This window comes from Ectothiorhodospiraceae bacterium BW-2, assembly GCA_008375315.1.
Lineage (GTDB): Bacteria > Pseudomonadota > Gammaproteobacteria > Thiohalomonadales > Thiohalomonadaceae > BW-2.
On sequence record CP032507.1, the window covers coordinates 1 to 57,671 of the forward strand.

At 52.6% G+C, this 57,671-nt stretch carries 50 protein-coding genes and 1 pseudogene (1 of these 51 running past the window's edge); 21 read left to right on the plus strand and 30 right to left on the minus strand.

Annotated elements, in window-relative coordinates; genetic code table 11:
* Positions 1-613 precede the first annotated feature (613 nt).
* The 4 genes from D5085_00005 to D5085_00020 all read left to right on the plus strand — a co-directional run bounded on the left by D5085_00005 (position 614) and on the right by D5085_00020 (position 2,869).
* Positions 614-1,201 (plus strand): hypothetical protein, encoded by a 588-nt coding sequence (locus tag D5085_00005; protein ID QEP41663.1) that lies wholly within the window; start codon positions 614-616, stop codon positions 1,199-1,201.
* Between the two features lie 6 nt (positions 1,202-1,207).
* The gene (locus tag D5085_00010) at positions 1,208-1,552 is read left to right on the plus strand and encodes a hypothetical protein (protein QEP41664.1); all 345 of its coding nucleotides are present in this window, start codon (positions 1,208-1,210) and stop codon (positions 1,550-1,552) included.
* Positions 1,553-1,678: 126 nt separating this feature from the next.
* The gene (locus D5085_00015) at positions 1,679-2,326 is read left to right on the plus strand and encodes a hypothetical protein (GenBank protein ID QEP41665.1); all 648 of its coding nucleotides are present in this window, start codon (positions 1,679-1,681) and stop codon (positions 2,324-2,326) included.
* A gap of 351 nt (positions 2,327-2,677) precedes the next feature.
* Positions 2,678-2,869 (plus strand): hypothetical protein, encoded by a 192-nt coding sequence (locus D5085_00020; GenBank protein QEP41666.1) that lies wholly within the window; start codon positions 2,678-2,680, stop codon positions 2,867-2,869.
* On the opposite strand, the gene D5085_00025 is transcribed toward D5085_00020, so the two are convergent.
* The 4 genes from D5085_00025 to D5085_00040 form a co-directional block, all read right to left on the minus strand.
* Positions 2,855-3,052 (minus strand): hypothetical protein, encoded by a 198-nt coding sequence (locus tag D5085_00025; protein QEP41667.1) that lies wholly within the window; start codon positions 3,050-3,052, stop codon positions 2,855-2,857. The two genes, D5085_00020 and D5085_00025, sit on opposite strands and share 15 nt — an antisense overlap.
* Before the next feature lie 16 nt (positions 3,053-3,068).
* Positions 3,069-3,353, minus strand: coding sequence for a CRISPR-associated endonuclease Cas2 (cas2, locus tag D5085_00030; protein QEP41668.1), 285 nt, complete (start codon positions 3,351-3,353; stop codon positions 3,069-3,071).
* A 327-nt stretch (positions 3,354-3,680) separates the two neighbouring features.
* Entirely contained in the window at positions 3,681-5,786 is a 2,106-nt protein-coding gene (locus D5085_00035; GenBank protein ID QEP41669.1) for an ATP-binding protein, read from the minus strand.
* A 110-nt stretch (positions 5,787-5,896) separates the two neighbouring features.
* Positions 5,897-6,940, minus strand: coding sequence for an integrase (locus tag D5085_00040; protein ID QEP41670.1), 1,044 nt, complete (start codon positions 6,938-6,940; stop codon positions 5,897-5,899).
* Positions 6,941-7,194: 254 nt separating this feature from the next.
* On the opposite strand from D5085_00040, the gene D5085_00045 reads away from it, so the two are divergent.
* The 3 genes from D5085_00045 to D5085_00055 all read left to right on the plus strand — a co-directional run bounded on the left by D5085_00045 (position 7,195) and on the right by D5085_00055 (position 10,506).
* Entirely contained in the window at positions 7,195-8,265 is a 1,071-nt protein-coding gene (locus tag D5085_00045; GenBank protein QEP41671.1) for a DNA-binding protein, read from the plus strand.
* Between the two features lie 214 nt (positions 8,266-8,479).
* Positions 8,480-9,109 carry an IS607 family transposase gene (locus D5085_00050; protein QEP41672.1) on the plus strand — a complete coding sequence of 210 codons (630 nt, stop codon included), beginning with the start codon at positions 8,480-8,482 and terminating at the stop codon, positions 9,107-9,109.
* The gene (locus D5085_00055; GenBank protein ID QEP41673.1) at positions 9,106-10,506 is read left to right on the plus strand and encodes a transposase; all 1,401 of its coding nucleotides are present in this window, start codon (positions 9,106-9,108) and stop codon (positions 10,504-10,506) included. The genes D5085_00050 and D5085_00055 overlap by 4 nt, the downstream gene beginning before the upstream one ends.
* A 23-nt stretch (positions 10,507-10,529) precedes the next feature.
* On the opposite strand, the gene D5085_00060 is transcribed toward D5085_00055, so the two are convergent.
* From D5085_00060 to D5085_00115, 12 genes are read right to left on the minus strand one after another with little or no spacing between them, the layout of a single operon-like run.
* On the minus strand, positions 10,530-14,381 hold the full coding sequence (locus tag D5085_00060; GenBank protein ID QEP41674.1) for a hypothetical protein: 3,852 nt from the start codon (positions 14,379-14,381) through the stop codon (positions 10,530-10,532).
* Positions 14,318-16,792: a hypothetical protein gene (locus D5085_00065; protein QEP41675.1), complete on the minus strand. Its 2,475-nt coding sequence runs from the start codon at positions 16,790-16,792 to the stop codon at positions 14,318-14,320. The genes D5085_00060 and D5085_00065 overlap by 64 nt, the downstream gene beginning before the upstream one ends.
* Entirely contained in the window at positions 16,780-18,909 is a 2,130-nt protein-coding gene (locus D5085_00070; protein QEP41676.1) for a polyketide synthase, read from the minus strand. Before D5085_00070 ends, D5085_00065 begins: the two co-directional genes overlap by 13 nt.
* Complete coding sequence (locus D5085_00075) at positions 18,906-19,463, minus strand: hypothetical protein (protein ID QEP41677.1); 558 nt, start codon at positions 19,461-19,463, stop codon at positions 18,906-18,908. The genes D5085_00070 and D5085_00075 overlap by 4 nt, the downstream gene beginning before the upstream one ends.
* A 20-nt stretch (positions 19,464-19,483) precedes the next feature.
* Positions 19,484-19,909: a hypothetical protein gene (locus tag D5085_00080; protein QEP41678.1), complete on the minus strand. Its 426-nt coding sequence runs from the start codon at positions 19,907-19,909 to the stop codon at positions 19,484-19,486.
* Positions 19,783-20,592: an SDR family NAD(P)-dependent oxidoreductase gene (locus tag D5085_00085; protein ID QEP41679.1), complete on the minus strand. Its 810-nt coding sequence runs from the start codon at positions 20,590-20,592 to the stop codon at positions 19,783-19,785. Before D5085_00085 ends, D5085_00080 begins: the two co-directional genes overlap by 127 nt.
* Positions 20,593-20,631: 39 nt before the next feature.
* Positions 20,632-21,234 (minus strand): hypothetical protein, encoded by a 603-nt coding sequence (locus D5085_00090; protein QEP41680.1) that lies wholly within the window; start codon positions 21,232-21,234, stop codon positions 20,632-20,634.
* A complete protein-coding gene (locus D5085_00095) occupies positions 21,212-21,436 on the minus strand; it encodes a hypothetical protein (protein ID QEP41681.1) in 225 nt (74 codons plus the stop codon). Before D5085_00095 ends, D5085_00090 begins: the two co-directional genes overlap by 23 nt.
* A gap of 2 nt (positions 21,437-21,438) precedes the next feature.
* Positions 21,439-23,055, minus strand: coding sequence for an acyltransferase domain-containing protein (locus D5085_00100; protein ID QEP41682.1), 1,617 nt, complete (start codon positions 23,053-23,055; stop codon positions 21,439-21,441).
* The gene (locus tag D5085_00105) at positions 22,923-24,113 is read right to left on the minus strand and encodes a hypothetical protein (GenBank protein QEP41683.1); all 1,191 of its coding nucleotides are present in this window, start codon (positions 24,111-24,113) and stop codon (positions 22,923-22,925) included. The genes D5085_00100 and D5085_00105 overlap by 133 nt, the downstream gene beginning before the upstream one ends.
* A gap of 11 nt (positions 24,114-24,124) precedes the next feature.
* Positions 24,125-24,835 (minus strand): hypothetical protein, encoded by a 711-nt coding sequence (locus D5085_00110; protein ID QEP41684.1) that lies wholly within the window; start codon positions 24,833-24,835, stop codon positions 24,125-24,127.
* Positions 24,836-24,848: 13 nt separating this feature from the next.
* The gene (locus tag D5085_00115; protein ID QEP41685.1) at positions 24,849-26,426 is read right to left on the minus strand and encodes a PfaD family polyunsaturated fatty acid/polyketide biosynthesis protein; all 1,578 of its coding nucleotides are present in this window, start codon (positions 26,424-26,426) and stop codon (positions 24,849-24,851) included.
* Positions 26,427-26,547: 121 nt separating this feature from the next.
* Between D5085_00115 and D5085_00120 the strand changes: the two genes are divergently transcribed.
* Complete coding sequence (locus D5085_00120; protein ID QEP41686.1) at positions 26,548-27,387, plus strand: hypothetical protein; 840 nt, start codon at positions 26,548-26,550, stop codon at positions 27,385-27,387.
* Between the two features lie 46 nt (positions 27,388-27,433).
* Complete coding sequence (locus tag D5085_00125) at positions 27,434-27,772, plus strand: hypothetical protein (protein QEP41687.1); 339 nt, start codon at positions 27,434-27,436, stop codon at positions 27,770-27,772.
* 86 nt (positions 27,773-27,858) lie between these two features.
* On the opposite strand, the gene D5085_00130 is transcribed toward D5085_00125, so the two are convergent.
* Positions 27,859-29,652: an IS1634 family transposase gene (locus D5085_00130; GenBank protein QEP41688.1), complete on the minus strand. Its 1,794-nt coding sequence runs from the start codon at positions 29,650-29,652 to the stop codon at positions 27,859-27,861.
* Between the two features lie 166 nt (positions 29,653-29,818).
* On the opposite strand from D5085_00130, the gene D5085_00135 reads away from it, so the two are divergent.
* From D5085_00135 to D5085_00165, 7 genes and pseudogenes are all read left to right on the plus strand, one after another.
* Positions 29,819-30,379, plus strand: coding sequence for a hypothetical protein (locus D5085_00135; protein QEP41689.1), 561 nt, complete (start codon positions 29,819-29,821; stop codon positions 30,377-30,379).
* Between the two features lie 28 nt (positions 30,380-30,407).
* Complete coding sequence (locus D5085_00140) at positions 30,408-33,218, plus strand: hypothetical protein (GenBank protein ID QEP41690.1); 2,811 nt, start codon at positions 30,408-30,410, stop codon at positions 33,216-33,218.
* Entirely contained in the window at positions 33,215-34,975 is a 1,761-nt protein-coding gene (locus D5085_00145) for an ABC transporter ATP-binding protein (protein QEP41691.1), read from the plus strand. Before D5085_00140 ends, D5085_00145 begins: the two co-directional genes overlap by 4 nt.
* Positions 34,976-35,004: 29 nt before the next feature.
* Entirely contained in the window at positions 35,005-35,811 is an 807-nt protein-coding gene (locus tag D5085_00150) for an SDR family oxidoreductase (GenBank protein QEP41692.1), read from the plus strand.
* Between the two features lie 144 nt (positions 35,812-35,955).
* Positions 35,956-38,394 carry a recombinase RecD gene (locus tag D5085_00155; protein QEP41693.1) on the plus strand — a complete coding sequence of 813 codons (2,439 nt, stop codon included), beginning with the start codon at positions 35,956-35,958 and terminating at the stop codon, positions 38,392-38,394.
* Positions 38,395-38,535: 141 nt separating this feature from the next.
* Positions 38,536-39,861: a DEAD/DEAH box helicase gene (locus D5085_00160; protein ID QEP41694.1), complete on the plus strand. Its 1,326-nt coding sequence runs from the start codon at positions 38,536-38,538 to the stop codon at positions 39,859-39,861.
* A gap of 4 nt (positions 39,862-39,865) precedes the next feature.
* A pseudogene (locus tag D5085_00165) lies at positions 39,866-40,410 on the plus strand (CinA family protein).
* Here the strand turns inward: D5085_00165 and D5085_00170 are convergent.
* Positions 40,387-40,818: a GNAT family N-acetyltransferase gene (locus tag D5085_00170; protein QEP41695.1), complete on the minus strand. Its 432-nt coding sequence runs from the start codon at positions 40,816-40,818 to the stop codon at positions 40,387-40,389. The pseudogene D5085_00165 and the gene D5085_00170 sit on opposite strands and share 24 nt — an antisense overlap.
* A gap of 293 nt (positions 40,819-41,111) precedes the next feature.
* Here D5085_00170 and D5085_00175 point away from each other — a divergent pair, with 293 nt between their 5' ends.
* The 3 genes from D5085_00175 to D5085_00185 all read left to right on the plus strand — a co-directional run bounded on the left by D5085_00175 (position 41,112) and on the right by D5085_00185 (position 44,272).
* Positions 41,112-41,522, plus strand: a complete 411-nt coding sequence (locus tag D5085_00175) for a PilZ domain-containing protein (GenBank protein ID QEP41696.1) — start codon at positions 41,112-41,114, stop codon at positions 41,520-41,522.
* Positions 41,523-42,065: 543 nt separating this feature from the next.
* A complete protein-coding gene (locus tag D5085_00180; GenBank protein QEP41697.1) occupies positions 42,066-43,781 on the plus strand; it encodes a methyl-accepting chemotaxis protein in 1,716 nt (571 codons plus the stop codon).
* 113 nt (positions 43,782-43,894) lie between these two features.
* Positions 43,895-44,272, plus strand: coding sequence for a PH domain-containing protein (locus D5085_00185; protein QEP41698.1), 378 nt, complete (start codon positions 43,895-43,897; stop codon positions 44,270-44,272).
* Between the two features lie 21 nt (positions 44,273-44,293).
* Here D5085_00185 and D5085_00190 read toward each other — a convergent pair whose 3' ends face one another.
* The 4 genes from D5085_00190 to modA form a co-directional block, all read right to left on the minus strand.
* Positions 44,294-45,535, minus strand: a complete 1,242-nt coding sequence (locus D5085_00190) for a hypothetical protein (GenBank protein ID QEP41699.1) — start codon at positions 45,533-45,535, stop codon at positions 44,294-44,296.
* A gap of 72 nt (positions 45,536-45,607) precedes the next feature.
* On the minus strand, positions 45,608-46,681 hold the full coding sequence (modC, locus tag D5085_00195) for a molybdenum ABC transporter ATP-binding protein (protein ID QEP41700.1): 1,074 nt from the start codon (positions 46,679-46,681) through the stop codon (positions 45,608-45,610).
* Complete coding sequence (gene modB, locus D5085_00200; protein QEP41701.1) at positions 46,671-47,351, minus strand: molybdate ABC transporter permease subunit; 681 nt, start codon at positions 47,349-47,351, stop codon at positions 46,671-46,673. The genes modC and modB overlap by 11 nt, the downstream gene beginning before the upstream one ends.
* A gap of 9 nt (positions 47,352-47,360) precedes the next feature.
* Positions 47,361-48,104 (minus strand): molybdate ABC transporter substrate-binding protein, encoded by a 744-nt coding sequence (gene modA, locus D5085_00205; protein ID QEP44995.1) that lies wholly within the window; start codon positions 48,102-48,104, stop codon positions 47,361-47,363.
* 574 nt (positions 48,105-48,678) lie between these two features.
* On the opposite strand from modA, the gene D5085_00210 reads away from it, so the two are divergent.
* Positions 48,679-49,500: a hypothetical protein gene (locus tag D5085_00210; protein ID QEP41702.1), complete on the plus strand. Its 822-nt coding sequence runs from the start codon at positions 48,679-48,681 to the stop codon at positions 49,498-49,500.
* A gap of 72 nt (positions 49,501-49,572) precedes the next feature.
* Here D5085_00210 and D5085_00215 read toward each other — a convergent pair whose 3' ends face one another.
* From D5085_00215 to D5085_00250, 8 genes are all read right to left on the minus strand, one after another.
* Entirely contained in the window at positions 49,573-50,025 is a 453-nt protein-coding gene (locus tag D5085_00215; GenBank protein QEP41703.1) for a hypothetical protein, read from the minus strand.
* 202 nt (positions 50,026-50,227) lie between these two features.
* Positions 50,228-50,713: a hypothetical protein gene (locus D5085_00220; protein ID QEP41704.1), complete on the minus strand. Its 486-nt coding sequence runs from the start codon at positions 50,711-50,713 to the stop codon at positions 50,228-50,230.
* Positions 50,714-50,915: 202 nt separating this feature from the next.
* The gene (locus D5085_00225; protein ID QEP41705.1) at positions 50,916-51,443 is read right to left on the minus strand and encodes a hypothetical protein; all 528 of its coding nucleotides are present in this window, start codon (positions 51,441-51,443) and stop codon (positions 50,916-50,918) included.
* Between the two features lie 202 nt (positions 51,444-51,645).
* The gene (locus D5085_00230; GenBank protein QEP41706.1) at positions 51,646-52,152 is read right to left on the minus strand and encodes a hypothetical protein; all 507 of its coding nucleotides are present in this window, start codon (positions 52,150-52,152) and stop codon (positions 51,646-51,648) included.
* Between the two features lie 281 nt (positions 52,153-52,433).
* Positions 52,434-53,678 (minus strand): hypothetical protein, encoded by a 1,245-nt coding sequence (locus D5085_00235; GenBank protein QEP41707.1) that lies wholly within the window; start codon positions 53,676-53,678, stop codon positions 52,434-52,436.
* Positions 53,679-54,182: 504 nt separating this feature from the next.
* Positions 54,183-54,686, minus strand: coding sequence for a TlpA family protein disulfide reductase (locus tag D5085_00240; protein ID QEP41708.1), 504 nt, complete (start codon positions 54,684-54,686; stop codon positions 54,183-54,185).
* Between the two features lie 18 nt (positions 54,687-54,704).
* Positions 54,705-55,259, minus strand: a complete 555-nt coding sequence (locus tag D5085_00245; GenBank protein QEP41709.1) for a hypothetical protein — start codon at positions 55,257-55,259, stop codon at positions 54,705-54,707.
* On the minus strand, positions 55,256-55,597 hold the full coding sequence (locus tag D5085_00250) for a rhodanese-like domain-containing protein (protein QEP41710.1): 342 nt from the start codon (positions 55,595-55,597) through the stop codon (positions 55,256-55,258). The genes D5085_00245 and D5085_00250 overlap by 4 nt, the downstream gene beginning before the upstream one ends.
* Positions 55,598-56,161: 564 nt before the next feature.
* Between D5085_00250 and D5085_00255 the strand changes: the two genes are divergently transcribed.
* On the plus strand, positions 56,162-57,671 hold the 5' portion of the coding sequence (locus tag D5085_00255; GenBank protein ID QEP41711.1) for a potassium/proton antiporter. It continues 224 nt past the right edge of the window; only the first 1,510 of its 1,734 coding nucleotides appear in the window; it begins with the start codon at positions 56,162-56,164; its stop codon lies beyond the right edge, outside the window.

Here is a 57,671-nt window from a genome sequence, read left to right on the forward strand (position 1 = left end):
TTTTTGGCAGAGCTAAGTCGATCGTAGATGTAATCGAACAGGTTGACCCCCAGCTTTTTGGCGGTTTGCGCGATCGTCATCATCGTATCCTTGGCCTCGGTACCCTTTGCGTTTTGAGTCTGAAAGCTCACATCCCGTTTGCGCGCCTGCGCACGGGCGGCGAGTTCGGCCGAGTTGTTATGCAGCGGTAGCTCCGGAAGGCCTTGTTCATCGTCTCGTTACCCTTGCGATTTCTATTATGCCCCTCCAACCAAGCGTGATTCAAACCGTGCTTTTTAGACCACCATTTCCACTTCCGGTAATCCACGGCGTGTAGGGGCGGGTTTCAAGCCCGCCCCTACGAAACCCAGATATTGTTCATCGTCTCGTCACCCTCATGAGGCATGACTCCCTCGCCTTCTCTCTCCACCTCCCCTAGCGGGGCAGCGGGAGGAGGGTTGGAGGGGGGCTGACAAAGGGATGAATAAGGCCATAAATGGCCTTGTTCATCGTTTCGTCAGGGACAGCCACAAACCGGTAGCTTGCCCGATTTTACAAGAGACATGACACCTACACTCATGAGGCGTAAAATCTGTTGACGAAAACCATTTATCGCCACAAAAGAGGAAGTGCCATGTCAGAAGCAAGTGTAACTGAATCTGTCGCAAATCCCAAGCAGAAACCGCGCCGTAGCCGTATAGACATTGCCCAACTGTTAGAGCAATACGAGCAAATGACTCAGGAGCTGAGTGAAGCCGACATTGCACAGCACTTGGACATTCCTCGCACCACACTGCGTCACTGGCGTCAGCGCAAAGAGTCGCTGCCTTGCTCACCGGTGGTGGCTGACTTTTTTGAGCACCCGGATGGAATTGCGTTTCTGCATCGATTGATTATCACACTTCACTTTGTGCTGAGTTATCAACCGCATGGTCTGCGGGGCGTGATGCAAATTATTCAGCTCAGTGGACTGGATATTTTTGTGGCTAACTCACTGGGGGCTCAGCAAGCCGTTGCCCAGCCAATTGAACAGAAAATCCTTAGCTATGGAGCCGAGCAACGCGAACAGGCCGTTGCCCACCGCAGCCAAACGCCGGTAAAGCCTATCAGTTTGATCGAAGATGAGACCTTTCATCCTGACATTTGCTTAGTGGCGATGGAAGCGGTGAGTGGCTATATTTTTGTGGAACAATATGCAAAGGATCGTAGCGCCGATACCTAGAATAAGGTGGTAGATGAGTCGATTAACGAGCTGACTATGAAGGTTATTCAATCAACCAGTGATGAAGCGAAAGGCCTCATCAGCCATGCCAAACATTACGAGGCCAATCACAGTCCCGATCTTTTTCACCTACTCCACGAAATAGCCAAAACACTTTTTCGGCGTTTTTCACAAAAATATAGCGAATGCCTGGCAGAACTCGATAGTGCTCAGATAAGAGTCACCTCTTGGCAAGACCGGATAGAGAGGCAACAGACTGAGCCGAGAGGCCCCGGCAGACCTGCTAACTATCAACCCGGACTGGAGCATGCTCAAGCAGTTCTTGATAAAGAACAACGCGCTTTCGAGTAAATCGCCCGCGACTATCAGCAAGCCAAAGATGAGCTTAACGGCATCAGTTCAGACTACCATTTAGTCGACTTGCAAAAGGGCACAGGGTTACCGCCAGAAGAGCACATTAATTTAATTCGCCAGCGCATGGAGCGGCTAAAATCTTTAGCCTATCGCTATGGTTTAGGGGATAAAGTGATCGCCTCTATTGAGAAGAGTGAGCGCCTACTCTCGGCGATGGAACAGACGCTTTGTTTTGTGACTGAAACGATTAAAACCCAACTGAAGGAACTCGATCTCAACGAGGAGATAACAGGTGCCATTCATGATCAGATTATTCCGGCGCTCTACCTTCAACGGGTAGCTCAGAGAATGACCACCGCAGAAAAAGCCCAACCGATCGCCGCTACCAGTCATGCGTTGCTCGAATCCTTACGCCAACCCGAACACCCCATTATGTCACTACCTGAGCAAGAAAGGGCACAAATTGAAGCCGTAGCCAATGAGTGCGCTGACCTGTTCCAGCGCTCCAGCTCTGCCGTGGAAGGGCGCAATGGCCACTTGGCGCTTTGGCATCATCATTTGCACCGACTTAGCGATGAGAGACTCTCTGCGCTAACTATCGTACACAACTATCATAACGCAGCAGCAAATGACACTCCGGCACAACGCTTGTTTCAGCGGCCGCATGACAGTCTATTTGCTTACCTGCTCAATCAGGTTAATCTACCTCGGCGCCCCGCGCAAAAACGAGTAAAGCCTGACTCTAAGCCTGTGTTAGCGATGGCGGCCTGACGAAACGATGAACAAGGCTGATTGAGGCCTTGTTCATCTCTTCGTCAGCTCCCCTCCACCCCTCCCCGCTGGGGGAGGCGAAAAGGGAAGGCGAGGGAGTTATGCCTCATGAGGGTGACGAGACGATGAACAATACCCGGGTTTCGTAGGGGCGGGTTTGAAACCCGCCCCTACACGCCGTGGATTACTGGAAAAAAGGGTCGTCTAAAAAGCACGGTTTGAATCACACTTGGTTGGATGGGCATAATAGAAATCGCAAGGGTGACGAAACGATGAACAAGGCCTCCGGAGCTACCGCTGCATAACAACTCGGCCGAACTCGCCGCCCGTGCGCAGGCGCGCAAACGGGATGTGAGCTTTCAGACTCAAAACGCAAAGGGTACCGAGGCCAAGGATACGATGATGACGATCGCGCAAACCGCCAAAAAGCTGGGGGTCAACCTGTTCGATTACATCTACGATCGACTTAGCTCTGCCAAAAACCTGCCATCACTGGCCGAAATCATCAGGCTCAAAGCCAGCTCGGTACTAGACAGTACCTGAGCTCTCGGTCATGGGGGCGGGGGCTACCCTGACTTTTGGAGAGGATACATCCCCCACCAATAAGAGACGATCTAACCGCCGTAACGGTATCGTCGAGTGGCGTCCGCCGCTAAGATAGATCGCTATCGCCTCGCCATCTCGGGTAAGCTTGGCCCCCTTTTGATCAATGGTCACTGTTGCCATACCAATCCCTCCTCACCTAACCGATATAGTAGTAGTCTAAATCCTGAGCAATCACGCCAATACCCAACGCTAGGTTTGTATGGTTCGGCTGTAGCTGCAATATAATAAAACGGTCATTATCAGCCAGCTCTATCGCCTCCTCCACCTCAGCGATGAGACACGCCTTTTCATAGGGACTTAAAAAGCACTCAAATACCGACTTCTGTCGCCCGCTAGCATACCCTTTCAAAATTTTCAGTAGCTGTACTAACCGCTTAGTGTGGGTAATATCGTAAGCTGCAAGATAGAGTTGACGCCGCATTAGCCCCCCTCCCCGCTATCATCACAATTCACTCCCGGAGCCGCCTCAATCAGATACTCTTTAGCAATCCGCTCTAGTCGCAGCTTTACATCGTTATCGTACCGATCTAACTGTCGTAATAGAACGAGATAATCGACTTCGGTAGCAGTGATTTGATCGCTATTCATCATCCTCTTCCACCCTTAGATTAACTTTATTAGAGGGGCTATTAGAACGCCGCTTAGCGCTAAAAGGAAGAGATCACAAGGTTGTGACCCGCCTCCCCCCCTATGGCAAGAGGCAAGAGGCAAGCTGTTGATTGCTCCTCTAAGCGAAGAGGGTGAGAGACTACAGCGCCGCTGCAAACCCAATCGATTGTAGTTTTGGCCCCGGTTTCAACTCACACTCTCGCCTTAGTGCCCGATAGAGCCCTTCAGCACTCATCGGCTCAGGCAGAAAACGGTGCTGTCGCACCACGGTGGCAAAATCTCCCGGGGTAAGTGTCGGTAGAGCACTCAGTTTAGCTTGCCACACTAGAGCCGCCTCTTTTTTGACTCCGTGGCTCTGTAGCACTTCGTTAAATAGGAGGAAGCTCTGCGATGGATTGAGAAAGTCGAACTTAATTTTGAGATCAAAGCGGCGCAATGAGGCAGCATCGAGCTCCTCCATTAGGTTGGTAGAGCAGATAAAGAGCCCATTAAACTGCTCCATTTGGGTCAGCAGCTCATTGACTTGGGTCACCTCCCAGCTCTTATCGGCCCCTTGACGATCACGCAAAAAGGAGTCGGCTTCATCGAGTAGTAGTAGCGCGTTCTCCTTGTCCGCTTGGGCAAACATCGCTGCAATCGACTTTTCGGTCTGGCCGACATACATCCCTAATAGATCAGAGGCTCGTTTGATCAGGAGCGGCCGCTGTAGCTGTTCGGCAACATAGTGACCAAAAGCGGTTTTACCGGTACCCGGGGGGCCGTAGAGGCAGAGACGCGCTTGGCTCTCTTCAGTTAAACCGACGATGAGTTGGGCTAAATCGGTATCGGCATTGAGGCTATCGAGCCGGTAGGGTAGCCGTTCAGTGGCTGCGGCTCTCTCTAAAGGGGGGAGCCCCATCGCCTTTAAGGTACCGTTGAGCACCATCTCCAGCTCTTTTTCGATAGGATCCGCCTCGGGATCACCACTGCGTTTCACCACTCGACAGGCCGCCTGCATCACCGCTGGCGAGAGTTGGGTATGGCGAGCGATGCGGGCTAGCCAGCGCTCACTCACCGATAACTTTTCTGCTATCAGCGCCTGCTCTAAGATAGTAACGCGCACCGCTTGTGGCGGCACGGGTACCTCAAAACTGATATCGAAACGGCGAATATAGGCCGAATCGAGCCCCTCCATCTCATTACATAGCCAGAGTACCGGCACCGGATTGTTCTCTAGTTGGTGGTTCATCCACCCTTTATGACGATCATGGCTGCGAACGCCAAAAAAGGAGAATGGGGCGGGAAAGGCATCCTCAATCTCATCAAATAGGATCACGGCACTCCCTTGATGGGTTAGGAGCGTTTGACTCAGCCGCAGTGCCCGCAGGCGATCTTCGCCAGAGATGGGATCGCCATCGCTATCGCTAACGGGAATCTCATAGAGCTGGCAGTTGACCCCTTGACTTAGCACACTCGCTAGCTCGGTCTTACCGACCCCCGGCGGGCCGTAGAGGAGGTAGTTAACGCCAATATCGCCATCCGCTAATACCCGCTTAAGATAGCGCTCTGCCACTCGTATCTCATCGGCCAGATGGGGAAAGTTGCAATGGCTAAGGAGAGAGGGAGAGACGGGGCGAAAATAGCGCTGTAGTAGGCTCTCAATTTCGCTCTCGCCGCTAATTAGGCTATCGGCTAGGCCATCGAGTAGATCGAGTTTGCTTTTAAGATCGTAACTATCTCGTTTATCGATACGAATAAGCCCCGACTGTATCAACTTACCGCTACCGGAGAGTGCCTGCTGTACCTCCGCCTCTGCTAGTTGCAATATCGCGGCGATCACCTTACGGCTCTTAGCGAGACTGAGGCGGCCAAAGACCTCCGAGACCAGATCCTCCAGCGGCTCATAGCTGTGGAGCATAACGGCCAGCCCCAAGACTCGCTGCTCGGCGACCGTTAACTCAATCTGCTCACTGAGCTGAATTAGCCCCTGCTCTAGCGGTTTATCAAAGCGACCATCGAAGGAGCCGATTCGTCGCTGCTCAGCTTTAAGTAGGGACACAAATTCGGAGGCTGAGACATCATCATCTTCGTGCTGCTCTAAGCCGACAGCGGTAAGTACAGAGCCGTTATAGGTTAGCGAGCGAGTCGAGCGGTTTAGCTGTTTCCAACCTCTTAATTGCAGCAGGATATAGAGTCCTATGCGCTGCACGACGGGGGAGACTTTAGTGTTATGGGTGCTGTGATATTTAAATGGATCGATCGACACAGGGCTCTCCTTCTCTAAGGGTTACTATCGGTGAGGCAGTATAGTCAGATTTCATACCGATGGGTAGGGCAATCCTGCTGCTCTCGTTGCCCCCCCAAACCGACTCGCCGCTAAAGAGTCCGATTCAGCTCATGTAGTCGCGCCATTAGCGCATGCGTTGCATTATCGGCAAACAGCCGTCCGGCCTCGATATACTCTCGCACCACGGCATCGTCTCTCCAGCCACCTTGCTTTTTAATTAACTCAAAATCGACACTCTCTCTAGCCGCTGAGGTCGAGAGCCCCCGTCTTAAACTGTGGCTGCTTAGCTCTAGGATAAAATCGAAACCGCACTGTGTGCCAATTTTTTTCAGAATATCGTTCACCGATCCCGGATAGAGCGGCTTATCGCCTAACTGATCCCACCGATTGACCGCCCGAAATAGCGGGCCAGAGGAGAGTCCCGCTAGCTTAAGCCACTGCTCTATCGCGACCACCGCAGAGGCGCTCTCCATACCGGAGGGTAACGCACGCACACTCCCCTCACCATATTGATCGGTTTTAGAGCGCGGTAGCGTAATAAGGATCCCTTCAGACTGCCACGATAGATCTTCCACCCTAATCGCGACTAGCTCACTGCGCCGAAAAGCGCCCATAAAACCGGTCAGTAGCAGGGCAATATCTCGCGTCGATTTTAGAGTTGTCGGTTGCGAGCGCAGATAACTCAGCATAGCCGCTAAATGCTCTAACTGTAGCGCTTTGGCCTTTTTTTTCGGTCTGCCATGCTCGCGCCTTATCCCCTCTAAGCACTTTTGCACCACCGGTTCGCGGACTGGATCGGTGATACCTTGGTAGCGGTGCCATTGACTGATCGCCGTTAAGTGGAGCTCTAGGGTACGAACATTGAGTGTGTCGCACCGACTTAATAGATAACTTACGACTATTTGCGTTGTAGTAGGTAGTCGCCCTCCCCATTTCTCAAACTGTCGGATGGCAGATTGATACGCTTGGCGCGTTCTATCTGAGGTGGAGGCGTGAATATAGTGCTGCGTTTTAAGCTGTTGCTGTATCAGATCGGCCTGATGACTATCGGTCGGCGTGACAGCCGTAGTGTCGGAGGGCTGTTTTGAGGCTAACGCGCCCTGTTGTGAATCAATGTCGATGATAAGTTGCATACTACTTAAGCCTATAAAAGTGAATGTTTATCAAAGCGGGGTTAAAGAGATCCCTCTGTAAACCGGCCCTAAACCCCGATTTTCAGGTTCACCACACCCCCCAAATCACACACACCCTTATAACCCACGCTAGTGCCGCTTGTCATGAGTTATGGTCAAAAAATATTTTTTAAAAATTTTCCGTTTAATAAACTATTTTATGTATTTCGTAATATAGTACACTATTCGCCCCCCACCCTACAGGAGAGATCAATATGGCTAGACCCGGTGTGACCTACTACGCCGTTGCCACCGCAGCAGAAGCGTTAAGAGGCATGGGACAAGAGCCGACTATCGAGCGAATTCGGCAGCAGCTAGGTAGCGGTAGTAACAGTACCATCGCCCCCATGCTAAAAGAGTGGAAGCTGAAAAATAGTGTCGCGGCCGATGTAAGCGGACTACCAGCCGATCTAGTTCAGGCCGTTAAAGGGCTGCATGAGCGATCAAGCCACCAAGCCCAAGAGCAGATAGAGAGAGCAAAGCAGGAGTTTACCCAACAACTAAGTCAGCAACAGCAGAAACATGAGGCCTGCCAACAGGCGCGAGAGGCGCTCCAGCAGTCGTTAACAGAGCTAACCCAAACAGATGAGGCACGGCAGCGGGAGCTACAAGCCAGAGAGGCGGAGTTAACGACAGCTCAAGCTAAACTGCGCCAGTTAGAGCCGGCCCTAGAGACGGCCAAACAGCGGATTATTGAGCAAAAATCGGCTATCGACGAATTTCGACAAGAGAGTCGCGATACTCGGGCACACTTTGAGCACTACCAGCAGCAGATTGCGATAGATAGATTGAACGAACGAGAGCAGTCAGCCCAACTACAGCAGCGATTGCAAGACGATATTACAACGCTACAGCAGCAAAATGGCCAATTAAAAGAGCAGTTAGAGCAAGCTATTCAACAGAACCACTCCCAACAAGCGACGATTGAACAGTGGCAGATCCAATCCCATACCCATGAGAAGGCTCTCATTAGACTAACCACAACACTCGCTACGGTGGAGGCCACCCTAGCGGCCACCCAAGCTGACAATGAGCGATTGGCAAAAGAGAGCGAGGAGCTACATAAAAATATTGAACAACTGAGCGAGCAGCGTGATCGATATCGACAAGAGCTGTCGCAAGTGACCCACTCCGAAGCAGCGCTGCAAGCTGACCTGCTCAAAGTGAAGGGGCAGCTTGAGGAGCTCACCGATAAGGTGATCTTTTTGCAGTCCGAGAGGGAGCGAGCGGTTAACGATCTGATTTCCTGTCTTAAACAGCGCTCTGAATCGTTCGATTCAAAGTGATCCTTCGATGGCCAAAAAATGAGCAACACCCGGGTTGGCCTTGTTCATCGTTTCGTCAAGGACAGCCACAAACCGGCAGCTTGCCCGATTTTACAAGTGACATGACACCCACACTTCTGAGGCGTAAAACCTGTTGACCAAAACCATTTATCGCCACAAAAGAGCAATTAACAGTTGCTTGATTTATACTCGAATATGTCTATAATTACGTGTTATGAGCAGTAGATACAGCATAGGTGAGTTTGCTAAGCGCATTGGGCGGTCAGTGCAAACCGTGCGGCGTTGGGAAAGAGAGGGGAAGTTGCAGTCCAAGCGCCTGCCATCGGGGCATCGGTATTTCGATGAGTCCGATGTTCGCCTGATGCTGGGCGGGGCGCCTAAGAGGCGAGATGTGGTGGTGTATTGCCGAGTCTCCAGTGCGGGACAAAAAGACGATCTTGCCTCCCAGGTCAAAGCGATGGAAACCTACTGTCTGGGCGCAGGGATTGCGGTCGATGAGTGGGTGCAAGAAATCGGCGGCGGGATGAACTTCAAGCGCAAGCGCTTTCTCGCTCTGGTCGATCGGATTCATCGTGGGGAAGTGCGCCTACTGCTGATTGCCCACAAGGATCGGTTGATGCGCTTTGGCTTCGATTTGTTGGCGCATATCGCAGCAGAAAATGGCTGTGAGATAGTCGTTGTGAACCAGGAGTCTCTCTCCCCTGAGCAAGAGATGGTTGAGGATTTACTGGCGATTGTGCATACCTTCAGTTGCCGACTGTATGGGATGCGCAAGTACAAGCAGCAGATCAAGGAGGATTTTCCCGATAGTCCCATTCAGTTACCAAAGGATGTGTGCGAATGAAGGTCACGCGAGTTTTGAACGCAAAACGCCCGAACAAGGGCAAAGTCGCCGCATTGCGCGAGCAGGCGCGTCGGCTTGGCCAAGTGCGTACCGAGGTCTGGCAGAGGTTTGGGTCGGTCGGTGGCGTGGGTCTCTCGGATCGCAAGATTCGCGATGGCTGGCTGAAGGAAGGTCGCGCCTTTCCGGTTTCCGCCAACGCTTGGAAAGAGACCCTACGCGATGCGAAGGGCAACATCACCGCCTGCATGGAAGCGGCCAAGGTTAAGGTTCGCCAATCTGTCTTTCGTCACACCCGGGACGAAGCCGAGCAAAAACGCCTGTTCACTGCCCTCAAGCGCAACGAATGGACGGGCGATTCTTATCTGCGCCGGCTCATGCGTAAGCACTGGCATCATGGCCATAACCATACCCATAACCAGATTATTGTCCGTTCAGATAATTACACTACCTTCCTCCTGGGTGGGTGCGTCTGGATCAAGATCCCCGGCCTTGTTAAAGGTCAGCGTATCGCCATTTTGCTCAATACCACGATCACGCCAACTGGCACTCTGCGCGTCATTATCAAAGACGATGACCGTATTGAGGTTCACACCACCGTTAATGTCGAAACCAAACAGGATTGCGGCAAGCGCACCATCGGCATTGATAAAGGCTACTCCGAAGTGCTTGTGGATTCAGACGGCGATCACCACGGCCAGGAGCTCGGTCAAGTACTGACCGAACAATCCGATAAGCTAAAAGCCAAATATCAGCGCCGATCAAAACTGCGAGCGCTCGCCAACACGACCCGTAACCCGCATAAACGCGAGCACATTCGTCGCTTTAACCTTGGGCGCAAAAAGCTAAACCGGCAGATGGACAAAACCCATGCAAGCATCCGTGATGTGGTGTTTCAGTCGGTTCATAAGGTTGTTGATAAAGCCGCCGTGATTGCGGCGGAAGACCTCACCGCCCCGATGTCGGGCAAGTCCTTCGGCAAGAACGTCAATCGTCGGCTGGCAAGCTGGACGAAAGGCGTCATTGCCGAAGCACTTGATAGTGTTTCAAGCCGCAGAGGTTCTGCGGTCGTTCTGGTCAATCCTGCCTACACATCGCAAATTGATTCCCGCAACGGATGCCTACTCGGCAAACGCCAGGGGGATCGGTTTTACTGTTTCGACGGGGTTGTGTTGCAGGCAGACCAGAACGCTGCGCGAAACGTGCTGGCACGGTTGTCCGATCTTGACATCGATCGGTTCATGCCGTACCGACAGGTGAAGACGATCTTGCAAGCGCGGACTGAGCGCCTCCGGTTGGGACTGCTCAACCAGGACTCCAGTTGCTCGCCCGTACGGGTGTTATCAACGGAGAGCGAATTACCGAAAAACTGCCATGAGCAACTTTGCTTAGGTTTTTAGGAACAGGAAGTGTAGCGTTACGCTCAAAACAGCTCCACACTCCCCCGCTCACTCAAGGCATCCAACAACTGCTGCGTATCGCGACAGAGCTGCCGCTCACTCTGCTGCAGTAGTGCGACCCCTAGGGCGGTAAAGGGGGAGAGCCCATGGTTCTCTTGTAACTGCGCTATCTTAGCGCGAAGCTGACTATCGTCAGCTTTATCCTGCTTCGGCTCGGCTAAGGCCTCAATCTGCTGCTGTAGTAGCGCTACCCGCTCGGCTGAGTTGAGACTTTGTAGCTGTGCCGGTCTAATCACCCGCCCTAAGTTGTAGTTCTGCCCTCGGAGATGGTGCGGCAGTTCAAATTTATGCCCTTGATCGACTAACGGTAATCCCTGCGTAAAGCAGATCGGCACAATCGATCGGTTAAACTTAACCGCTCTATCGAGAATAAACGAACTCATCTGCGCGATCCCCTCTCCCTCGTACTGCTCTCGGGTACCGCCAACATGGATAAAGAGCGACTGCTGCCGCTGCGTCATTGAGGAGAGACACTGATCGATAAGCACAGGTAGCTCGGCCGGGTTATCACGCTGAAAGTAGAGAATGTCGAGCGGATGCGACTCACCATAGAGAGTTTTCGCCCACTGACTCAACTTCCCTAACCAGTGGTCACGATTCTCCGCTTTCGAGAGCGTCGCTATCGGATAGCCAAAGAGGGCGTAGCTCACCACGACAAATAGGATCGACTCCACCGCGACCTGATGGTTAGCCAGATAGATGACCGGCCCTAGCTCGCTCAACTCGTTAAAGTCGGCCAGTTTCACTTGGGCGATAAAGCGATCACTCAGAACCAGCAGAAGATCGCTTAACAGCGTCTGTGCTACCCCCCGTTGCCGCAGTAGCGTCGGCAGATCAAACGGATATCGCCGCAACGGTGTCAACGGGTAGAGGCGATACTCCCCCCGATGCTCTACCAGTGACAGGGCAAACTGCTGCTCTAAATAGCGCCCATTTTCGATCAGTGAACTCTCTATCTCCACCTCTGCCGGATGGCACTGCCGCTCTGCTGCCACATACTCTTTAAAGAGAATGTGCGCCGTCTTTTGTGCCACCGTGAGCCCCGCTTTTAGCCGATAGATAGACTCTAGCGTCCCAGGTAGCCAGCTACTCTGCTCAACCGTTGCCATCGGAAGTCGGTAGTACTGCTGCTCTGCGCTCAACTCGATCACTTTATGGGGCGGTAGCGGCTGCTGTTGCTTGATAAAGCGGTAGCGCTCCTCACCGCTCATCTGCTGGGTAATCCCTTTTGAGACCAACACCTCAACTAGGCGAAAATAGCCGACAATCTGCTGTTGCTGTCGCAGCCAGATATCGATCTCAAGCAATCTCTCCCCTAGCTGGCCGACAAAACGCGACTCCACCGTGAGCTCACCGCTCTGCGGTAGCGCTAACAGTGTCAGATGACGCATCTGATAGGGGTAGGCGATTAGATCGGCGGCAATAGCGCCACACCAGTGCTGAATATTGTAGTGCGGCACCGACTGTATCGCCCCATCTAGTAGCGCAAAACCGGTGCGACCGTGCGCTACCCCCCGCGACTGGGCGGTTATCGTCGCGGTAGCGCCATTACTACCTAAACAGTAGCGGGTTAAGAGCTGTAGCGCTGGCCCATGAAATAGCTCGCCCCTCTCATAGGGGAGTTCAGTCTCAAGACCGTGCTGTAGCGCCGCGATAGTAGGCCACTTAGGGGGCTGGGTTAAACGCCCTATATCGCCACTAGCCGCTAAGGTTAGCGGCGGCTCTAGGAGTGGGTGGGCTTGGGCCTCATCGAAGCGAAACAGCTCAAACTCAACCCTATCGGTGCCCCTATCGTTCACGCTCACCTTCACCTCTCCCTCTATCTGTCTTGGCGGCTTCGCTCGCCTCGTTCGGGCAGGGGGGGTTAAAGCTAACCAGGCGTTGAGGAGAATTTGCTCACTATGGAGCCCCGTTTGACCTAAATCGATACCAGTTGCTGTCGCGGCTAGCTCGATGAGCCAGGTAAACGGCAGCGTCGGCAGGGTATAGGTGGGGCAGTGATCCCACACCCAAGGCGAACTCTCGGCATCGACACGCCACGGATAGTAGTAGTGATATGTCGGCGGCGGCACTTTATTGAGCCGCATCCCGACTCGTGGCATCTCATAAATTTTTAGCCCATCGATCCAGACCTTCGCTTTGGCCCATAACTGATAGGTTAGCGCACTCTCTTGCGCCTCAAGTTGCTCCATATCGACCACAATTTTCCGATGATGGGGGGTAATTTGGCCACGGTAGTGCCACTCAACCGCCTCGGCGATGATTACCGGCTCAAAACGACCCCCACTCGCCACCCATTCAGGGTGGCTCAGTAGGATATAGAGCTGCATAAGCTGTAAAATCGCCTCAACTCCCAGCGACCCCGGTTGAACCGGATCTTGAAAAAAGTGCGCCTTAAAGAACCAGTCATCACTGTTAACACGCTTCTCACCACGCAGGTAGCCTCTCCCCTGCTCACCAGCGGCCGCACTATAGTGGACTAGCCGATCTAACATCAGCAGCCTAGAGGCCGGTAGTGAGGGGCCTATGGAGTTAAAATAGTCGGCAGGATGTGTGGTCAGATCGATATCTAGGTTCGGTTCTAACGCCATCAAGTGCCGATCATTGGCGCTAATTATCAACCCCTTCTGCGCCAACATCGCCTCAGGGGGGAAGAAGCCAAAGGTGGTCTGGTAGCTATAGACCAGCTCGCCATTGGCGTAGGTTTTAACCTCAAACTGGTTAATGACCAAACGGCCAGTGCGCGAATGGGAGGTTAAGATCACTTCGGTTCGCAGGGTATAGCGCCCCTGTTTGAGCTCAAAGTGCTGCACCGCCTCCAAGCCATCGAGATTGCGAAACAGCAGCTCCTCGTTTGCTAAGGCGCTATCACGACAGAAGAAGGCGATCCAGCCACACGGCTGTAGCGCAATCTCCATTAAGACGCAGTAGGGCATGGTCGCGGTGCCGTTTTGACGAAAGAACCAGCTATCGGCGGCCACATCGTACTCTACCACGACCGAGGGGCGGTGATTAGGCTGACCAAACTCCGCCTCTAACGCCACAATACGGCTCATAAAGTGGTACGGCGGCCCCGGCAGTCGCGACGAACGCACCCCACGATTAAAGTGGGCAAATCGCGCACCAAAAGCATCGGTCGGCTTACCCCAAGCGCAACTGATGACCGACTTAAAATTAAAGGCAAACCCCTGCTCGTCATAACAAAATGGCGCGTTAGGGTTAGGATCGGCTATCGGGTGCTCTAACAGCGGCCAGTCAGGTACCAGCTCCACCCCTAACCGCTCACACAAAAAGGCTTTGCGGCCATCGACCGTACAGAGCAGGTGCGCGTAGAGGGTTAGGGTCGGCTCCAGCACGATCTCATCGACAAACAGCTCATAAACAAGCTGTTTCGATGCAGGCGTCACCTGCCCTCGACAGTGGAACCGGTAACGGTTACCAACCGCCGGTTGAAAACGCCAGCTATCGCGCTGCAGGGTATAGCCTAGCGCCACTAGATAGAACGACATCATCTGCAAACACCCCTCGGCCATCAGCGTGCCGGGCATACAGGGATCGTGATGGAAGTGGCCATTAAAGAACCACTCCTCCCCCGTGAGGTTAGAGACTGAACGCAGATAGCCGCGCCCAGCTGGGCCACCGTCGGTGGTGATCGCGCTAATGTCACCAATAAAGTTCATCGAGCCGGCAGCACTGCGGGGGGTGCGGGTATGGGTTTGGCTTAAATAGAACGCTTCACCAAAGCAGCCGACTAGATCGCCGGCGAGATAGCACTCAATCTCCTCGGACGAAAAGCTGTGTTGTTTGAGTGCCACCGGGGGGGAGGCAGCGGGGAGTCGGCATAGGTCGCCTCCTCAGCCCGCCACAATACCCCACTCGCCTCCTCTAGCTCTTGGCGGGTAAAGAAACCGGCTTGACCATGGCGCACCGAGAGCCGCTTTTGGCCATTGATATAGCAGTCGTAGTGGAAGAAGAAGAGTCGTATATCGCCACTTTGGGCGTGGCCATCGACACAGATTTGATAGTGTAGCCTCTCCCCTGCTCTGGGTAGATCGCCCAAAAATTGTAGCTCACACCCTAACAGACGGTAGGCGCGTTGTCCTTGATTGAGGCTATCGATACCGAGCCAAGAGATGAGCAGTAGATCGGCCTGCCCCGATTCGATAAAGATACCGCCGGGCATCACGCCCTGGTGTAGATACCAGCTATCGTGCTTGACATCGGTTTCAGTCCAAATCGTCCCTAACCCCATCGACTGCGGTTCGGCATCGATACCGGTCACCCGATCACAGAGCAGTAGCGGCGGTTGCGGCATTCGCACCTGCACTAAATGGCGATCTTGGTCACTAAAGGCAGCACCAAAGAGGGTCGATATCTTCCCTGAGGCCAAAATCTCTAGATCTTGACGCGAAAAGGTGGGGCCTAGCGGTCGATAGTCGTGTCGCTCTGCGGCTGTAGCTGGTAGTGGTAGTGGTAGTGGGGGTAGCCCCCTTAGCGGCAACAGCGTGCGCCGATAGAGCTCAAACTGCTGCTGCTGTAGCGCCAAAAAGTGCTGGTGGAGCTGACTCTGCTGCTGAAACAGCGTCGCTATCAGCACAGCTAGCGAGCCTGCCCCCGGCCGTCGCGATGGCAACGGCGCTAAGGGGGGCAGTTTTAGCGCTGGAGCGGTTGGCATGGTCACCGTAGCTAGCGCCATCGCGGGATTAGGCGCTCTACAGTAGGCGGCGAGAGTCTCTGCCCAAGCCTCTGTGAGCAGCGGGGGGACGGGCGTTAGCGTCAGCGTTCGTTCTAATGCCGGCTGGTAGAGAGAGAACTGGTTAAGTTGCAGCGGCTGGCCGGCGCACCAGAGCTCCACAGTGTTGCGATAGAGCTGCGCGACACTATCACTTCCCACCTCATCCATCGCGATCGTTAACGAGTGGCGCAACTGCTGTGGCGACAAAATGTGCGCTATCGCCCGAGTTAATGAGTTGCGTGGCCCATGCTCAATAAAAATTCTCACCCCATCGGCAAAGGCCTGTCGGACACTCTTGCTAAAGTCGATAGTCACGCCGGCTTGACCGGTGAGCGCCTCGGCGACGCTAGCGCTCGTCGGCCGATAGGGGCCATTAAGATAGTTAGAGTAGAAGCGAACGCGGCTCTGGGGCTGCACCGGACGGGTATGGAGCTGACGCCACAGCGGCTCAAAATCGCCCAACACCGGCGCATGGCAGGCCAACTCATGGCGCAAAGCGGTATGGCGCACCTTTGGCAGTCGGGCTAACAGCGCCTGACACGCACTCGCCTCCCCCGCCACCACACACTCGCTGTCGGAGAGGATAATCGTTAAGTAGAGCCGCTCATAGTCGGCCAATAGCGGTCTGACTTGGGCGGCATCGGTGTAGAGGATCCAGCTCTGCCACACCATAGGGCTCTCGGGGGCGATCCCCCAGTAGCGTTTAACGGCGCGATACTCCCCGGCTAACTCAGTTTGGTAGAGATTGGCTTGCCAAATCGCATCCAATAGCTGGCCGATATCGTCCCACACATCAAACGCTAACAGGGCATTCGTCTCCCCCGATGAGAGTCCAAACGCCGCCTCCGGCGCCAAACCCCAAATTTGACGACTAATTAGCGCATGTAGCTGGGCCACAAAACTGCTGCCGATTAACTCGTTAAAGGGGCGACTCTCGCTCGACTCGCCACTCCAGCGCGGATAGAGCCAGCCGCCGTAGCGCTCTAGCTCGCCCCCAAATCGTGCCGCTAGGGCGCGAACCAGTAGCGGATAGTCGGCCACCAACGACTCTGCCGCACCGCAATAGGCGGCGGCGGCACCGGTAAAGATGGCCGCCACCTCTCCGCTGAGGGGCGCAGGATAGAAACAGATCTGGTCAATCCAGCCACGGTCAGGTTGCCGCTGGGCTAGGTTGGCCAGAGCGCGCTGCTTGAGCCGCTGATAGTCGCTAAGATCGCGACAATAGAAGCCGCAGCGACACCCTCCCCCCCCCTCTTCACCCGGTTGTAGCGGTCGATCAGCCTCAAGTCGCTCTCTTAACTGCTCAATAGTATCGGCGGCAAATAGCGCCAGTTGTGGCTGTGGTTTTAGGCTAAAAAGTAGCGGCAGGGCGCAGGTAGGTAGCGGTTGCGAGGCGCTTTGCAGTGGATTCTGCCCTCGAATCTGCGCTAATAGCGCTAAACTGGGGTGTAGCAGTGGCTCAACGAGCCGATTGCGACCTAGCAGCCCCACAGGGGGGGAGGCGGTGGCGAGCTTAGACTAAAGTCGGACGGTAGCAGGGTGAGATAGGGGAGCTGTCGTTGCTGCGCCACACTCGCCCGACACAATATCCACACCACCGCGCCATCGGTATCGGTATCATGGCTCGATAACACCTCATCGGCTATATCGATCACCCCGACAATGGCGCTCTCTAGCGCCCCACTACCTATCTGTTGCAGAGCGTAGTTTAGACTTACTGCCGCACTCTCTGCCGCTGCCGACAAGGTAAATCCTTCAGCGGTAAAGTGGTAGCGGTTATTGAGCCGATTGGCGGGAATATTGGGCATACACCCCACCACTCGCGCGGCTGTTAGCGCAGGATAGATCTGATCTTTTAGCGCCTTTAACGGCGCCTCGGCCAGAGTGATACCCGCCTGTTGCAGATAGTCGTTAAGGCGTAGTCGGAGTCCGACGCGATTAATCTCGGGGGCGACCTCCATGGCGATAAAGAGGCCAGTTTTCGCGCCATCTAACTGGGCTAGCAGCCGATGTTGGCTATCTAATAGCTCAAGTAGCAGCGTCTGCTGGGTTAAACACTGCGCTAGATCGTGCGGCGGAAAGCCGAGCGAGTGGCTACGCAGTCTAATCGAACTCATCTTCGGCTCAAACGGCTCAAGCGGCTGCTCGCGCTGGTGGAGCTCTTGTGCGAGCTCTGTTAGCGAACTGCGATTGCCATAGTTAGCCGCCATCGCCACTAGCGCCACCTCAATCGGCTGCCGTGGCGCTACTTTAGTCCCAACATACTCTAGCTGCTGAGGAAACTGCGCCGGATTCCACTCCTCTAAAATCAGATGGGCATTATTGCCACCAAAGCCGAAGTTATTGACCGCCGCCCGTCGCGGACTCTCTTCGGCAGGCCAGCTCAGCCGCTGGCTAGGCAGATAGAAGCGGGTCGCCGCTAGCTCGGGAGTCAGTTCGCTCGGTGGCGGCATATAGGGGAGCTGCTGCTGCCCAAACCCCTGTAGCACTTTAATGAGGCTAGCACCGCCCGAGGCGGTAATTAGGTGGCCGATATTGGCCTTCAGTGAGCCTATCGCCAAAGCTCTATGACGACCGAAAATCTCCGCTAGGCTGGCGATCTCCACCGCATCACCGGTCGCGGTACCGGTCGCATGGCACTCAACGAAGCCAATCGAGGCCGGATCGATACCGCAGCTCGCATACGCCTGCTGCATCGATACCACCTGGCCACGCTTAGCAGGCGAGAGAAACCCACCGCTTCGTCCATCATTAGAGAGACCGATGCCACGAATGAGGCCGATAATAGTATCGCCATGGTTAAGGGCATCCTCAAGCCGCTTAAGCGCCACCATCGCCACCCCTTCGGCGGGAAGCAGACCATCGGCATCCCGATGAAAGGGGCGCGACTGCCCAGAGGGCGAGAGCGCTTTTAACGCACTAAAACCGACATGGAGAAAGAGTGAATCGACATGGTTCACCCCACCGACTAGGAGTAGATCGGCCCGACCCTGATGGAGCTGATCGCAGGCGAGTTTCACCGCATAGAGGGTTGAGGCGCAGGCTGCATCGATAGAGAACGCCTCACCGCCGAGCCGTAACTGCTGTTTAATCAGCTGTGACGGTAGGCTCGAACCGTAGCGATTCGGAAAGAGGCCCGCTTCCGGCGGGGGGAACTTATCGGGCAGAAGCTGGTGTAGCGCCTGCTGCTCATAGAGCTGAGAGTGGCTAGGGGTCGGGTAGGAGAGATTGCCCAAAATCGTCGCGGTTTTATCCCGTAGCCTCTCGCTCACCCCCGCGACCTGATCCAAAAGCTGCTGTGCGGCGGTTAAACTCCATTGACAGAGCGGATCGAGATGGTTTAGCGCCGCCCTATCGCCCGTCAATCGCTCAGGGTGCCATGCAAACGATGTTACGTACCCCCCTTGAGCGCAGTAGGCGTGATCGCCGCTCATCGCCGCAGCAGGGCGAACCACCTGGTCAGGTTCGAGACGCCAATACCCCGCCGGTACCTCCCCGATCGCACTCTCCCCTTGAGCCACTAGCTGCCATAACTCTGCGCTAGTGTGGCAGCGCGGCAGGATTAGACTCTCGCCAACAATCGCAATCGCAGGCCAAGAGTCGCTCATTGCGCCACCCCACTCGCCGCAAGCGGGCTCGGTTGCCGAAAGATTAGCCGAGAACTCGCGCCACTCACCTCCAGCGCCTCAATGAGTGCGATCAGCTCACCACTGGCGCTATAGAGCGCCAAATCGCCACAACAGCGCTGGGGATCGTGCCGCTGCAGGGTAAATTGCAACAGACTCTGCGGCTGAAGCCAGAGCGAGTCGCTATCGGGCTTGACCCAACAGCGCTGCAAGCGGATCGGAAGTGTATCGCGATCATAGCGCTGAACCATCCACAACAGCGCGAGCTGCAACGCCCCATCGAGCAGGGGGAGCGGCGTATGCCACTGCTGCTCAAGGCCCCCAAGCGGCTCTGCCTGACAGAGTAGCGCGGTGGCAAAGGAGTCACTAAACTGTAGTAGCTGCTGCACCACTTGCAGCGTTGGGCCATGAAATAGCGTGTTAGGATAGAGAGTGTCGATAGACCACGACTCGGGACGGGGGAGAAAATGGCTCTGATCCATGACGCTGCGACACCCGTTCGCCGCCGCTTTCGCCGTCGCACTGTAGTGTAACATCTCATCCCCTAACAGGAGCGCTAGATCGCACTGCTCCCCCTCTGTTTGAGCCGAATCTGATACCACTCTCCCCGCCCTGAGTGAAAGTCGGTTAGCGTGATCCCTCGATTAACACAAAACGACTCTAGCTCCACCGCCCCCCCTAAGCAGAGCTGACCGGCCCGCAAAAACCACTCAACCACCATCGCTGCCGGTACGACGACTCGATCTTTAATTTGGTGATCACTTAGCCAAGGCAGAACGGCTTGGCTCAGATAGAGCGATAACGCGCTCGGCTGACGGCGCTGCTTGAGTGCCCAGTTATCCATAGCGCCGCCAATCACCACCTCGACACAGCTCTCGACACTCTCGTGCAGCTCAGCCACAAAGGCCTCGACACCGGCATCGAGCGCCAGTAGCTCCACCCCCTGGGCGGCAAAGTGGGCTTTAAGTTGGGGCGAGACCATCCCCCCGCCCACGGCCCCCAGTTAATCGACTTCACCAGGCAGGGTTGGGCGGCGGCTAGGCGGCGATCACGCTCAAATTGGCACACTTTATTGAGGACTTCGTTGGCCATGGCATAGTCGCTCTGGCCCCGATTACCGGTTCGTGCGGCGACAGATGAGAAGCAGCAGATAAGGGTCAGTGGATCGTCGCAGGTTAACCTTAATAGAGTGCGAAACCCCTCCACTTTGGTGTTAAAGACCTGATGAAACTGAGCATCGCTCTTAGCCTGAATTAACTTATCGGCCAACACCCCCGCCCCATGCACGATCCCACGAATCGCGCCCCACTCGGCCCGAATCGTGGTAAGAGCGTGCTCAACCGCCGCTCGATCACTAATATCGCAGCGAAAATAGCGTACCGTTGCCCCAGTCTGCTCTAGCCGGTGTCGGTTACGCGCCATCTCGCGATTGGCGTGTATCGCCGCTAACTGTGATCTTAACTGCGTTGGGGTCAGCGACTCCCCCTTCGCTTTCGCCTGTTGCAACAGCCACTGCTGTAGGGCGGCATCGCTGGTGAGCCCCCTCGTCTCTAGGGCCTCCTCGCTAAAAGCAGAGCGGCCTAAAAGCGCCAATTTTAGCGGGATGTGTTGCGTGAGGGCGACCAGACAGTCGGCAGTCACCCCCCTTAGGCCGCCACTGACGATCCAAACATCCCCGTCCTCTCTCGTCCCCGGCTTAGCGCTTCACTGGGGGAGTGGCATTAACGGGCTCTGGTAGCAGGTTCGCTGTCGTTCGGCATTATAGACCACCTCTAACTCATCTCCCCCTGCGGTTAACTCCGCAAAAAGGAGCGCCGCCGTCGTCTCGGCATCCAGCGACGCCTCAAAGGCGATACTTTTGAGGCCAACGCCAGACCACTCTTTATCGGCCGTCTTAATCAGCGCGGCTAATCCGGCCAGGTATGGCTGCTCGCTCTGATAGGCGCAGATCAGTAGCCCTGCCGGTGCGCGAGTGTGCGACTGAGATAACTGGTACGATTGAATGGTGTGGCGAGCTAAGGCAAAGGCGCGATAGTTGAGCGTGATCGCCTCGGTGTCGCTGTTATCAATAGCTAGCCCCTCCAGATAGATAACGGCTTTACAGGGGCGTGCCATCGCGGCGGCATAGTCGAGCAGTTCGGCCTCAAGCCCTGCTGCAAGCAGTTTTGCGACTAAAGCGACCCCCACGCCGCGGCTATCGGCAACCACACTCAACGGCGTCGCCGCGAGTAGATCGGTAAGCGCAAAACCGATTAAAGGGGTTAGTCTCAGGGTGACAGGATATCTATACGCTTTTTTTTTTGTCACTGCCGCCGGCAAATTCGATAATTTCACCTAAGGTATTCATCGCCGCCAGTTGGGTCGTATCGGCACCATGAAGGGCGGGGATCTGCTCTTGAAGTGCCGATAGAATTTCGACCCGCTTAATCGAATCGATGCCCAGCTCCGACTCCATATCGAGCTCTAGGCCGATCATCTCCTCTGGATAGCCGGTCTTTTCGGCCACCACGGTTAGGAGTAGCGGTTTAATATCGATCGCAATCTTATCGACCGCAGCCTCCGCTTCGAGTGGCGCTGGAGCCACTGGCGGGGGGGAGCGGGTGGCGGCGCTAACGGTACGGCATCACCAGCCGGGGGTGGCGGCCGCGCTCGTCCGCCAACAGCGGGTCGGGGAGGTGGAGGAGCCGGTATGGCCGTTTGCGTCGGGGCAGCGCCCGCCGCGACCCCGACTAACGAGCTCAGTAGCTGTTGGGTCGCCTGTAGATAGCCTTGATGGCTCTGAGCTAGCGTCTGCTGGAACGCCTGTTGTGCCTGAAAGGCGCTCTGCTGAATCGCCTCAATCGTAGTTAGCCACTCGGCCGATAGTGCAGCCTCGGGTACAGCGCGGATCGGCGCTGGCTGAGTTGAGTTGACGGCTTGGGGTTGGGGATGTGGTGGAGTTGAGTTCATAGTCACAGTCTGCTTTAACGGGTTAATAAAGTGGGTGGGGGTCGATAGGAGTGCGGTTTTAGCGGTCTCATTCGCTTTAGGAAGTGCGGCGCTCCCCCCCTTCGGTGGATAGGGTTTGCCAAAATTGGCGCCATTAATCATGACTGTCGCTTGGGAGCCTTCACGCTGCGTTAATGGTCGCTCTTCGGGCGCAAAATCGTTCCAAAGAGAGCTCAGAGAGATCGGCACCCCGAGGGCGTGTAGCTGTGCCATCGCCCGCCAAAAGGCGGAGACCGAATCGACCTTCGGCCCTAAATCGAGCGAGATGGCGTTGGCCGCCTCACCTAGGGTATCGCGCACCATCTGGCTTAACGCTCTGCCCGGGCCGGCCTCAATGAAGGTGGTCACACCGCTCTGATGCATCTGCTCTAACTCAGCCATAAAGTGGACCTGATTGGCCAGTTGTGCGCTCAGTTCGGCCTTAATGTCGCTGCTCTTATCGGGATAGAGCTTGCCGGTTAAGTTAGAGAAGATCGGGACTCGGGGGCGGTGAAATCGCTTTGGGTGGAGACATTTGGCCAACTCATCTTCGGCGGCGGCAACCCAGTCGGAGTGAAAAGCGGTCGGGACATTGAGACGCCGAAAGCGGAGCTGCTGCTGCGTTAACAGCGCCTCAAAGGTAGCTAGGTCACTGACCGCCCCGGTCACGACGCTCTGCTTACGGCTATTGATGTTGGCGATAGAGAGAGAGCCCTCAAACGACTGTAGTAACGCCTCAAGCTGTGCGGGTGAGCAAAAGATGGCGCTCATGCCCCCCCTCGCTCCGCCCCCCTGCCGTTGACTGACTGCCGCCATCAATTCGGCCCGTTTGCAGGAGATGGCCAGCATCTCGTCAGCCGAATCGATAACACCGGCAGCATAGAGTGCCGGTATCTCGCCATAGGAGTGGCCGGCGTAGCTGTCGGGTTTAAGCCCTAGCTGCTGCAGTAGCGCTAAATGTGAGAGGGAGAGCAGCCCGATGGCGGGTTGAATCACTTCGATTTGCTCCAATCGCTGCTGCTGCTCGGCTAGCTCACGCTCACTAAAGACGGGGATAGGATAGACAAGATCGTGCAGCCTCTGGCCAGAGAGGCTAAGATCACCATAGCTATCCCACGGTTGGCGGGCCGCCTCAAACTGACAGAGAAGATCGCGCCCCATATTGAGATAGTGCCCCCTTGACCGGCAAAGAGTAGCGCTACCCCCCCCTGCCGCTCCCTCTGATGCAGCCACACCGCATTGGGAATCGTCAACGACTCTCCCTGCTCTATGGCTTTATGCTGGTGCTGTAGCTGCTCGATTCGCTGCCGCAACTCCTCGCTAGAGCTAGCGACTAGGCTTAACCGTGTTCGGTGGTGCGGTTCAACGCTCTGGTGTGACTCTCTCGCTAGGGTGGTGAGTGAGATTGAGGGTGAGTTAAGCCGCCGCTGAAGCTGGGTTAGCTGCTGCTGGAGCGCTGTCGGCGAGGTGGCCGAAAGGGTCACTACTATCTGCTGCTGTTGGCGCTGGCTATAGAGGCGGGGCGGTTTATGGTGGGGGTCGAGGTACTCCTCAACACTCAAATGAAAGTTACTGCCCCCAAAACCAAACGAGCTGACCGAAGCGCGTCTCGGCTGGGTCGGCTTGGCGATCCAGGGGCGAGTTTCGCTATTGAGGTAGAGCGGGCTCTGCTCAATCTCCATCCTCTCATTGGGCTGCTCCACTTTAATCGTGCGCGGTAGCACCTTATGGTGGAGTGCTAAGACTATTTTTAGCAGACTGACCGCGCCGGCAGTCGATTTGGTATGGCCAATTTGGGACTTAATCGAGCCGAGGGCACAATACTGTTTACCGCGCGACTTGGTGGTCTCATCATTGGCAAAGGCGAGCTTGAGCCCCTCAAACTCAGCCGCATCTCCCGCTTTCGTTCCGGTGCCATGCGCCTCAATGAGCTCGACACTACCTAAACCGTAGTCGAGTGGTTGGTAGGTGCGACTGATCGCTTTCGACTGGCCAGCGGCGTCAGGGGCGTAGATCGATCTGCTTTTGCCATCTGACGATGAGCCGCAGCTATTAAGAACCGCGAAGATGTTATCGCCATCGCGCTTGGCATCCGCTAGACGACGCAGGGCAAACAGAACAACCCCTTCACCCAAAATAGTGCCATCGGCGCTGTTCGCGAAGGGGCGAATATCTCCGCTCGGGGAGAGGGCTGGGGTCTTGGTAAAGCACATATACATGAAGATATTGTTTAAGGCATCGACCCCCCTGAAATCACCAGATCGGTATGGCCGTTCTGTAGCTCATGCATCGCCATATTGATCGCAGCGAGGCTACTGGCGCAAGCGGCATCGGTCACAAAGTTACACCCCCCTAAATTGAGCTTATTGGCGACCCGTCCTGCGACCACATTCGAGAGCAGCCCGGGGAAGGTGTTTTCTGTCCAGTCGGGATACTCCCGCTCGATATGACGGCAGATATGATCAATCTCACTCTCTGCTAGGCCATACTCCCGTAGCACCTTCCTCCAGACCGGTTTTTGAATTTTGGCCGCCATCAGCTCCTGCATCTCACTACCGGCGGCGACACCTAGAATAATGCCGATATTGTTTAGTTTCACCTTCTGCTGCTGTACGCTCCGTGTCGTCCTTAGTAGCTCTTTGGCGGCAATGAGGGCGAGTAGCTGGTTGGTATCGGTCGCGGTTAGTGAGTTAGGCGGCATGCTAAATTCGATCGGATCGAATGGAATATCAGTAAGAAACCCGCCGCTTTTGGTGTAGAGTTTGGCAAACTCTTTTGAGTCCGGCTCGTAGTAGTCATCGATTAACCAGTGGCTCGGTGGTACTTCGGTAATCAGATCGGTGCCATCGAGAATGTGGCGCCACGCCTCTTCGGGGGTGGTCGAGCCGGGTAAGAGTGACGATAGCGCCACGACCGCAATCGGCGTCTGCTGTTTTGGCATCTTGTTGTCGTTCCTAAACCGTCATCGGTTGCGGTTGATAGTGGAGCTGGTGCATAGCCACCGGAACCCCATAAGTTCGGCACTGCTGTGCCCGAGTATAGAGTGCCGCCCCTTCGAGTAGATTCAGGGCGACTTGAGCAATATGGCGGTTGGCTAGCGGCTCTAAAAAGGAGCCGGCAACCCAGCGGTTAAAGGCACCGAGCGCAGGCCCGCACCAAATTTGATAATCGAGTGTCCGTGCGCTATCGCCCTGTAGCGCCCACTGGCTGCTCTTGCCTAGATACCAGCGAAACAGTAGCGCCATCTTATATTTGGGGCTCTCGTTAGCCCGCTGTAGCTCTCTTGGATCTAGCTGTTGAAAGTAGTCGCAGGTGGCGCTCCAGATCTGGGGTAGGCTTTGGCGAAATATCTTCTGCTCTAGCTCGGTACGAATCTCAGCCGGTAGCTGTTCAATCGAGCTATAGCGGTGGTAGATCTCCTGTAGGCGGTTACCACGCATCCCCATCATCGTCCCCTTTTTCAGCACCTGAACCTTGCCGCCAAGCTCAAACATATCGGCAGAGGGGGTGGTGATAGTGTCGGCGATGTCGGCGCTAGCTAGCAGGGTTTTGGCCTCATTCGATAGCGCCGACTCAACTGTCGCTTGGTGGACTGAACCGAGCAGCACATAGGAGGCGCCAAGGGTAAAGGCAGCGGCAATCGCCTGTGGCGTCCCCAGACTACCGGCCGCACCTAATCGCACCGGAGTCGCGAAGTTGTATTGGCGCTGAAGCTGATCTCTAACCATGGCAGTGGCCCCGAACAGACTGTTGAGGGGACGCGAATCGGTGTGGCCACCGGAGTCTGACTCGACAGTTAAATCTTCTGCTAACGGCACCTGTGCGGCTAGCTCGGCCTGCTGCGGAGTAATCGCCCCCGAGGCGACCAGCTCCTGTAGCATCTTCGTCGGCGCAGGCTGCATGAAGTGGGCTGCAACCTCAGGGCGGGAGACTTTGGGAAAGAGGTAGTTTTGGCGCCGAATCACGCCCGACTCATCACGATAGAGACCAAGGCAGACATAGCGGGTTAGGGCGCGATTGCTCCCCATAAATGCCGCCGCCGAGACTCGACGCACCCCTAATGCCAGATAGAGATCGACTAGCCGCTCCTCCTGTTCAGGGGTCGCAGGGGTGTGAATTAGGTTAACGCCCCAGCTCGCGCCCAAGGGGGTAAGCGCTGTGGCAATCTCGATAAGCGCCGCCCGAATCGTCTCAGTCGCTAATCCTGCCGAACCGAAAAAGCCTAAGGCACCGATTTTGCCCAGTTCAATGACCATCGCCGCAGAGGCGATCCCCCGCGCCATCGCGCCGCCTACATAGGCGAAACGGCAGTGGTGCGCGGCTAAAAAGTGTCGATCCCCTAACCATTCGGGATAGAGTGGTGGTAAAGTACCGATCAACTCCCCCTCGGTTGGCGTTAGGTGAGCCTGTTGCGACAGCCCCATTAGCTGTTCATCACGATGGTAGAGAATATCAGTCCTCTCCCTAAATCGATAAACACACTGTTCAATCATGGGTAATGAGTATGCACAACTCGCTAAACTTGCCGCCATCAATGCTGCCTTGTGTGGGTAAAGCGGTGGAGCATACAGCAAATGGGCTTTGGCTCAAAATGGCAATTACCTCCTCAAAGTGGGTAAAATCTTAATAATCAATAATTTGTAGGTATTTTTGATGGAAATTATCTGGATATTAACCGCTATGACAGCCCTTTTTTTCGCGACGCTCCTCATTAGTCGCCTCCCCTTTGTCGGCCACCTGTTGCTGTTTCTGCTGCTGCCGATAGGCTTAGGGATCTATTGGTTTCTCTCTCCAGATGCCCTGTTTAATCTATTTGGCTATATTAAGTTTATTCTGCTCTGTTGTATCGCGCTCATTATCGCCGGCTTAAGATTTAAGGGGTGGCATACTCAGCCTTGGGCACGCAACCTACTCTATATCTTTCTCTTTCTTAATATCGGTGAGGCGATTTCGTTTGAGGTACTCGATCTCATTACCGGAGGGCCTGAGCGCGAGTATGGCGGTAACTGGATGAATGTGATAGCCGGCCTAACTATTCTGCTCTGCCAAGCCTACCCCCGATTTATAACGATCGATAGCGACAGTGGGCGACGCAATATGCACTATGATGTGGGGATGAAGTGGGTCATCGCCTATACCCTTTGGGATTTTACATTCATCTATAGCGCCCATGCCCCTAGTGAGATCTCTGGCTTGTGGATAGGGTTGGCCGTTATCCACCTGCTAACACCGCTATTAATGACCCTAAAGGATGCGTCGCTCTATCTGCAGCTGCGCGTCTATTCGCTCACGGTTGTGGTCGGTTATACCATCACCCTCCCCTACGAGCCGTGGATAGTCAAGACCCCCCACTGGTACTCTGCCGATATCGATCAGGGGTTGGCGCTACTCTCGCTCTCCATGGCGCTCTACCTCGCCTATAGCCATCTGCTGCCTTGGCTCAAATCGCCACACCCCCCGCCAATCTGTTACACTCAATGGCAGGCTCTCTAGTGCGCACTAGGTCACGCGCCACGAAAGTTTAAGGGGGATTTGTGTGATGGAAGCTCTACTCTGGATTGTCGTCTCTACCCTGATAGTCTCGCTGTTAACACTGCTTTTGATGCGTTTAAAGATGGGCGGCCTGCTGCTGGTCTATCTGCTCTTTCCGCTACTGCTGTTTGGCTATTTGGCGTGGTTTGAGATCGTCGCTGCCGGCTACTTTCTCTACATTAAGCTGATCTCGGTCTGTCTGGGGGTGCTGTTAATTGGGGCGCTGCGGTTTCGCCACTGGATCGACTACCACTGGGCTCGGGTACTGGGCTATCTGATGCTGTTTATTAATATTCTTGACCCATCTTTCGATTTGCTAGATCGAATAGTGCAAAAAATCAAATAGTTGAGACGAATTCAATGGGTAGTATGGCACTACATCTATGATTTTTCACGATGCAGAATGCAGAACGCGTGTTGACTGAGCCGAATTTAGATCAGCGTCATCTTTGTCGGATGGACCGAATAGTCGAGTCCCAGCGCATCCAGAACTGGACGTTGATGGGGTTCGATGCGGGTGGTTTTGCGCAGATGAATGGTGCGATTATCTTCACGCTTGACGGTGACACTCACCCGCTGACGATTGGCAAACAGCTGTCGCAGGGATGTCCAGCTCGCATGAATGTCGTGTGCTTTGAGTTGATGTCGCAGCGTATGCACGAGATGGTAACCGAGCAGGGTGATGAAGAGGTGGCCCTCGAGGCGATCGGCTGTATGGTGATAGACGGGGCGCATCCCCAGTTCGCTTTTCAGGCTGCGAAAGACCGCTTCGAGGTCGGTGAGCAGGATATAGGTCTGCCACAGCTTGGCAGCATCCCAATCGAGTAAATCGGTGCGCAGACAGTAGACGCCGGGATGGCTGGCCGCTGAGTCGGCGGCATCGTTGAGAGACCAGGTGATGGCCGTGGCTTTGCCCTCTTGTTCGCTGACGCTAATGGTATAGCGGGCGGCTGCACGGGAATACTTCTGTTTGAGCCGACCAATCCGCTCATGGATTTTCTCGCTGCTTTTGGTGCAACGGGGTTTAGATAGTCCCTCATTAAGGGCGGTTAACCCCGCTTCAAAGCGTTGCGCAATGCTATCCAGAATCGCCTGCTCTTTCAGTTCTCGCGCTTCGGAGTGGCAGTAGAGTTTGACTTCCCCCCGCTCGCCATCCTCAACCCGCTGCGCGCGTACGCAATTGCCGGGGCTCTCTTTGATCAGCGTGGCCTGGGTCTCATCAAACTCTCGATGGGGTTGACGGCTCACGACAATATAGTGGTAACCGGCACCTTTCAGCCACTGTAGATTCTTCTCACTGGCAATGCCGGCATCCATAATAACAGTACTGTGTGGCGAGGCTTCCAGCTCAGTGAGCAGACCCTCCAGGGTGGAGGGTTCGCTGACATTACCGGCAAAGTGGCGTGAACAGCGCGGAAAGCCACTGCTATCGAGTACCAGACCGAGGGTAACGAGCGGGCAGTCACTGCGCCGCTCCTTGGAGCGCCCACGCTGTGCCAGTTCGGAGTCGGGCGCTCCTTCAAAGAAGGTATTGGTCAAGTCATAGAGGGCGATAGTCTCCTTCAGATCGAAAAGCGTCTGCTCCCGCTGCCAGAGATGGGCCTCCAGTGCCGCTTTGTGTTTCCAGAGCAGGTCGCTGGCTTGATAGAGGCGATCATGCCCCATGGCGTCAAAGTCATAACCGATGAGCTCGCCCAGTCCACTCTGCTGCTGGAGCCAGTGATAGGTGGCCCACTCGCTGGCAGGAGAAGCCATGCGCCCAACGATATTGCCAATGGCTGCGGCCAGTTCATGACGGTTAAAGCCAAGCTCTTGCAGTTTATCAATCAGTTTCAGCTGTTGCAGCGCATGCAGAGCCAACTGTTCAATGCCAACCTGACGAGGCCGGCTTAGCTCCAGAGAGTCCATATCGACCGATTGCCAGGTGTGCGGCGGTAACGGTTCGCCGTAACCGGTTTGCTGTAGTTTGTTGCTCAACTGCTGGGCGGTCTGCTCCAGGGCGGTTGGCAGTGCCAGGGTGAGAAAATCGCCCTGTGCGTTCAACAGTTGCTCAATGCGGGCGGTCAGAAGCGGCCATTGCGCCGACTCTACACTAAAGTGGCGACCCAAATTGAGCAGGGTCTGTTGCTTGACCTTGCCGGCCACACGGGTGGATTCCACCAGTCGATAGGTGAAGTAGGGCTCACCGGAGCCGTGGCTTTTAATCGTAGTGCGACGAATATACATACTGACAGTGTAGCTGCAAAATGGGGGATTGCAAGCCTATCCGTCACATTATGGCACTACGATTTATTTTCAAAACTCAAGTAATTGATTTAATTAAAATCGCATATCGGGTTCCCGATATATTTTGGGGATTTTGGTCGGATTTGACGAAAGATGGGTTGAGGCGGTGCTATTTGAGTTTTTCGACTACTTTGCCGGCGGGCCGGAGCGGCTCTATGGTGGTAGTCTGCTCAACGGTTGCGCCGGTCTGCTACTGCTGTTGACTCAGGCCTACCCGCGCTTTTTTACTATTGAGCAAAAGAGTGGTCAAAATAACCTCCATTACGATCTGGGCACGATTTGGGTGATAGGCTATGTGGTGTGGAACTTCACCTTCGTCTATGGCACCAATCCCCCTAACGAGCCGACCGGACAGTGGGCGGCCGCCGCGCTAGTCCATCTGTTAGCTCCGCTGCTGTTAATGGGGGGCAACGCTATGCGCTTTATTCAGGCTCGAAGTTACTCGTTAGCGCTGGTGGTCGGCTGGATGTTGGTCGCCCCGGGTGAGCCCTATGTTTACACCGTCCCCGAGTGGTATCACCAGACGGTAGCTGAGCTGCTAGCGGCGCTCTCACTCGCGATTGTGGCGCTGTTTCTTGGGCAGAGTGTTCGCCACCACTATCGAAGTGATACGCCCCCCTCCAATCTGTTGATAACGCTGCTCAATAGACTATTTGAGCGCCGATAGGTTTAGCACCTTGCCGCAGAACTCTAACATGAACTTTGCCGATAAAGAGCTCTTTCTACGCCACCACCCGCTACTGCATCATATTCCTGTTGCGATTGCCGATTCGGTGATTGAGCAGTTTGAGTGGGCCTTTTTGGCCGCAGGAGAGACGCTAGTTCGTGAGGGGGATGAGAACCCTGTTTTGGCGATTTTGCATACCGGACGGCTTACTATCTATCGTGAGGGTCGGCCGATAGGGGCGCTGGAGGAGACCGCGATTATTGGCGAGATCTCCCTCATCGGGCAGCAGCGCGCCGCTGCGACCTTAATCGCTGAACGAGACTCGCTCATGCTTTGCATCGGTAAGCAGCCTATTGAGGCGTTAATGCTTAAACATAGCGCGCTAGCGCTACAGTTAGCCCAACTGTCGGTTAACCGTCTGACCGGAGCTAACGAATCGAGCGTAAGCGCTCAACCGTTATCGACCAATATCGCGCTGTTACCGCTAGAGGGGCCGCTTGAGTGGCAGAGCCGCTTTTGTGACAATCTACTGACCCACTTCCCTAACGCGCAGCTTATCTCTAAAGCGAAAGCTGAAGAGCATCTTGGCTTCGAGATAGGTACCTCGTTGTCGCCACGACAGCAGCAGCAGCTCACTCTTTGGATCGGGGAGTTGCAGCGCACCCACTCGCACCTGCTCTGGCTGACGACAACCGCACGCGATCTCTGGGGGGAGATGGGGGTGCGTCAGGCCACGCAGATCCTCTATCTCGCCGACCCCCTCTCTAAGCCACGGCTCACTCCGCTTGAGCAGGCGATTTGGGATAACCCCGCTCGTGCAGCGACGCAGAGTATGCATCTCATTCTCTATAACAGCACTGCCGATGAGTTACGCCGTTCAGCTATCGATTGGCTCGCTCCCCGCCGACTCTCGACCCTCCTCTCGCTCCAGAGCTATCATGCAAAGGCGCTACAGCCGGTGGCCGCCCTCACCGCTCAAAAACCGCTCATGATTCAGCGCCTCTCCCGATATCCGCTGCTAGCCACTCTGCAACCGCAGCAGCTACAGAGTGTGGCGAGCTATTTTACCGAAAAGAGTCTCCCCGCAGGGAGCACCCTCTGCTGTGAGGGTGAGCAGACCGACTCGCTCTATCTGGTCGAGTCGGGTCGCTTCTCGGCTCTTAAAGAGGGGCGGAGCGTGGCCGAATTCTACCCCGGTGAGGTGATTGGCGAAATTGGGTTACTCACCCAAACCCCTCGTAGCGCCACGCTTCGCGCCGAACGCTGCTCGACTGTCCTCGAAATGACTCGCGCCGATTTTGAGCGGTTAACCGCCCAAATTCCGCAGCTATCGCAGCGAATGTCACAACTGCTCTGCTGGCGGCTGCTACAAAAGAAGAGTCGTGCCCCCCTTGAGTTCACGATGACGATTGCCCTCATTCCCGTGGTCGCAGAGGATCCGCGCCAACAGCAGCAGTTTCAGTACCTCTCTAACGACTTTACCCGCTCACTACAGCAGCTACACGACACACTCGCCATCCGCCCTGAGAGTGTTAATCAGCTCTTTGGCCACAACACAGCACAACTCCCGCTTCAGGCAGCTGGCTCGACGCTGCTATCTGGCTATATCACCCAACAGGAGGCGCTCTATCCGTTGGTGCTACTGATTGGTGATTTTGGGGCGACCCATTGGAATGAGCGCATTATACGCCAAGCCGATCGGGTGGTACTGGTCTCTCACCACGACGCCGGCCCCCGACTAAGCGCGGTCGAGCGGGAGCTACAGCCGATCCTCGATACGCTCGACCCTCCTCCGGAACTGGCCATTTTACAGCCCCAACAGGCAACGGAGGGGCGCGGCACCGCCAACTGGCTTACCCTTCGTAAACTCAATAACCACCACCATATCCGCATCGGCTCAAGCGCCGATAGTGATCGCGCCGCGCGAATGGTCACCGGTCACGCTATCGGCCTGGTGCTGTCAGGGGTCTCCTCGCGCGCCATTGCCCATGTCGGGGTGGTGCGGGCGCTGGAGGATAGCCAGATCCCCATCGACTGTATTAGCGGCTCCAGCTCAGGGAGTGGGATTGCGGGGGCGGTGATCCTCGATAGCTCATGGCGCCGTGCACGGGAGATTGCGCTGTTCATGATACGCCACGCCGCTCCCAGTCTGCGTAAATTTACCCTCCCCTACACCTCGCTTCTAAGCGGCCAAGATGCCGATACTCTGCTACGCCAGAACTACGGTGACGGCCTATTAGAAGATCAGTTCATTCGCTGCATTCCGGTCGCTGCTGATATTAAACATGGTCAGCTCGTTGAGATTAGAAAAGGGCCTATCTGGAAGGCGATTCGAACCAGCACCTCGCTACCGGTGATCTGGCCACCGGTCATCGATCGCGACAATGATCAGGTTCTGGTCGATGGCGGCCTCATCGATAATGTACCGGCGGCAACACTCTATAGCTACTGTCAGCACGGCTGGACGCTCATCTCCGACTCCAACCCAGCCTCGCTCCCCTTTGAGGGGGTCAAGCCCTATGGTACTGTCGTCTCCGGCTGGAGGGTGTTATGGGATAAGCTACGCGGCAGAGTCGATCCTGAGGGCCACTATCCGGCTCTAATGGAGGTGGTCGGCCATGCGATGTGTATGGAGAGCTACCGCAATGCTCGCAATTTGCAACAGGGAGCTAACCCCCGCATCCTTTCGTTCAATATCGTTGTCCCCTTCGCCGGTCTGTTTGGGATAAAAGATATCAATAAATCGCTACAGATGGAGGAGTTTACCTACCAAAAGTCGTTAGAGATTATCGCTAACAATCCACAAATTTACGATATTTTGCCTAAAGAGAGCCCATGAAGAGAATCGATCCCCCCGCCACGATGAGCCCCCTCTTTGCGACTATCTGGCAGGCGTTGGCCAGTGAGCGCAAGAGTCTTGCTATCGGTCTGTTGCTGGTCACGATAACGGTCACTTTTATGGTGGGGCTACCGCTCTACTACCGCTATCTGCTGGATGAGGCAGTGATTAAGTCAGATATGGCACTCCTTAGTACCATGTTAATCGGCTTAGCGATTGCCTATCTGGTGAATAGCGGTGCGGCGCTACTGCAAGCGAAGGTGTTTGCTAACCTGTCAGCCAAAATCAGTCGTCAGCTACGGCGACAGATGTTTATCACGCTACAAAGCCGCTGCGATACGGAGTGCGACAGTGCCGCTATGGCGAACCACTTTAGCGCTGATCTGGCCGCTGTCGAGAAGTATTTGGCGCAACCGATACGGGTCATGCTGATTCACGCCTCGGTGCTACTGATGAGTGCTCTGCTGCTGTTTGTGATCGAGTGGCGTCTGGCGCTCTTTACCTACACGATTATTCCGATCATTATGGTAGCGATGAAGCTGCTCTCAAAACCGACCAATCGTTACGCCGATAAGAAGAAGGGCTGCGATGCTAAGATAGCCGCCTTCGTCTCCGAAGAGGTAAGAACGGCAACGATGCTGCACCTATTTGGCTTAAAACGGCAGCGACAGCAGCAGTTTCAGCAGCAGAGCGATAGCATGCATCAGTATGAGCAGCTAAGCGCCTTCTGGAGTGCTACTACCGGCGAGATCTCGATTATTTTGGTCAATTTAATTCAAATCGGTATCTTCGGTCTCGGCGCTTGGTTTGCTATCTCCGGCTATATTACCATCGGTATTTTGATCGCCTACGCCGGTTTAATGATTAATATCTCTAACGCCGGCATCACCCTCAGCCAGCTCGCCCCTCAGCTCTTTGACGCCGCCTCGGCTCACCAGCGCATTCGGCAGCTACTGCAAGCGCAGCTACCCCAATCGACTCACAGCGGCGGCGGCAAGCGGCTAGATCAGATTGAGACGATAACGCTAACGCAGGTCGGGTTTGGCTACTTGCCACAACAGACGATCTTAAAACAGATTAATCTCACCCTCCGGCAGGGGGAGCATGTCGCTATTGTCGGCTCAAGCGGCTCGGGCAAAAGTACACTGCTAAAGCTGATGATGGGACTAGAGTCGTGTCGTGAGGGTCAGATCTGCTACAATCAGATCCCGATAGAGCAGCTCGATCTGGCCACGCTGCACCAACGAATGGCGACGGTATTTCAACAGCCGCTGCTGCTAAATACCACCCTTAGTGACAATATCCGTTGCGGTAAACTCGATGCCACCGAGCAACAGATAGAGCAGGCGGCAAGGGAGGCCGGTATAGCGGCCACTATTGAACAGATGGCGCAGGGGTATCAGAGCGTGGTCGGTGAGAGCGGCGGTAGTCTCTCCGGCGGTCAGCAGCAGCGTATCGCTATCGCCCGAGCGTTAATTCGGCAGCCGCAAGTGCTCATTCTCGATGAGGCGACCTCGGCACTCGATGCCACGACCGAACAGGCTTTTATTGAGATGTTGCAGCAACATAGCCACAACCGAACCGTGATTGCGGTCACCCATCGCCTCTCACTCGCCACAGCGATGGATCGTATTGTGGTGCTAGATCAGGGTGAGATCGTTGAAGATGGCTCACACAGCGAGCTTTTGCAACACAACGGTCTCTATGCCCTACTATGGCAGAAGCAGGCGGTTGCTCATAGTAGCGCCGACACTTAGGCACTTTGCGTTTTACCCTAAAATAGCCGATGGCCTCCCCCTCACTCAACCGGTTTAAGCACCATACCGTTATTATCACCGGCTCGGCTCACGGCATCGGTCGCGCCTGTATGCAGCGCTTTCGCCAAGAGGGGGCGACGGTAATCGGTATCGATAGCGATCACAACGCTAATCAGCAGTTAGTCGCACAACTTAACGGCTGCTATGACCATGAGCTCAAGATGGCGTTCGCTTTTGAGTGTGACCTCAGCGATGAGTCGGCGGTGGAGCATACCTTTGCCACTCTACTCTCCCGCTGGCCGACTATTAATACTCTTATCTGCTCCGCTGGGATCTACAGTGGTCAGCCACTACCGCAGGTCACTACGGCCGCTTGGCAACAGGTTCTCAATACCAATTTAAGTGCTCTTTTCTACTGCAATCGAGCCATTAGCCATACTCTACAGCAGCAGCGCTGCGGCTCCATTATTAATATCTCCTCCATGGCCGGGAAGAGTAGTTTTCCCGCTTCGGCGCAATACTCCGCCTCCAAAAGTGGCGTCATCGGCTTAACTCGCTCTGTGGCGCTCGATTTAGCCCCCTTTCACTGTACCGCGAATGCGATCTGCCCCGGTAATACCGATACCCGTATGTTACGACAGGTGGCCGAAGTGGTCTCAGCAAGGCAGGGGATCACCCCCACCGCTTGGTTAGCACAGCGCCAACAAGAGTGCCCGATGGGACGCTTTGCCGACCCCGCCGAGATCGCCGGCGCTGCCGCTTTTCTCGCCTCGGAAGATGCCCGTTATCTTACCGGTCAGGCGATTGAGATCGATGGCGGAATGGTGTTGTGTTAGGGGTTAGTCGGAGAGAAACACTCACAATTATTGTGGATAAAGCTGGGGGGAACTTGCATTAAACATAAAATAAACATATAGTTAGCTGGAAAAATTTTTATTGGTCAAAAAATAACCAACAAAGTTAGATTGGCGTTAGAGCCCATGGCTGAAATCATTGAATCGATAACCGGTATTGTCCATCGCGTGACCTTCCATAGTCCAGACACCGGCTGGTCAGTACTCAAGGTACACCCCTTTCACGCCCCCGAAACTCAAGAGACGGTGACGGTACACCAGATGCAGGTCTTCGCCGGCGCTACCATGCAGTTTGAGGGTCACTGGATAACCCACCCGCAATATGGTCGCCAGTTTAAAGCCATTAAAGCAACCGAGAAGAAGCCCGCTTCGGCAGCCGCTTTAGAAAAATATCTTGGCTCGGGGTTAATTAAAGGCGTCGGCCCTATCACGGCAAAACGCATTGTGACACACTTTAAAGAGGAGACACTACGGGTCTTTGATGAGCAGATAGAGCGCCTCACTGAAGTGCCCGGTATTGCACAGTTAAAGCTACAGTCGATTCGAAGTGCTTGGCTTGAACACTGCGCCATTCGGAATGTGATGATGTTTCTGCAAGAGCATGGTATCAGTACTCTGTTTGCCGTGCGGATCTATCAATCTTATGGGGATGAGGCGATTGAACGAGTCTCTACAGATCCCTATGCTCTGGCCAGAGATTTTTATGGGATCGGCTTTTTTTCTGCCGATAAGGTCGCCTTAAGTCTCGGTTTAGCTAAAGATAGCGCTCAAAGGATTCAGGCGGCGATTCGTCACCTACTCTCCGCCTCAAGGGAGGAGGGCCACTGCTATCTCACCGAGCAGCAGCTCACGACCCAGCTCACCGAGCTGCTACGGCTCCCGTTTGCAGAGGGCGTTGGCCATTTTCTCTCCGAGATGGCAGACAATGATCAACTGCGTATGCGTCAGCTCTCTTTGGATAACCAGCAACAGAGCTGTTACTACAGTAAATCGCTCTATTACGATGAGCTGGCGGTTGCTAACCGTTTTCGCCAGCACAGAGAGCCTCTCTTGCTAGATGAGGCGAGAGTGGTACGCTGGATTGAGCGCTACTGCCAAACAAAGTCGATAGTGTTGAGTCGTGAACAGGCCGATGCGGTCAAAGGCATCGCCTGTCAACCTATCTCCATACTAACCGGTGGCCCCGGGTGTGGCAAAACCACGACCACGCTGGTCATTGTCAGGCTGTTTGAGGCGATGCGGAAGCGAGTTCTCCTCGCTGCGCCGACCGGACGGGCGGCACAACGGATGAGTGAGGTCATCGGACGGGAGGCAAAAACGATTCATCGGCTGTTAGGGTGGCAAAATGGGGCCTTTCAAAAGAGGGGCGATACCCCCCTTGAGTGTGATGTACTGATTGTGGATGAGTGCTCTATGCTCGATATCACTTTAACGGCGGCACTACTCCAAGCAACGCCTACCGAGAGTCAGCTCCTGCTTATTGGGGATGCCGATCAACTCCCTTCCGTCGGTGCGGGGAATGTGCTGCACGATCTAATTGAGTCGGCTACACTCCCCTGCTACCGCCTAACCCAGATCTTTCGTCAGGCGGCGCAATCTCAGATTATTCAGGCCGCCCACCAGATCAATCAGGGCATCCTCCCTTCCATCGACTCCCCCTTTGCCAAGCCGCAGTTGTGGCAAAAGCAGTCAGACTGTCTCTTTATCGATAGCGAAGAGGCGACCCAAGAGCAGTTGCGGTTTATCCATCGAGTCCGTACCCAACTGCCACAGCTACTTGAGAGTGACTCGCGCTTAGCGGCAGAGCAGCCGCCGATCCCCCTTGACGAAGAGCCGCCATTCACTATCCCAGACAAGTATGCCCATGTCGATTTAGCGCAGTTAGCCAACAGTGAGCAGGAGATTGAGCAGTTAAAGCTGTTAATGAAACGGCTGCCTCCATACTCCTCCCTGCACTACAACCTATCAGCGATCGATGTGGTGTTACGGTTATGGCTACAGTGGATCCCGAAATATTACCCGAATGAGGAGATTCAAATCCTCTCCCCGATGACACGCGGTTCGCTAGGGACGGTAAATCTAAATCGATTGATGCAGCAACAGGCCAATCCACCCCAGGCAGGAAAGGCGCAATTAACCGTCGGTGATCGCATCTACCGCACAGGTGATCGGGTGATTCACCGCCGTAATAACTACGATCTGAATGTCTTTAATGGCGATATCGGCCATATTGTGGCGATTGATACCGCTCGCCTAACCTGTAGTGTCCGCTTTTTACCCGATAATCGTCTAGTCAACTATCAAAAAGAGCAGCTAGTCGAACTCGATTTAGCCTATGCCATTACGATCCACAAATCACAGGGCTCTGAGTTTGCGGTGGTGGTTATGCCGCTGTTAACACAGCACTTTAAGATGCTCTACCGCAACTTGATCTATACCGGTCTGACCCGCGCGAAGAGATTAGCGGTCATTGTCGGCAGTCGTCGAGCGATGGCAATGGCGGTAAAACAGCAAGATAGTCGGCAGCGACAGACAGCCCTACAGCCACTACTACGACAAAAGTAGGTCTTATGTGGCAGATAACTTAGCCCTAAGCCCTTCTTGAACAACTCGACCACTCGGGCAAATGGCGGTACAATAGCGATATCGCGCCACATTCGCTCGATACCCCCTCCCCCCTCACTTTAACGAGATACTGTTTCTAAAATGCCATTTACTTCCTTAGGTCTTTGCAAACCGCTACTGCGTGCCATTGAAGAGAAGGGATATCACACCCCTTCACCCATTCAGGCACAGGGGATCCCTGCTGTGCTTCAGGGCCACGATATTATGGCTGCGGCGCAAACCGGCACCGGTAAGACAGCTAGTTTTACCTTGCCACTACTGCAACAACTAGCAGCAGGCCAAAACGCGGCCCCCTATCAAGTTCGTGCCTTAATACTCACCCCAACCCGCGAGCTCGCTGCCCAAGTCGCGGCGAGTGTTCAGGAGTACGGTAAATATCTGTCACTCAGCTCCAGTGTTGTCTTTGGCGGCGTAAAGATCAATCCCCAAATGGCACAACTGCGGCAGGGGGTGGATATTTTAATCGCCACACCAGGACGCCTACTCGATCTCTTTCAACAAAAGGCGGTCAAGTTTGAGTCGTTAGAGGTGCTGATTCTCGATGAAGCTGATCGAATGCTCGACATGGGGTTTATTCACGATATTAAAAAAATATTGGCGCTACTACCTAAAAAGCGACAAAACCTGCTCTTTTCGGCCACCTTCTCCGGCGAGATCCGCACCCTAGCTAAAGGGCTACTCAACCATCCTGTCGAAATCTCAGTCTCGCCTAATAACAGCGCGGCCAACACTGTTAAACAGCGGGTGTTCGAAGTGGATAAGAGCCATAAAACCGCCCTGCTAAGCCATCTGATAAGGGACAATCTGTGGCAACAGGTACTGGTCTTTACCCGAACTAAGCATGGGGCTAACCGGTTGGCTCAGCGGCTAGAGCGAGATAGTATCGGCGCGGTGGCGATCCACGGTAACAAAAGCCAAGGGGCGAGAACCCGAGCGCTAGCAGAGTTTAAGTCGGGCAAAGTTAGAGTGTTGGTGGCTACCGATATTGCGGCGCGAGGCATCGATATCATCGAACTGCCCCATGTGATCAATTTTGAACTACCCAATGTTCCAGAGGATTATGTGCATCGTATCGGTAGGACAGGGCGTGCGGGCAGTGAGGGAGAGGCAATATCGTTAGTTAGCGCAGATGAGGTCAAACTGCTATCTGCCATCGAAAAAGTGATTAAACAGACGCTAGTCCGCGAACAGGAACCGGGATTTGTGCCGATACACTCAGTGCCGCTGACAAAATTTGCCCCACCGATTCCAAAACCAAAACCGGCACAGACAAAGTCGGTTCCTAAAAGCAGAGTGAGCACCATGGGAGGCAACCTTAAACAGCCGCCCGCTAAGCCCTCGCTAAGAAGAGGTAGAGATAGCAGTGCGCCGCCACAGCGACAACGCAATAAACCGATTCGACCATAATTGAATGACCACCTTGGTCACCGTTTTCCCCCCCGCTGATATCGAAAAAATTAAGCGATTGATGAATCGCGCCCAGCTAACAGTTGCGGTGGCAGAGAGCCTTACCTGCGGTCAACTACAGCACCTTTTAGGCTCAGTCAGTGGGGCATCGAGCTATTTCGAGGGGGGATCACCGCCTACAGTTTACGGCAAAAGATCGCGCTATTAGGCTTAGAGGAGGAGTTAGTGCACCACAGTAGCGGCGTCTCAGCTAAGATTGCTATTGAGATGGCCAGCGCGGTGCTGCGCCAGTTTGATACCCATTTAGCTATCGCAACGACCGGTTATGCGGAGGCCGATCCTGCCTCGGGGATCGCTGCACCTTTTGCCCACTTTGCAATCGTCTCTCGCGACCATAGAGAGGCTCCCCCCGCTCTCATTTGTCAAAAGAGGGTGATCGGTACAGCGTTAACCCGTACTCAGATGCACTCTTATGTCTGTTGCGCCGCACTCACCCAGTTAAGCCTCTATCTTAAGCTGCGCGTATTAAAGGAGCCGGTACTCCATTGAGCGATGCTCAATACCAGCCTCCATAAAGCGCTCGCCATAGATCTGAAAGCCTAAGCGCTGGTAAAACGGCACAGCCTGCTGTTGCGCCCCTAAATAGACGCGCGGCAGGCCTCGTCGCCTAGCCTCCCCCATCAATAGCCACATCACCTCAGTACCCAATCCTAGCCGACGATAGTCAGCCAATACCGCCACCCGACCAATATGGCCATCGGGCTGCACTCTACCCGTAGCAACATAGTGACCACTGTCGGTCTGAATTAGCGCATGTTTCGACATATCGTCCCTCCCATCCAGCTCTAGCGCTAAGGGGACACCCTGCTCTTGGCAAAATACACTCTGCCGAATGGAGATAATATCGGCCCGATACGGCGCTGCAAACGAAATGAGCTCTCTTTTCATAATCGCCATGGTAGCACAGCCATGGCGTATCCTCCTATCGGGATCAACGGTAACCGAATTTTTGAGATGGACAGCTCCGAAAATCGCGTTACAATGGGTGCTGTTTACCACTTTAATCTTTTAATCTCGTTATTAACTCCCTCGGAACCTAACTATCTAGTGAATTGTCTCCTCCTAACCGCTGCCATCTCTGTTGCTATCGGTGCATTGGGTGCTCATGGATTAAAAAAATATCCTCCCTATCACTATCGCTCAAGCTCGTATTCTATTTTTTTAATATTTATATGAATTAGAGAAAAAAGATGACTATTGACAAGCAAACCCAAAACATCCTTAGTGAGTTACAAAAACATCCAAAATCGACTAGAAACCAAGATGAGCGGCGCTATCAGCGTAATAGGTGGCGAACTAGCTGCTCGGCTAAACTTCAAATGATTGATGAAGCAAGCACAAAGGAACAAAATGTAGAGATTGTTACCTATGACATTTCTCAAGGCGGGTTTTCATTTATCTCTAAAGAAAACATTAAAATAGGAACCATTGTAACGGTTATCTTTGATATGTTAGAGACCAAGCCCGTCATTCGTTCAGAAGTAAGAAGTTCTGTTTTTATTCGTGACACACAGTATCGAATAGGCGTCTGTTTTATTGATATAGTGCGAAAACTACCAGAGGATAGTTATGATTTTAATAGTACCATCTCTGTTCGTTAAAAATACCTTATGAATCGGTTCGATACCCTGTTTCTCTCCCACGGTGGCGGGCCGCTGCCCCTACTAGGCGATGCGGCCCATCAACCACTGGTTACTCGGCTCTCACAAATCGCTAGCGACTTAGCGCCACCCGATGCCATTCTACTCATGAGTGCCCACTAGGAGCAGAAGGTAGCGACGGTGACCACCTCCACAGCACCACAACTCATCTACGACTATAGGGGATTCCCCCCCCCGAAACCTATCAGATCACCTACCCTTGCCCCGGCTCACCGCCGTTAGCGGCAGCGGTTGTCGAAACCCTCAAACGGAGCGCAATTGAAGCGAATCTCGATACCGACGGGGCCTCGATCATGGTGCTTTTGTACCGTTAAAGATGCGGCAGTCGTAAAATCAGCCACGGTAGATACCCGCCCTAAATTCACATAAACTTCATCAAAACGATATTAAAATGACATCAAATAGAGTATAACCTCCTAAAGGTAATCGTCCTAAAGGTAATCGTTAGTAGCAGAGCTTAGGATAGCGGCTCAATTAGTGACCATGAAAACAGCACTAGGGGGTAATTTTCTGATGAAGTTTAGGTGGTTTAAATCTCTAAAACTAATTTTTATCGTAGTTGTTTTTTTACCATTTGTCGTTATTTCAATCTCCGGATTGGTTTTACAAAGATATGCCATACAATCGTCTGGTGATGCACTAACAGCTATCACTGAAGAGGCGATTATAGAGATCGAAAAAAACAGACTAAAAACAGTGGTTGATTCCTCTTTAGCGCTAATAAAACCCTATCTTGAAAAGCCTAATCAACAGGGAAAACAGCAGGCGATGGAGCTGTTGGCTAATTATACTTTTGATGGAGGAAATGGATATCTATTTGGCTACCAAAACGACGGTACTCGCATCTTATTAGGGCCATCTCGTAAAGAGTTAGGGCAAAACTTTATCGGCCTACGCGATAAAAATGGTCAAATGATTATTCAGGATATGATTCGTATCACTAAGCAGGGAGGCGGATACTACACCTACTACTTCCCCAAACCTGGAGAGACAGATCCAAGCCCAAAGTACTCCTATCTTATCGATATACCAAAATGGGATATGTTTATTGGAACCGGATTATATATTGATAGTCTTAACACTATATTAACTAATATTAATGAAAAAAAATCTGTCACTAAAACAGAGGCTTTTCAACGCTCACTTTTTATTATTAGCGCTATTGCTATCTTGGTTATTATAGCAACACTTTATGCGGTTGAACTGCTCACAAAAACACTTAATCATCTCTCCGATTCAGTCCAAAACCTTACCCACGGCAATGGTGATTTAACTCAACACATTCCCTCATCAGGTATCGATATATTGGATAATATTGCTCTCAATTTTAATCAATTTATCGACTACCTAGCCAACGACATAAAAATACTAAAAAGGAGTAGTACCGATCTATTAACAGCCACAACGAACGCATCAAAAAACCAGACAACGCTTGCGCACGAGATCGAGACTCAAAAAAATAATACACTACAAGTCGTATCGGCTATCGATGAGCTAAATACCACCGCAACTGACATTGCCGCTAATATGGAGATTACCAGCGATTTCTCTGACAAATCGAATGAGTCGATGCGACAGATCGTGGAGGAAATTGACAGATCTATCAGTAGCCTTAATCAGTTAAATCAAATCCTTAACGAAATTGAGGAGTCGGTAGGTGAGCTGACAGACAATGTTACCCATATTAACCGAGCGTTAGGAGTTATTCGGGGAATCTCAGAGCAGACAAATCTGCTCGCGCTCAATGCGGCTATTGAGGCTGCACGCGCCGGAGAGCAGGGACGGGGCTTTGCGGTTGTTGCGGATGAGGTGCGCACATTAGCGCAAAAATCCCAAGCGAGTACGGTTGAAATTGCAGATATTTTAGAAAAACTGACGCAAAGTTCAGAAAATAGCCGCAACGATGTGCAACGAAGCACCAAGGGTCGCCAAGGGGTTGAGCAGGCGTTGGCCTATATGAAGACCTTAGTTGCCCAAACAACGGAACTTATCTCACAACTTACCGAGCGAAATAGTCAGGTTGCTACAGCCGCTAACGAGCAGTCAGCGGTCGTTGCCGAGATTGCACACTCATCTAATCGGATATCTAGCTCATCGGAACAGATCCAAGAGTATAGCGAACAGACCTCTCAACAGTTCGTAAGGGTGACAGCCATCTCGAAAGAGATCGCCACGATAGCCGATAAGTTTCGCGTGTAGCCCAAGCAGCATAGCTAGAGTCAGACCGAGGTGAGTTAACCGCCAGTTTAAACTTGCTGAAAAAACGGCAAACCGTTATTATCTCAACCCAATACTACTGAAGGAGATTACCCATGGGACTGATGTCTGCACTGACAGGAAATGCTAGCGAAATCGATAGCGCTACCGTTATGAAGGAGCTTGGCCCAATGTTGGCCGAGGAAGAAGAGGTCACCAAAGCGTATAAGATGGTGCGCGACTACTTTGTCTTTACCACCTACCGCCTGTTAATGGTTGATAAGCAGGGGCTGACCGGTAAAAAGACCGAATACCGCTCTATCCCCTACCGCACCATTATCACCTTTAAGGTCGAGACGGCCGGACACGGTTTCGATGATGCGGAACTAACCATCCAACTCTCGACTGGCGAGGAGATTAAGCGCGAATTTAATAAAGGGATTAATGTTGCCGAACTACAACAGGCGATAGCGACCCATATTGCACGGCACTAAATTCCCAGCGGACGGCTATAACTACATCGCCCTAATTTGGCCGCTTAGTAGCTCAAACTCCTCCTTCATCTTAAGATTCTCAAACGGTTTGAGGGCAGGAGTTTGCATCGACATCACCTCTTGAAATAGCTGTTTATTCTCTGCCATCATCGAGGCAAGCACTGCGGAGACAGTCACAGTACGATAGGTATTGAGGGCAACATTATAGGTGCGCTTGACCGTACTCATCGCCGCCTCTGTCGTGCGTTTATCTCCTCTAAGTATCCCCTTGTAGTGATCAATGACCTTAAGGTTATACTCTTGGCTAGCTAAATTTTTACGGTAGATTGCGGCGTGCTCACCCTTTTCCCGCTTGAGTAGCGCTTTGGTTTCGTTGATTAGCTCACTGTTTTTAATTCTAATTTTGTCAATAGCCGCCATGTAACTCTCAAGCTGAGCGATATATTGTCGTTGAATATGTAGTTGTAGCTCGATCAGGACTAGATACATCGCATAATATTTTTTGGCCGCCTCAAGATTCTCACCGGTCGAGGCGGTAATCTCCGCAAGCTGTTGCGTTAACTCGTCAATGACCGCAAACACAGTCACCATCGCCACAATATCGCGACTATCGACCCGCGCTAACAGTACCTCGACTTGAGCTAGCTCTAATTCGACGCCATAGCCGGCTAAGCGCTGCTGTACCTTAGCGGTTAGCACATCAATCGCTTGCTCATATTCAATAATGGCTCTGTCGTACTCCTCAGCCTTATCGAGTAGTTTCTGCTTATCACTACCTATCGAAATAACCGCAGAGGCGCGTAGATCAGCCGCCTCCTGCTTCTGTTTAACAATCTTTGCCTTAATCTTCTCAATCGCGACTCGATCACCAAGTAGCTGATCATCGTCCATTAGGGTGTATATTTTGGCAATAATCTCATCAATCTTCTCACCATAATCGGCCTTGGTGGTGCGATAGAAGCTCGACTCTGGCGCATCCGCCTGCTTGGTGCGTAGATCATCAATGTCGTTAAAATAGCCGTTAAAGTCATCCCATGCGATCATCGCCTGCTGTTTAGCGAGCGGAATATCGCCTTGATCTTCAGCTTGAAAGAGATCGCGAGCAGCACTCACAGTCCCTTGCCAAGCATCGTCTGTGAGCTGTTTAGTCTTATCCCACCCCTCTTTAATCGTCTCTGACCAGTCAGCAGCAGCGCTAGAGTGGTAGATCGCTAACGCAGTCAATACTGCCATCAATCGATGAAAATCTACTTTCTGTCCCATATCGAGTCACCTTACAGTTAAATTAGCTATCGCCCCGATTGTACGCTAATTGATCATGGGGTTAAACTCAGTTTAGTCCAATAGCGCCACACTCTTGACTTGAGCGTAGATTAACATCCCCTCTCGCAACCCTAGTGCTAACCCAGAGCGACGGGTAATGCGGGCGAGTAAAATCTGGCCATCTAATAGCCGCAGCCGTACCAGTAGTTGGGTCTGATCGGCATCGCGAGTCTCAACAATCTGCGCGGGGAAGATATTCAAAATAGAGGTATCGTGACGGCTATGTAACGCGAGGCTAACATCTCGGGCGTGGATCTGAATCCGTGCCCTAGAGCCAAAGGGAAGCGCCTCACGCGGCACCAGAAACCGGTTGCCTCCACAGGTGATGGCGGTAAGATGAAAGCTCTCATCGTGACCACTAACAACCCCCTCCAGAATTGAGGTGGCCTCATCCGCTCCGGCAAGGGTGAGATCGAGCGAAGTCATCAGGTCACTCACTAGCCCATTCGCGCGCACCCGACCCGCCTCTAGTAGCACCATCCGATCGGCGAGGCGGGCCACTTCGCGAATATCGTGGGAGACATAGAGCACCGGTAGCTGCAACTCACGATGGAGTCGCTCCAGATAGGGCAAAATTGCCGTTTTAGCCATCTGATCAAGGGCGGCCAGCGGCTCATCCATCAGTAGCAGACGGGGACGGGATAGGAGGGCACGGGCGATGGCCACTCGCTGCCTCTCGCCACCCGATAAGCGCTCGGGACGGCGGTTAAGTAGATCGCCAATGCCTAGCAGCTCGACAATATCCTCTTGCCGCACGCTACCGACTCTCTGCCTGTTACCGTGGTGACGCGAGTAGTCGAGATTGCCCTGTACACTCAGGTGGGGAAAGAGGCTCGCCTCCTGAAATACATAGCCGATAGGGCGCTGATGAGGCGGTAACCATTGCCGCCCCTGCTGCCATATCTCGCCCTCTATTAGGCAGTGGCCACTCGCCCTGTGTAGGCCGGCGACGCAGCGTAACACGGTCGTTTTGCCACAACCGGAGCGACCGAACAGCGCCGTCACACCCGCGCTAGGGACTTCGAACTGAACATCCAGCGCAAACCCGCTAGGCCAGTGGTGACGAAAATCGACCTTAATGCTCATCTCGCGCCCCTTTTAAGTGCCGTTCCAGATGAAACATACTCACCACGACTAAGAACGAAAAGAGTAACATGCCGCCAGAGAGCCAGTGGGCCTGAGTCCACTCCAGCGACTCGACATGGTCATAGATAGCGACCGATAGCACCTTAGTCTCGCCCGGAATATTGCCGCCAATCATCAATATCACCCCGAACTCACCGACCGTATGGGCAAAACCCAGTACCGCACCGGTTAAAAAGCCGGGACGAGCTAGCGGCACGGCAACGGTGAAAAAGGCACGCCAAGGGCCAGCCCGTAGAGTCGCTGCGACCTCCATCGGGCGCGACCCCATCGCCTCAAAGGCGTTTCTCACCGGCTGGATGACAAACGGCATCGAGTACAACACCGAACCGACGACCAGACCACTAAAGGTAAACGGCAGAGTACCTATCCCTAACCAAGTCGTAAACTGCCCCACCGGACCGTTAGGGCCGAGTATCAGTAGGAGATAAAAGCCAAGTACCGTCGGGGGAAGGACTAACGGTAGGGCGACAATAGCCCCAACCCAGTCGCGACACCAGCAGCGGGTTCGCGCCAACCACCAAGCGATGGGGGTACCGATAATTAGCAACAGCAGCGTAGTTACCGTCGCTAGTTTTAGAGTCAACCAGACCGGTTGCCAATCGAAAGGCATAGGAGCTCCTTATGGGGTGTTTTCAGTCGCGTAACCGTATTTACGGATAATGGTGCGTGCTGTATCGCTCTGCAGGTAGTCGATTAGCGCTCTGGCGGCTCGATTATCGTTACCCCTAGTCAGTAGTACCGCATCTTGGCGAATAGGGGTATAGAGTCCATCGGGTACTAGCCAGCGACTGCCGCTACTATCGAGCACAATCTGAGCTAGAGCGATGAATCCCAATTGAGCATTACCGGTAGAGACAAACTGGTGTGTTTGGGCAATACTATCGCCGGTAACCAATTTGCGCTGAAGCTGAGGGTAAATACCAAGATTTTGCATCACCTCCATGGCGGCAACGCCGTAAGGGGCCGTCTTGGGGTTGGCAAGGGCTAGATGAGAGAAATCAGCCTTTTTTAAAGCCTCAGCATCGATCTGGCGCTTAGCGTCGCTGCTCCATAGCACTAGTTTGCCTATCGCGTAGGTAAAGCGCCCACTGGCCTGTTGGTTACCCTCTAATTTCTCTGGACGCACCTGATCTGCGGCCAGAAAGAGATCAAACGGTGCCCCATGAATAATCTGAGCATAAAGTTTGCCGGTGGAGCCGTAGCTAATCACCGTCTGATGGCCACTACTCTGCTCGAAGGCGCTAGCGATCTCTCTCATCGCAGCGGTAAAGTTAGCGGCGACCGCGACTCGAACCTCATCGGCTTGAGCTAACGCGGTAACAATAAGTAGTGCCAGCGCACTGAGGCTTCGTAAGCAACCCATTGTCATAGTTAACTGCTCCTGCATAGTTTATAAAGAGTTAGGTTTTACCATTTGGCGGTTTAGATTATACAGCAAAATACGAGCCAAATAGGGTCGCCAGAGAGCTATTCGAACATATCGTTTGCAGGGTAAGATAGGAAGCGGATGATTTTCATCCAATGAAGTCGTTGATTTGTAACAAAAACCACCATCGAACGAACCAAACCGCACTGCGGCGACACACATGCAACGATGAACAGGGCCTCTAAAAATGTTTGGCCCTTCACCCTGTCTTACCTATGACAGCAAGTGTTTGGCCACTCTGGCCTCTACTGACTTTAATTACACGAGAAAAATTGGGATTGTTGCGCACCAATAAGTTACCGCCGTATAGGTAGTTAAAAATGGCGAAGGCATTGCCTAGGTCTCTTGTGTCTATTAACACAGAGGGAAGGCCCATGACACTATGGCAGGCGTTGGTTGAAATTTAATCGATGGCACAGGGCATAGATATATGCTAAAATCGACCATGTTTTTTATCCTAACTTAATTTTTAAAGTGTTGTATGTGCCGTACCCCCAGTCGCTGTATTGTTATGCTGTCACTTTTTGGCGTGTTAGAGCTCGCTACCGTTATCTTGTGGTTGATTTTAAATAGTGAGCGCCTACAAGCAGATCCCTTTGTGCTTACAGGCATCGATATCGGGTTTATTGTGTTTGGGGTAGCCATGTTTGTTGGCACCGCTCTTGCCGCAGTCCGTTTAGCAAATTTGCAAAAACAGCTCTTGAGTGAACATGATGGTGCTTGGCCTGCAGGGATGGTGCGCGATAGGTTTACCTTGGCAACGCTGCGGCAATATCTGGCTCATACTCCTCCACGACAAAATTCAGCATTAAGTCGAATACTGTTTGACGCCTTGCTGCCGCCACTACAGCGTCGGTTTTTAGTGGCGATCTCTGTGGCTGTGTTACTGACGAGCGGCTTGACACTCTATATGATGCTTAGATTAGTAGATGAGGTAGTTCCGATGGACGAGAGTGTGCCAGACTTTACTCTGTTATGGGGCGCGTTAGGTGGCATCACGCTTTTGGTTCCTGTTACCTTAGCGGTCATTTTTTTCTGGAAGCGGCACCAAGCTAACCAGTTGATGGCCTATGGTCAGGTGGTTGAAGGGCAACTGGCATCGATACGCCGAGGTGGCAAAGGGGCTGTATGGGCGAAGGTCACCTACCCCTATCGAGGTGAGGTTCATACTGCACCACTACTGTTACCCTTGCACAGCGGCCTCTATCCGGCGCTACTTTGTCGGGAGCAGCGGCAACAGGCTATTTGGATTTTAGCGGCCCCCATGCAGATGCGTGCCACCTATCTCATCGATCCACACATAGAGGAGTCGGAAACGATTGTAAGCGAGTAGCTTTGCAGAAGTTACCGAATCGATACCTAATTTCATTTTTTGGGGCGTGTAGCAAGCTGTCACCATAACTTATTAAATAGGCCAGAACCGCAATACCGCCACAACCAAGCTACCTACCGCGACAGTCGTTGCAAAAAACCAGCGCATCTGTTGCTTAATCTCTAGATGAATCGCCATAATCTCATTATGTTGCAGATCGAGCCGTTTATCGATCTGCTCTAAACGCTTATCAATTTGCTCAAATCGTTTATCGACTTGTTCAAATCGTTTATCGACCTGTGCCCACATCTCTTCAAAGCGTTTATCTACCTGCTCAAACCGCTTATCAATTTGGAGCATGAGATCACGAATGAGCTCGCGCTGAGATTTAAGCTCCTCTCCCTGATTTTTTAGGGCCTCCTCAACCCGCACCATCCGTTCCCGTAGCTCAATCTCATAGACAACCGGCGGCCTTCCTAGTGACTGCTCGGCTAACCATCTACCTAGGTGGTTCTTAATAAAGGAGATATCCTCTTCAGCTAACATTTCACACCCTTTTATTTAATTGAGACCCTTGCACGACCGCATAGATTATTTATTTGTCATAAAGTTGGTTAGAGGCTATACGATCATGTCGATAACGGCTGTTGGCAAACTCAACTTTCAAGGGCATAGTTTGCGTTTGTGAAGCTATCGAACCCATACCCTTAGTGCATTGAGTAACCTGTCACTGCCATTCCAGCGTAACTCAAACAGGCCAGAACCGCAATACCGCCACAACCAAGCTCCCTACCGCAACAGTCGTTGCAAAAAACCAACGCATCTGCTGCTTAATCTCTAGATGAATGGCCATAATCTCATTATGTTGCAGATCGAGCCGTTTATCGATCTGCTCAAAACGCCGCCTATTCTCTTCGGCCATCTGCTCTAAACGCTTATCAATTTGCTCAAATCGCTTATCGACTTGTTCAAATCGTTTATCGACCTGTGCCCACATCTCTTCAAAGCGTTTATCTACCTGCTCAAACCGCTTATCAATTTGGAGCATGAGATCACGAATGAGCTCGCGCTGAGATTTAAGCTCCTCTCCCTGATTTTTTAGGGCCTCCTCAACCCGCACCATCCGTTCCCGTAGCTCAATCTCATAGACAACCGGCGGCCTTCCTAGTGACTGCTCGGCTAACCATCTACCTAGGTGGTTCTTAATAAAGGAGATATCCTCTTCAGCTAACATTTCACACCCTTTTATTTAATTGAGACCCTTGCACGACCGCATAGATTATTTATTTGTCATAAAGTTGGTTAGAGGCTATACGATCATGTCGATAACGGCTGTTGGCAAACTCAACTTTCAAGGGCATAGTTTGCGTTTGTGAAGCTATCGAACCCATACCCTTAGTGCATTGAGTAACCTGTCACTGCCATTCCAGCGTAACTCAAACAGGCCAGAACCGCAATACCGCCACAACCAAGCTCCCTACCGCAACAGTCGTTGCAAAAAACCAACGCATCTGCTGCTTAATCTCTAGATGAATGGCCATAATCTCATTATGTTGCAGATCGAGCCGTTTATCGATCTGCTCAAAACGCCGCCTATTCTCTTCGGCCATCTGCTCTAAACGCTTATCAATTTGCTCAAATCGTTTATCGACTTGTTCAAAATGTTTATCGACTTGCTCAAATCGCTTATCGACTTGTTCAAATCGTTTATCGACCTGTGCCCACATCTCTTCAAAGCGTTTATCTACCTGCTCAAACCGCTTATCAATTTGGAGCATGAGATCACGAATGAGCTCGCGCTGAGATTTAAGCTCCTCTCCCTGATTTTTTAGGGCCTCCTCGACCCGCACCATCCGTTCCCGTAGCTCAATCTCATAGACAACCGGCGGCCTTCCTAGTGACTGCTCGGCTAACCATCTGCCTAGGTGGTTCTTAATAAAGGAGATATCCTCTTCAGCTAACATTTCACACCCTTTTATTTAATTGAGGCCCTTGCACGACTGTATAGATTATTTATTTGTCATAAAGTTGGTTAGAGGCTATACGATCATGTCGATAACGGCTGTTGGCAAACTCAACTTTCAAGGGCATAGTTTGCGTTTGTGAAGCTATCGAACCCATACCCTTAGTGCATTGAGTAACCTGTCACTGCCATTCCAGCGTAACTCAAACAGGCCAGAACCGCAATACCGCCACAACCAAGCTCCCTACCGCAACAGTCGTTGCAAAAAACCAACGCATCTGCTGCTTAATCTCTAGATGAATGGCCATAATCTCATTATGTTGCAGATCGAGCCGTTTATCGATCTGCTCAAAACGCCGCCTATTCTCTTCGGCCATCTGCTCTAAACGCTTATCAATTTGCTCAAATCGTTTATCGACTTGCTCAAATCGCTTATCGACTTGTTCAAATCGTTTATCGACCTGTGCCCACATCTCTTCAAAGCGTTTATCTACCTGCTCAAACCGCTTATCAATTTGGAGCATGAGATCACGAATGAGCTCGCGCTGAGATTTAAGCTCCTCTCCCTGATTTTTTAGGGCCTCCTCGACCCGCACCATCCGTTCCCGTAGCTCAATCTCATAGACAACCGGCGGCCTTCCTAGTGACTGCTCGGCTAACCATCTGCCTAGGTGGTTCTTAATAAAGGAGATATCCTCTTCAGCTAACATTTCACACCCTTTTATTTAATTGAGGCCCTTGCACGACTGTATAGCTTATCCATTTTTCATACAGTTGGCTAGAGCCTATACGGTCATCAGCAATTCAGAGTCACCGCCAAACCAGCATCACTACATAGCCTTGCTTTCTTGGCGACAATACCCCCCCTCTTCTCAACATTTCCTTGTTGAAAAGTCAACTATTTCAAATTGTACAGCGGTGTTGAGTGAGCTTGTCTCCAGTGTGTAATGAGGGTTATCCCGAATTTCGGAGCGGGGATCTCCATCGTCTTTTAATTGATGAGTCGAATCTGGCAGGGGCGCCCGGTGAGTTGGGCTAATTTCGTTACCGACAGTTTTCGTTCAGTCATAACGGCAATCATCTTTCCCCAGATGCGCTTTAAGGTCATCTTCCCCTGCATAACACTTTGAAATGTCTTGCTAAATACCAGTAACTGATTGATGATGTGAGCTATTTGCAAGCACTGGTAGTAATTCTTGGTCGCCAGATAACTCACCCGTGAAAATTTGTGCTCTAATGCATATCCATGATTTTTTTGGGTATTAAAGCCTTCGTTCTCTATTTTCCAGCGTAAGCGTCCGGTACGGCTCAATTCCGGTGCCGTATTCCAGTTGATGGGATAGGAGCTAATGTGAACGAACCGATTTTCAATTATCTGCCCCTCTTTGTCGGTGGTTGTCTCTATGCATTCCAGCCAGTGTAGTTTCACGCCATGATAGTCAATATCGTTAATCCATGTATAGTTTTGCTCAATGACATTATCCTGTTGCCGTAGAATGATTTTTCGTTGATTGCCGGATGTTAACTGGCACAAGGATTTAACCTCTTCCCAAACAGATGGCAGATTGCCATCCTTGAAGGTGACTATCCAGCCCCAACCATACTCTGAGCAAATTTCGAAGAATCCCTGATAAGGATAGAGTCCATCGGCAACCAGACAGATGGGTAGACGCGGAAACGCCGATTTCAACTTTTTTGCTAGGCGTTTGAATGCCTTACGCTCACAATCCTGTTTGTCATAGTTGCCCTCTTCGGGGTTTTCCAGCCACTCTGTGGCAATGGAGATGGCGAAGCCGTTAGCGGTAATCAGTTTGGCCTCTAAAACCATGTTATGCCAGCTACTTTTACCGCTGCTGTAGTCTTTGTGCAGCGCCTGTTCATGGGGACACTCTGTAAAACTATGAATCCCGCTCGCATCCACCGCAATGACAAACCATTCACCAAACAGCCGTTGATTGTGGAATATCTTCTTTTTCAACAGCGCCCTAACCATGGATTGAGTCAGTTTTTGCAGTTGATCCTCCGTGAGTTGTCGCATGACATTATCGACGGTATCCATATGAGGTAGCGGCATTTTGAACAACCGCTGGTAGTTTTTGCGAAAGCGTTTCTCTTCGCGCAGATTATTCATTTCATTACGAGAACCGGCTTTAAAGAGAAACATGGCAATGCAGGCCGTAATAAGAGCCGCCAAATCATAATTAGTAGATGTCCGGCACTCATCCAGCTCTCTCATCTGCTCAAAGAGAGCAGGAAAGAAGTGTGTGATGGTCAGGTGGAGTTGATAGACGACATCTTTGCGCTGTAATTTACGTTTATTCCGATTCTTTTTTTAGACCGGACGGATTGGTTCGAAGCTGATTTTCGTGCAGTTGACATGCGGTTACCTCTCAAAATTGGAGATATATGGGCTATTTTTGCTGGAAAAAATAATTTTTTTGCCAATGTAAGTTTATGAAGTTAGTCGGTTATGGAGCTGCCCCTGAATTGCTGACGGTCATGTCGATAACGGCGGCTAGCAAGCTCGGCCTTGAAGGGCAGATCAACACCTAGACTAGGCATGCAACACACAGCCCCAACTTTGCCACCACTTTGGTAGGTGATGGCGACTTAGCCTGCTTCTATCCGCACAGATATCATGTATTGGGTATGGCCCCTTTGTCTTAGGCAAAACCCGCCGTGAATCCTAGATCATAGCGGGTTATGCGTTTATGGAGCTTAGTTAGCCGTATGTGGCTGTTTATGGTGATAATGCTTTTATTTTTTGTAAAATGTCAGCATCATCCCACTCCCGACCACCAATCGCTCGATAGACAATCCGCCCTTGTGGGTCGAGCACAAAGGTAGTGGGCAGCCCCATCACCGGCCAAGCTTTAAGGACTGCCGAATCGGTATCGAATAGTATCGGAAAATCGACTGGATAAGAGCCTAGAAATGGAAATACCTTATCCTCGGTTTCACCAACATTAATTGCTAGCATGGCAACACTACCTTGAATCTGTTGCCATGCCCGTTGCATGGATGGCATCTCCTCTCGACATGGCGGACACCAAGTAGCCCAGAAATTAACAATTACCGGCTTGCCTGCATAATCGCTCAATTGGTGAGTATCGCCATTGATATCTTGCAGACTAAAAGCGGGAGCTTGCGGTTTATCGGCCAATACGCTCAGGCTCTGTGGTGGCTGTTGGGCATGACTGACGAGAGTGAATAGACAAAAAATAAAGGGTAAAATCAGTTTCATAGTTTCTCTCCTTGTCGTTTAAGGTGCATCGGTGGCACAGGTTAGGCCCGGTAACACAGCGGTATGCTCTACCCCTCCCACTTGCCAGTTAAAATGTAGATCAAAGGATGCACCTAGTGGTACAGGGTAGGTAATCATTCCCATATTCCAGTCGCCTGGTGCAAAAGTTTGTTGATTTGGAAATAGCGCCCATTGAAAGGCTATTCGCGCCGCTTGCGGGCTATTTCTCGCTGCCCAGTTTTGTTGCCAATCGGCGGTCAGTTTGAGTGGTATCTCTCTATTATCAACGACGGCACGCCACTGCGTTAAATCGATTGTCAGCGACTGTTCGCTCTGATTATAAAAAACCGTTTGGAACAGGCAACTTTCAGCAAGATAATCGGCGTCTTCACGAGTAAATCCTCTACCCATAAAAAATGCCCGCGTCTGATCTGGGAGTCGTTGAATTTGTTGTAGTCTTATGCCACGACTCTGCCACTCCCAGCCCTCCACACCCGCTTCGCGATATTGGCGTATCGGCTCTGCTGCTAGAAGCAGCGGTAATATCAGTAATAACCAGAGGGGTAGTTTCATTGGTTCACCTCCATGCTGCTAGAGACTTTCCAGCGTTCAAAACCGCCATAGAGAATTTTGATATTGTCGAAACCATCCGGCCTTAGCGCTAAGGCGACTTGGGAAGCGAACGAGCCGCTGTTGCAATAAGCTAGAGTAGCTTTGTCACGAGGTAGCTCACCGCATCGACTGTACACTTGCTGCCATTCGATATTGACCGTCCTAGAAATGTGTGCTTTGACAAACTGTTCGGCATCACGCGCATCCGGTCTATGGCATTTGGCGTAGTCTGCGGCAGCGGAAGCGACACTGTTACAGAGCACGAGTGTGAATAGACCAAATTTAATGTGTTTTATCATCAATACCTTCGCTAAAAAATTGAGGAGGGCAAGAGGCTATGGTGGCAAGCTTAGGTAAAATCAACACACAGGGGCCTATGCCCGACATTATGCAACTTTTGAGCTGTTCGATCCATAGATTAGACCCAACTAATCAACACCGCCTAGCTCGGATAGTTGAGGCGATGCCGTCAATGGCAGGCCTAAGATACAATATGGTAAATCGAATTGCCAGAAAAACCGTCCACAAGAATACATTCATCTTTCAATTCTGCTGGACTGCTTCGGACAGCGCTCCTTTGCGCTCTTGACAGTCAGCCTGCAAAATAGGCGCTATCAACCTGTGCCGCCCTAAAAGCTGCTTAATAATCGCTTTGGGCTTGCCTATGTCGTTTGGTAAGTCCGTCACGGCCTTAGTTTAGCTTATTTGGCATGATAGGGGGAGGTGGTTAAGAACACAGCAACTATTCGCTAAGATTTCCCTTAACTGTTGTAGATCGTTACAATCAGCAGCTAATCGAGTCTCATTTAGGTCAAATTCATGTTCACAGCACAACGGAGTAGCAGCTCACAACAGGCGATGTTATGGCGATAGAGCAGATATACCAACAGATATTTGGCGCAGCTCTACTGGCGCTCCTCTGCGTTGTTGCGAGCGTTCTGACTCGGCGCATTGGCGCTCCGATTCTATTGGTATTTCTGCTTTTAGGAATGGTTGCTGGCGAAGAGGGGTTGGGGGGTATCCGTTTTGATGATGCTGTTTTGGCTTTTCTATTTGGCAATGTCGCCCTAGCTATCATCATTTTTGATGGTGGCTTAGGCACTCGAAAAGATACCTTTCGAGTTAGTTTAAAACCCGCCCTCTCGTTAGCAACATTGGGGGTTATCGTCACCGCTGCTATCACTGGATTTGCAGCCCATATTATTCTGAATTTATCTTGGCAGGAGGGGTTGCTAGTCGGTGCCATAGTAGGCTCTACCGATGCCGCTGCCGTGTTCGGATTATTAAGAAACGCGGGGCTGGAGCTAAAAGAGCGCACTAGTGCTACGCTCGAAATCGAATCGGGTTCGAACGATCCTATGGCGATTTTTCTTACCATCACCCTAGTACATATCCTCCAAATCAGCAGTGATATTAATCAAGGTTGGACTATCGTTAGCGAACTGCTTCGCCAGATGGGACTCGGGTTAGGTATCGGTTTCGCAGGCGGTCATCTACTGGCACACATGCTAAGACATTTAGCTCTTCCCTCAGCACTCTACCCTCTGCTCGCTCTGGCAGGCGGTATCACGCTGTTTGGGTTAGCCACGATTTGGGAAGGGAGTGGTTTTCTGGCAATATTCATCGCCGGTGTCATCGTTGGCAATACCCCACACCCCTATAGCAATGATCTCCACCGATTTCATGATGGTATAGCTTGGCTGAGCCAAATTGGTATGTTTTTGATGCTAGGCCTGCTAGTTACACCCAGCCATCTGATCCCGATCACTGTTCCGGCCGTCGCTATCGCCTTTGTGCTAATTTTTATCGCCAGACCGGTGGCAGTTATGATCTCGTTGCTTCCGTTCCATTTTCCATGGCGAGAACAGATCTTCATCGGCTGGTGTGGGCTGCGTGGTGCTGTCCCTATTATTCTGGCGCTATTCCCCTCCCTCGCTGGAGTAGCGAACACCCAAACCTATTTTGAGTTAGTCTTCTTTGTGGTACTTATCTCGCTGGTGCTACAAGGGTGGACAATAGCCCCCATGGCAAGATGGCTCCAAATAGAGCTACCGCCGACGGTGAAAGAGCCTGAATACCTTCATCTCACTATTAAACATGAACAAGATAAAGAGTTGTTAATCTACCCTGTACTTGCCGATAGTCGGGTCGTCGGCTCAACGGTTGATCGCATACCCGTTGCAGAGGGTAGCGAAGTTGTCGCGGTTATACGCCGTGGCGTTCTACTCAATAAGATGCATCAGGCGCAACTTATATGCGATGATCAGGTGATGATTTTAGCTACCAGCAACGCCAGATCCGCATTAGGTCGCCTGTTTGCTCCGGCCGCACACACGCCGCTGCTTGAATCGGATCAATTTTTCGGTGAATTTG

What these genes read in the sequence shown, in the direction of transcription:
- D5085_00005 (QEP41663.1), top strand. Translation starts at nt 614, where the DNA reads ATGTCAGAAGCAAGTGTAACTGAATCTGTCGCAAATCCCAAGCAGAAA.
- D5085_00015 (QEP41665.1), top strand. Translation starts at nt 1,679, where the DNA reads ATGGAGCGGCTAAAATCTTTAGCCTATCGCTATGGTTTAGGGGATAAA.
- D5085_00025 (QEP41667.1), bottom strand. Translation starts at nt 3,052, where the DNA reads ATGGCAACAGTGACCATTGATCAAAAGGGGGCCAAGCTTACCCGAGAT.
- cas2 (QEP41668.1), bottom strand. Translation starts at nt 3,353, where the DNA reads ATGCGGCGTCAACTCTATCTTGCAGCTTACGATATTACCCACACTAAG.
- D5085_00040 (QEP41670.1), bottom strand. Translation starts at nt 6,940, where the DNA reads ATGCAACTTATCATCGACATTGATTCACAACAGGGCGCGTTAGCCTCA.
- D5085_00045 (QEP41671.1), top strand. Translation starts at nt 7,195, where the DNA reads ATGGCTAGACCCGGTGTGACCTACTACGCCGTTGCCACCGCAGCAGAA.
- D5085_00050 (QEP41672.1), top strand. Translation starts at nt 8,480, where the DNA reads ATGAGCAGTAGATACAGCATAGGTGAGTTTGCTAAGCGCATTGGGCGG.
- D5085_00055 (QEP41673.1), top strand. Translation starts at nt 9,106, where the DNA reads ATGAAGGTCACGCGAGTTTTGAACGCAAAACGCCCGAACAAGGGCAAA.
- D5085_00070 (QEP41676.1), bottom strand. Translation starts at nt 18,909, where the DNA reads ATGAGCGACTCTTGGCCTGCGATTGCGATTGTTGGCGAGAGTCTAATC.
- D5085_00075 (QEP41677.1), bottom strand. Translation starts at nt 19,463, where the DNA reads ATGTTACACTACAGTGCGACGGCGAAAGCGGCGGCGAACGGGTGTCGC.
- D5085_00080 (QEP41678.1), bottom strand. Translation starts at nt 19,909, where the DNA reads ATGGTCTCGCCCCAACTTAAAGCCCACTTTGCCGCCCAGGGGGTGGAG.
- D5085_00100 (QEP41682.1), bottom strand. Translation starts at nt 23,055, where the DNA reads ATGGGGCGCGATCTTCTCTGTCAGTTTGAGGCGGCCCGCCAACCGTGG.
- D5085_00105 (QEP41683.1), bottom strand. Translation starts at nt 24,113, where the DNA reads ATGTATATGTGCTTTACCAAGACCCCAGCCCTCTCCCCGAGCGGAGAT.
- D5085_00110 (QEP41684.1), bottom strand. Translation starts at nt 24,835, where the DNA reads ATGCCAAAACAGCAGACGCCGATTGCGGTCGTGGCGCTATCGTCACTC.
- D5085_00115 (QEP41685.1), bottom strand. Translation starts at nt 26,426, where the DNA reads ATGGCGGCAAGTTTAGCGAGTTGTGCATACTCATTACCCATGATTGAA.
- D5085_00120 (QEP41686.1), top strand. Translation starts at nt 26,548, where the DNA reads ATGGAAATTATCTGGATATTAACCGCTATGACAGCCCTTTTTTTCGCG.
- D5085_00125 (QEP41687.1), top strand. Translation starts at nt 27,434, where the DNA reads ATGGAAGCTCTACTCTGGATTGTCGTCTCTACCCTGATAGTCTCGCTG.
- D5085_00130 (QEP41688.1), bottom strand. Translation starts at nt 29,652, where the DNA reads ATGTATATTCGTCGCACTACGATTAAAAGCCACGGCTCCGGTGAGCCC.
- D5085_00140 (QEP41690.1), top strand. Translation starts at nt 30,408, where the DNA reads ATGAACTTTGCCGATAAAGAGCTCTTTCTACGCCACCACCCGCTACTG.
- D5085_00145 (QEP41691.1), top strand. Translation starts at nt 33,215, where the DNA reads ATGAAGAGAATCGATCCCCCCGCCACGATGAGCCCCCTCTTTGCGACT.
- D5085_00150 (QEP41692.1), top strand. Translation starts at nt 35,005, where the DNA reads ATGGCCTCCCCCTCACTCAACCGGTTTAAGCACCATACCGTTATTATC.
- D5085_00155 (QEP41693.1), top strand. Translation starts at nt 35,956, where the DNA reads ATGGCTGAAATCATTGAATCGATAACCGGTATTGTCCATCGCGTGACC.
- D5085_00160 (QEP41694.1), top strand. Translation starts at nt 38,536, where the DNA reads ATGCCATTTACTTCCTTAGGTCTTTGCAAACCGCTACTGCGTGCCATT.
- D5085_00170 (QEP41695.1), bottom strand. Translation starts at nt 40,818, where the DNA reads ATGGCGATTATGAAAAGAGAGCTCATTTCGTTTGCAGCGCCGTATCGG.
- D5085_00175 (QEP41696.1), top strand. Translation starts at nt 41,112, where the DNA reads ATGACTATTGACAAGCAAACCCAAAACATCCTTAGTGAGTTACAAAAA.
- D5085_00180 (QEP41697.1), top strand. Translation starts at nt 42,066, where the DNA reads ATGAAAACAGCACTAGGGGGTAATTTTCTGATGAAGTTTAGGTGGTTT.
- D5085_00185 (QEP41698.1), top strand. Translation starts at nt 43,895, where the DNA reads ATGGGACTGATGTCTGCACTGACAGGAAATGCTAGCGAAATCGATAGC.
- D5085_00190 (QEP41699.1), bottom strand. Translation starts at nt 45,535, where the DNA reads ATGGGACAGAAAGTAGATTTTCATCGATTGATGGCAGTATTGACTGCG.
- modC (QEP41700.1), bottom strand. Translation starts at nt 46,681, where the DNA reads ATGAGCATTAAGGTCGATTTTCGTCACCACTGGCCTAGCGGGTTTGCG.
- modB (QEP41701.1), bottom strand. Translation starts at nt 47,351, where the DNA reads ATGCCTTTCGATTGGCAACCGGTCTGGTTGACTCTAAAACTAGCGACG.
- modA (QEP44995.1), bottom strand. Translation starts at nt 48,104, where the DNA reads ATGGGTTGCTTACGAAGCCTCAGTGCGCTGGCACTACTTATTGTTACC.
- D5085_00210 (QEP41702.1), top strand. Translation starts at nt 48,679, where the DNA reads ATGCTGTCACTTTTTGGCGTGTTAGAGCTCGCTACCGTTATCTTGTGG.
- D5085_00215 (QEP41703.1), bottom strand. Translation starts at nt 50,025, where the DNA reads ATGTTAGCTGAAGAGGATATCTCCTTTATTAAGAACCACCTAGGTAGA.
- D5085_00220 (QEP41704.1), bottom strand. Translation starts at nt 50,713, where the DNA reads ATGTTAGCTGAAGAGGATATCTCCTTTATTAAGAACCACCTAGGTAGA.
- D5085_00225 (QEP41705.1), bottom strand. Translation starts at nt 51,443, where the DNA reads ATGTTAGCTGAAGAGGATATCTCCTTTATTAAGAACCACCTAGGCAGA.
- D5085_00230 (QEP41706.1), bottom strand. Translation starts at nt 52,152, where the DNA reads ATGTTAGCTGAAGAGGATATCTCCTTTATTAAGAACCACCTAGGCAGA.
- D5085_00235 (QEP41707.1), bottom strand. Translation starts at nt 53,678, where the DNA reads ATGAGAGAGCTGGATGAGTGCCGGACATCTACTAATTATGATTTGGCG.
- D5085_00240 (QEP41708.1), bottom strand. Translation starts at nt 54,686, where the DNA reads ATGAAACTGATTTTACCCTTTATTTTTTGTCTATTCACTCTCGTCAGT.
- D5085_00245 (QEP41709.1), bottom strand. Translation starts at nt 55,259, where the DNA reads ATGAAACTACCCCTCTGGTTATTACTGATATTACCGCTGCTTCTAGCA.
- D5085_00250 (QEP41710.1), bottom strand. Translation starts at nt 55,597, where the DNA reads ATGATAAAACACATTAAATTTGGTCTATTCACACTCGTGCTCTGTAAC.